Below are 57671 nucleotides of genomic sequence, written 5' to 3'. Positions count from 1 at the left end.
TCACTACTTTCAGACTATTCATTTGTATTATATCCTTTCCTGGACGTTTGTCAATATCCAATAATGGAAATTACAGTATTTAATTACAGATATATAGACATAACAAAATGCTTGTGCAGAAATTATTGTATGATAATAGTCAAAAAGCTTGGAATACTAAAATGTATTCCAAGCCCTCCATTATGATGCCTTCTTTTTTTTCTGAACAAATAATACATGTGTCACCCAGACAATTCCTATCAAAAGAATAATCGTTGCAGCTAAAGCAATCCATGTTGAATGGGTAAACCCAATCACAAAGAAACCGACCAGAGCCGTAAAAGCTGCAATAAAAGCATATGGCAGCTGCGTCAAAACGTGATCAATATGATGCGCTCCTGCGCCAGTTGACGATAAAACAGTTGTATCTGAAATCGGGGTACAATGATCCCCGAATACTGCTCCCGCAAGTACAGCTGCCAATGCAGGTAAAAATAATTCCATATCCGTATTTGCCATGACTTCTGCTGCAATAGGAAGCATAATTCCAAAGGTTCCCCATGATGATCCTGTTGCCAAAGCCATTAATCCGGCAATAATAAACAAGATTGCCGGCAGAAAATCTGCAGAGATAGATGAATTATTCACTAACCCCGCTAAATAGCTCCCTGTCTCCAAAGCACCGATAATAGAGCCGATCATCCAGGCAAGAATAAGAATATTTATGGCCGGAATCATTGTTTTAAAGCCTTCTATAAAAATTCGCTTTATATCTGAGCGGGGTTTTCTTTGCTTCATATGAAAAATAACCGAAGTAAGTACTGCTGCAATACCGCCAATAATTAAGGAAAGGTTTACGTCTGTATTCGCAAAAGCATCGATAATAGAAGCACTGCCTTCAGTTTCCGTAATGCCTGTTCCAATCATAGCAACTACAGTAGCAACAAATAATACAACAATAGGAATGATTAAATGAAATACCTTTCCATCTTTATGCGGATCGAATACATCACCCAGATCCCCTGAGACTTGATTTCTTTTTGGATCAAGTAATTCCCCTTCTTCTCTTGCCCGTTTTTCATGTGTATACATCGGACCAATGTCAAAATGAAAATATGCTACAATGAATACTAAAATAATCGAGGCAATAGCATAAAAATTCAAAGGTATCATTTGTATAAAAGCTTCAATCGGCTGAATCGTTGTAATACCATTTGCTACAAACAGACCGCCCAATATTCCAATAATATAAGCTCCCCAGCTTGATATCGGGGCGATTACAGTAACCGGCGCCGAGCTGGAGTCAATATAGTACGCCAATTTTGCACGGGAGATATTTTGTCTGTCTGTTACAGGTCTCGCAATTTGACCTACTGCCAAACTGTTAAAATAATCATCTATAAAAATAATCAGTCCGATAACAGCAGTCATCACCTCCGCACCAGTACGTGTTTTCACACGGCGCAGCATCCAGTCTCCAAATGCTCTGGCCCCGCCGGATGCCTGTAAGAATGCAGTAAGCACTCCTAAGAAAAGAAGAAAACTAATTAATAATAGATTCCCGGTTTCAGGTGCTCCATTTGCATAAAAGATAGTATAAAATACCGTCCATATTTCTTTTACCGTTCCCCATATATGAAAATCATTTAATAATAACGCTCCGACCACAATTCCGGTACCTATTGAGATGAGAACCTTTCTTGTTAATACCACTAACACAAGCATGACAATTGCAGGTATCAGCGACCAAAATGTACCTTCCATATTAAAACCTCCATCTATTTATTTCCCGGCTCAGGATAAATATCCCTGCACTAGATTGACGACGCATGACGAATAAAAAAAGCAATATAATCCTCCGTCGCTGCATACACAACCGATTCGAAATAAGGAAATCAGACAAGGTTATTTCTGCAAAAAATTAATAAAAATTTCCTTGTAAACGCAAAAAAACAATGATAGAAAATAACCTACCATTGTTTCACCAATTCACGTTATCCTCCATTTCGATCAGTAGTTCTCCATGTAAATCATTACATGACAGCATATTACTTTTTCAACAATATGCCAGCAATATAAAGTGTGACTCCTTTATATACTTCGGCAAACTACCCTTCCTCCGGCAATCACAGTTGTCATTCTCCTGCCGGATACTTATATAATTTGCGCCTCTACCTCACCGATCTGATAAGGTTTGTATTCAACTAAATTGTACTATACTACATCTTTAATCATTCTGCAAATCATCTTTCGGAATGGCAATATTTGGATTACCCCCATCTCCTCCATAAAATTCAGGTACCTTACCCATAATTGCTCCTCCGTCCAAATAAAGTTCAGTATGTACTGTTCTTACTTCTGACGTAAATGGCACAATAATTTGCACATCAGCTTCTACATTAATATATAAAGAGAGCCAGGCTCCATTAATGCCAAACTCCTCTTTTTTGTGTACAATATTTGTCCGTACAGCTCCGACAACCTCCATGTTAATCGGGATTTTGGGACCTAAATTAGCTAATACAGAATTCCCTGTTATTTGCCCTAAAGGAATCTCAATCAAGGTAGGATCTACCTTAGCTCTTCCTTCTGCACCACCCTCATAGTCATCTGGTTCATGCAGATTATGTTCAAATTCAAGCTGTTCTCCACGATTGACATAAGTAAAAAATTCTTCAACACGGTCTGTCGCTACTCTGTTAACTTCACCGATAACTGCCGGGTTCCAGTTATATGTTACAAAATTTCCTTCATTGTCATATGTGACTGTAACCATATCTTCAAATCCATAATCCTCTACATAACTAACAGCAGAATTAATCGCTCTGGTTGCAAATTCATCTGCTTTTCGTTTAGCAATATCAATAATAATCGGTTCAATTTTAACATTAATCAAATAGAAGCTGAAACCAACAGCTGCAAAAAATAAAATAAACGTCAGCATCAGGATAGAGCGCCGGGATGGAGGTCTTCTTCTTTTTTTTGTTGGACGATATCGATACCTTTTTTTAAATCTCAATGAAACAACCCCCTTCATCCTAATTTATGCAGTTGCTGAAGAGAATTAGAACATAGGAATCCGGATTAACATGTATGGTAATATTTCTTCTCATTCAGAATATTGAAAGGAAGACACACAAGCCCTATTTCCCGATATGGAAATACAAAAAAACACTTCTTTCGTTGCATACTAAAAATAGTATGCACAAAAAAGTGTTTCTTCGTATTTAAACATATTATGATATTTTAAGCAGTGCTTCCTTTCCGGTCATTCCTACTTCCCAGCCATGCTCCTTGGATGCATCAGTAATTTTTTGTAATGGTGCATTCAGCAATTGATCAATGGTTCTTACCCCCATGGCACGACCCGCAATGACATTTCTTTCTTTCAGCTTAGGTATCTCATTGAAAATATCAACATCCAGTGCTGCACACATAATATACCCTATATCATTACTAATCGTTAATAAGGTTGTTTTCGGCAGTTCAACACTTACTGCTGTAAAAATAATTCCATCCACCTCAAGAGGTTCTACCGTAATCATCAAAAAAGCCCCCCTCTGTTATTCTCTCGTGATAAGTGTATGCAACGAAGAGAGGGAATGTCACAAGTCAAAGAAACAGTGTCTATTGCTGTTTGACAGCATAGGCTAATAGATCACGTAAAAATTCCGGGACAAAATATTGTTTTTTCGCAGAACGGGCAATTTCCGGCAGCAGCTGGCCAAGGGTAAATACATCTGCAGTAGCAACATAGTAGGTTTTATCCGGATTAATTGGGAAACCATTCTCTGTATAGACCTGCTTTACGTACATTGCGCCATTCCGGTGAAAAGCAGTCTCCACCCTGATTCCGGAGAAAATCATTTTACCTAAAAGCTCCCCGCGAAAGCCGAACCCTTTTAATTTTAATTCTGTAAAAGCAGGAGACAACGCTGCCCTGACCGTTTCCACGATTTCGTCTCCCCGTAAATCAACAAGGACAGGGTTAATCGGATGCGGACAAATCCGGTGAAGATCTCCTTTTGTAATTGCTCCAGCCGGCAGCGAATCCAGTAATACCCCAGCATTGAGCATAGCAATATCTGCATGGGTCCATTTCTTAAGCACTTTTGTCAAGGATTGGATAATGGGTGTTTCTGCAAACCATTTTACTTCAAGAGGCTCTTCCACAACTGCTACCACTTGATCTAAATAATGATCTGCCTGCTTCAATAATTGCTGCAGATGCTCTTCCGTCTGCAGATCCTTCACACTGTCTATCAAACTTACTGCAGCCGCTTCTTTAGAGACAATCCGTTTCTTATTATGATCCCAGATAACCTCTACTTCTCCGACATAATAACAATGCTTGCCGGCTGCTGTTATCAGGGTTTGATTTACCATCTCTCCTTCTTCTAACAGGTGATGCGTATGTCCGCCGATAATAACATCAATATCAGGATATCTCCGGGAAATTTCCTGATCCACCGAAATCCCTAAATGAGAAAGCAGAACAATCATATCTGTTTCCTTTGCTAATTCTTGTATATAACTTTCAATAATGTCAAATTCATTTTCTATATTCCAATCAAGCAGATTATAAAAAGCATTGAATGGTGCTGTTAAGCCTAATACCCCTATGCGTATGCCGCTCTCCGTCGTAAATGTATGCGTGCGCTTTAACCAAAATGGTGTAAACTCATCCATACTAAATAAATTACTGCAGACAACTTGAAAATCCGCCTTATCATATAATTGATATAATTCCTGATGGGACAGCGTGATACCCTCATTATTTCCAAGCGTCACGATATCATAGCCTGCTTCATTTAATAATTCGACATTGGCCAGCCCGCTGGAGGCTTCTGTAATAGGATGGGACCGATCTACATGGTCTCCTACATCCATCGTAAAGTAAGATTCTTTATTCTGCTTTCTCAAGTCCTGCTTCTCTTTTAAAAATGCTGTTACTCTAGGCCATTGTTCAAAATTACTATGCAAATCATTTGTATAGTAAAAATAAATTTTCTCTTCAGACATACTTCACCGCCCCTAACCGATACCTTGTAAAATCATACGAATTCCCATAATAATTAATAAGATTCTTAAAAACAGCTCCAATAACGAGCTTGAAATCTTTTGGTTTGTAAATGCACCCAGCTTACCGCCAATCCATGCTCCAGGAATGAAGAAAAGGACATACGCCCACTCGATATTGCCAAGCGCAACATGGGTGATGCTTCCAAATAAGCTGACAAAGATAATCATAAACATAGAGGTGGCTGTTGCAATATGCGCCGGAAAGCCAAATATAAGCAGCATAACTGGAACCATAATTGCCCCGCCGCCTATTCCAAAAAATCCTGACAGCATCCCGACAAAGAACGCAATGGCAATAGCAGGCGTTATGTTAATTTTATATGTATATATTTCTGTTCCTATCTTCGCCTGGCGGGATCCTCTTTCAGATTCATCTACCTTTCGCGGCTGAATTCCTTTGAACTGTCTGTAAAAAAGAATTGCGGCAATAATAATGATTAAAGTACCAAAATAAATATAAAATGTATTTGCCTCGACATATTGATTAAACCAGGCTCCGCACATACTCCCTGGAATACTGCCGATCAAAAAAAGTCCGCCTGCTTTATAATCAATCCGTTTTGTTTTGGCAAAGGATAAAGCAGAAGATATACCTGTAAAAAACATAACGAGCAGCGACATTGCTACAACTGTTTGAGGCGTCACCCACTCAAAGCCTTCTATATTACCGCTGGCAAGGAATAATAATGGAATTAATACGACTCCGCCTCCTAGCCCTGCCAGGCTTCCAACAAACGCTGCCAGCATAGCGACAGTAAAACAAATAAGAATAACTAATATCACCAAGTACACCTTCTTTCTATATCTTTATAATATCATATTGTAGTCTAGATGAAAGTTAACAAACTTCATGCTGGATGTATTGATTTTTATCCTCATAAAATAAACCATTTTTTTGTATAAAGCTATTTTCATTTCATACCGTTTTTATGTAATTTTGTAAGTATACCTATTGAACCATTTATCTAATTTATGCTTATTCCCTATTGCCAAAGGCGTCTTAAAAAGTTAGAATATTATCAATAAGTTAATTAATTAAATTAATTATTTTAGTTTCAGTAATAAATTGACGTTGCTTGTCAAAAAGAAGGTGAAAGTGTGGATATATACGTAAAAGAAGTTGTAAGAGGATGGAAAGAATTCACATTAACAAATAACATCATTGAAATTAGCATACTTAACTTTGGCGGAATCATTACAAAAATCTGTACACCAGACCAACATGGAAATACAGAAAATATTGTTTGGACTTTCAATAATTATTATGATTATGAAAAAAACCCCTTGTATTTAGGAGCTCTAATTGGCAGGGTTTCCGGCCGGATACCTGATGGCCGGTTCAAAATAAATCAGCAAGCTTACCAATTGGAACAAAATGAAGGTACAAGTCATTTACATGGCGGATCAGACGGATTTCATCAAATTCTGTGGGATACGCAAATAAAAAAAACAGAATCAACTGCAGAATTACAATTGACAACAAAAGATATAGCATCTTCGGGAGGCTACCCGGGCTGTCTGAATGTATCTATTACCTATCGTCTTACAAAGGAAAATGAATTTTCGATTCATTATCGTGCTGTCCCTGATACAGCAACCATACTTTCATTAACAAACCATACTTATTTTAATTTATCCGGAAATATGAAAAATTCTATTTACCAGCATCATGTCACTATACCCAGCAGCACCATTTTAGAATTGGATAACAGTTTATTGCCAACAGGCCGGCTTCTCGATGTAACCGATACAGCATTTGATTTCCGTTCCGGAGCTTTATTGAGAAAGGGATTAAAATCATTACCTGACATAAAACAGTTAGCTCTGGCTGATGGTTACGATCATTACTTTGTTTTTGAAAATAAGAGAAGTTATGTTGATGTTTATGAACAAACAAGCGGAAGAACCTTATCTATAGAAACAAACCAGCCTGGTATGGTTATGTACACTGCAAATCAGGGCTCTCAAGGATATGCATTGACAGACGGACCTTTACCTGCTCATTACGGTGTTTGTTTTGAAACAGCAAATACACCATTAGCACTTTACCAGGACAAGCTCCCATCCATGATTATCCAGGCAGGAGCGCTTTATGATAAAACAACTACCTTCCAATTTGGTACAAGGCAGCCCTTCTCTAGTGCAAACAAAAACAGGACATCTAATCAATAAAAGATTGTCCTGTTTTTACACCTCGCCTATTTTAATTAAATATTTCTACTAAAACAAGAGCTGTTGCACCCAACAACGCAGCGTCCTTGCCTAATTTACTGACTACTACCTTCGTTTCTTTAGCTTCTGGTGTTAAAGCATGCTGAGCAATGGTTTTATGAATAGCCGGAAGAAGCATTTCCTCGGCATTCATCACACCGCCGCCAAGCACAATCAGCTTTGGGTTCACCACATGAATAAGATTGGTTATTCCTATCCCGATAAGCATCCCGGTCTCTTCAAAAACTTCTTTTAACGATGTATTCCCATTTTGCATCGCTTCATATACATCTTTTCCAGAGGCAAAGTGCTCTTCCCTTAATTTATTTGCCCTTCTCGCAATAGATGACCCGGAAATAAAGGTCTGCAGACACCCTTTATTTCCACATTCACAAACCTCCCCATGTATATCAATCATCATATGGCCAATCTCACCGGCTATATCCTGCGCTCCATGATAAAGATTTCCATCAACTACAAGACCAGATCCGACACCATTTCCAATGTTAATTGTCATCATACTGTCCTGATCTCCATATTCCCCGAACCATGATTCTCCCAAAGCCATTGCCCTTGCATCATTTTCAACATATACTTCCAGATTAAATTCATTCTCTAACGTTTCTTTAATCGGTATGTTCTCTAATCCCAGTGAAGGTGCGATTAAAGAAGTTCCTGTTTCCACCTGTACCACACCATGCATTGCAACTCCGATACCAAGCACCTTATCAGGCCGGGTTACCTTAGATAAAATATCACGGACTGCAGAGGATAGTATAATTAAAAATTGCTCTTTAGACATATTGTTCGGAAAGTCAGCGCTAATACGTTCGTAGATTTTTCCTGATAAGTCTGATAATATTACGTCTACCCTGCTTGAACCGGAATCTACTCCGATTATATAGAAGTGATGATAATTGATTTCCAGCATTGTCGGTTTGCGGCCGCCATTAGACTTTCCTAAATCCTTTTCTTTTACCAGCCCTTCTTCCAGTAATTCCTTTACAAAACTGCTTACAGTTGGAGGGGTTAATTTCGAATCTTTTGCGATTTGTGCTCTCGATATAGGGCCATCTTTGCGAATTTTATTTAAAACTAGTGATTTATTTACGGATTTCATTAATTTAAAGGTTCCTCGCTGCATATAAATTCCTCCACAGTGAAATAAAACTTCTTTTCTTCCGTCTTTTGTAATTTTCGGAGATTCTTAATCTATTTAACTATAATTACTTGATTTTATTCTGTTATATTTTATTATACTGTAATTACTCATGTCAGGAATAATCATTTTCATTTACTGATCAACAAAAATGTTAATAGCATGCTCAGTTTATTTGCATTATAGCATATTGTATCTGTTTTACATCACGAAACGTTTGTTAGTGCTTATACTTTTCCTAAAAGAGAGTAACTTATCAGAAAAGGGAGCACCTGGCTCCCTGGAATGCTATTTATCTATTATTTTTTCTTTTCCCTTCCATATATCTGAAGTTTCCAAATGATTATAGGCTGACAGCTTCAGCTTCAATGTAAAAGGCTCGAATGTACAACGGTATTTCTTTAATTGATTTTGTCCGCAAGAATTAGAACCAAGCCCATTTTGCTTACAATCCAGATGTAAATAAATACAGTCACGTTTTTGCAAATCAATGGTATGTTTAGCTGTTTCTAAATCTTCTACATCATAAAAGCTGGCTCCAAAATCAAATTTTTCTTCAAGAGCTGATGCCATGAAGGTAATTCCCTGTTGATCGGATAACCTCATCCAGGTCGTATCCGTGTGATTTCCATTTTCTTGCGGCTTCACATAATTTGTGAACATACCGTCTACTGTTGATTGATACACGCCAAATAGATTTGCCTGTTTAGAGTCGGCATAGCTCTCCCCTTCACCACGACCATACCATTTTACATGCTCCATTTCTTTATTCATCTGTAATTCTACGCCGATTCTTGGAATCATTTCCGGTGCGTTTTCTATCATGCCACCAGGTGTTCCTTGAACCTGAAAAAGAATATCCCCGCTTCCAAATATTTTATAGCTGTATTCACATTGATAATACCAGGCTGAATTGGTTGTACCATTTACCGTTAAAACACGGAAATGAATATGATTCTCTTCTTTTCGATAAGAAACCTCATCCACCATTTCATGCCAGAGATGCATAAAATATTTTTCTTTATAATCACGCATCAAATACATATCATTATCAATCGGTGCCCTCCAAAATTGCAATGCCGGACCAGATTGAATCATTGGTTTATTATCCTTTTTCCAGGACAGCATCTTTCCGTTCACCCGGTCAAAGATAATTTCAAAATCATTTCCGCGCACAACGAGTTCAAAGCCCTTTTCCTCCACGGAAACAGTTTCTTCCGGAGATTTAGGCTGCACTTCTTTTTTTAATGGCAGCAGAAACTGTGCAGTTGCTAATTCATGATCTTCAGCAGCCCAGGGTACATTTTTACCCGTTGTATAAGAAATATTTAGATAGTAATCAGAGCCGGGCTCTATATAAAAATCCAAATCATAATCTAATGTAATATTTCTCTTCTGTCTGGCAGGAATGTCTGTTAATTGCTTACTTCCAGAGGTAATAATTTCATCTTCTTTTTGAATTGTATAATGTAATACAAATCCCTTTAATGAAATAAAATCATACTTGTTTTCTATTTCCAGCAGTCCTTCATCCAAGTCATGTGCCTGAGTGTGAACCGGTTCAATAATCTTTTTATACTCTTTTAAAGCTGGGGACGGTGTCCGGTCAGGCATAACCAGCCCATCGATACAAAAGTTTCCATTTGTCGGATCATCTTGAAAATCTCCGCCATAGCGATAGTAAACGGTACCATTTTCATCCGTGCTTTCAATTCCATGATCACACCATTCCCAAATAAAGCCGCCTTGCAGATGATTATGTGCATAAATTAAATCCTGATACTCTTTTAATCCTCCTGGACCATTTCCCATCGCATGTCCATATTCACAATGAATATGCGGTTTTTTCGTTGTTTCAATAACATCTTCCATCGTTTTTCTTTTACTATTTGGAGCTTCCAGCCAGGTATACATGGTAGAATAAACATCTGTTACCTCTGCTTCACGGTCTCCTTCATAATGAACTAACCGAGTCGAGTCCTTTTCCTTGCAAACAGCTGCCAGCTTTCTAAAATTTTCACCAAAGCTGGATTCATTACCAAGGGACCACATAAGAATACAAGGATGATTTTTATCTCTTTCTACCATTCTGGTAACCCTATCCACCATTACCTTTTGCCATGCCGGGTCCTCAGCAATCCAATTATAACGATTTGTTAACTCGAATCCATGACACTCAATATCCGCTTCATCAATGACATACATTCCATATTTATCACATAAATCATAAAAATAAGGTGCATTCGGATAATGAGCAGTACGGACTGCATTGATATTATGCTGCTTCATTAACAGAATATCCTCCAGCATATCCTGCCCGGTAACAGTTCTCCCTGTTTTCGGGTGAAAATCATGACGGTTCACCCCTTTAAGTTTAATAGCCACTCCATTAACAGTAAATACATTCCCTTTTAATTCAATTTCACGAAAGCCTACTTGATTTGGAATAACCTCTATTAATTCTTCTCCTTGATAAATAGATAGAATAAGCTGGTACAGATACGGATTTTCTGCACTCCACAGAGTGACATCATCTATCGTTTCAGAGATGGAAAATGATTTCTCAGCCTCTTTTTCTCCCTGTAAAATTTGTTTTTTATTCACGTCATACAATTCATAAACAAGCTTTAAAGGCTCTCCGTCTGTTCTCAGTTCACCGGAAAGCTCCAATCTGCCGTCCTTGTACTGATCATTAAGATATGTATCTATCTTTACATCCTCTAATCCATTGCACGGCTGCGTATAAACTTCCACATCCCGAAATATACCGCTTAACCACCACATATCCTGGTCCTCTAAGTATGTTCCATCAGACCACTGATAGACACGAACTGTAATGTCATTCTCTCCATTATGCAGATAAGAAGAAATATCGAATTCACTCGTTATCCTTGCCCCTTTGCTATAGCCAACCTCTTTTCCATTAATCCAAACATGAAAGGCTGAATCCACACCATGAAATCGCAGAATAATATCTTGCTGAAACCATGCTTCCTCAATAGTAAATTTCCGCTTATAAATTCCTGTTGGGTTATTTGATGGCACATAGGGCGGTCTGATAGGGAAGTTATACCACAAATCAGAATAATGCATATTCCCATATCCGTTCATTTGCCAATTGCCGGGAACAACTATCTTCTCCCAGCTACTGACATCATGGTCAGGCTGTTCTATTCCCGCTTCTGTATATTCAGGGGCCTCTAAAAATTGAAAATACCATGAGCCATTTAAACTTTTAAAATGATGCGTATCTATATTATTTCCTGCTATTGCAGCTTCTTTTGTCGGAAATGATTTAAAATAAGCTCTGGCTTTCTTACGGTTGATATCGGTTATTGATATATCTTCCCAGATTTTATAATCGCGCATATTATTCTCTCCCTTACTTGTTATCGTAAGTTACTTTAATTATTTATTTACATATGCATTCGCTAAAATTAAAAAAACGCTGGATGTCCATGTAAAAGCTCTGTCTCTTAACCCTTCTCCGGTAACAGCATTAAAATTTTCTGCCATTCCATTTTTATTTGCCATATTGCAAAAGCGTTTAGAAAGTTCTCTGGCAAAATCCACTTCTCCAGCTCTGTATAAACCATCAATAATCAGCATCGTTGAAGGTGCCCAAATCGGTCCTCTCCAATAACCATCTGATTCATAATAAGTACTTGAAACACTTTCAGTAGCTAATCCATTATCTGTTAAAAATCTTGATTCATCCTTCAGTCCCTCAACAAGCTTGTTTAAAATATCTTTTGGCAGTTTTTTCCCAAGTACAATTGGCATAAATAACAATAAACTATCTCCTGTTTTCACCTGCTGACCAGCTACATATGCCGTAAAGTAATCTTCCTTCCAAAAATAATCAAGAAATGCAGTTAACAATTCCTCTTGCTTTTGCTTCCATCTCCTTGCCTCTTCTTCTTTTTGCAGCCTTTGAGCTATTTTTTCTAATGCTTCCATTTGTAATACTAAGAAGGCACATACATCCGGACTTTCTACAGGAATGCCTTTGCTGAATACTGTACTATTATCCCAGCCGCTGTCGTTCCCATGATAATATTCGGGGAACCCATTCTTATTATTATCTCTGTATTCAAAATACCAATTTGTCCATTTCGAAAGCGGTGTATAAATCTCTTCCAAATGATTATTTGATATGTTTTCTGATCTATCCAGCATCCATAATACTGTCCAGCCGTGAATAGGCGGCTTTGTACAATTCCAATAAGCAAATTCATCATTTATAAAATCCGGCAGCATTCCAGTGCTGTCTTGATTCTCAAAGAAAATCATTAATTGATCCCATGCTAATTCAGGCTGATGTTTTAATAATGCCATTGCATTAAAACAATGATCCCAGCTCCAAATATTCGTCATCCAATTTTTTGACATATACATTGCCGAACGAGTGAGCTTTCCTTCTTTCCTTACCATACTGGACCAGGTAATATATGCTGCTTGTTTTTTACCTTGTTCATACTTTTCAGGTGTTGACAATACCTTGCCTTCCCAAGAATAAAACGACTCTTTAACCTTTTGGTGGCAGACTTCAAAATCTTGTTCTAATTCCTTATTTTTATAAGTTATCGTAAACTCCTCTAAAATCCCTCTCATTTTATTTGTTTTTACTGATGGTAAAAAATCAATAATTACTTTTTTAGAACCATTCACATTCCATGGGGCATCAACATCTAAATTACCTTCCAAAATAGTTGTCATAAAGTTAATTTTCTTAGAAAAAACATTTATCTGCCAGCTTTTATCTGATTTTAGAAAAGCATTGTCATACGCTTTTCTGACTAAAGTAAACCGGATACCTACATTTTCAGCAGAAAGATAGACATTATCTACATCTTCCATAACCAGTTTTACAGAACCATGCTCAGAAACTAGCTCTAAGTAAGTTGGCTCCAAGATACTTTCAAATGGTACAATTTCATTATCTGCCAATACATCTAATTTAAAAACAGCCCCATCATTGTCGTCTCCACCGCGGATATTCCTTAAATATAATCCTTCCTCTAAACCTTTTCTCCTTTTTAAATACGAAACAGATAAATAGGATCCATGTCTGCTGAAAGGGATCTTTTTTATATCAAAGGTCACTACTATCTTCCTCCCATCATTTTGCCGATATCTAATCATTTTTTCACCATGTGTAATACAAACTCCTCGTTTCCAGCTGTTACGGAAATACAGGATTTAAATCACTGATAGGAAAACATTACATCTCTATTTCACAGATCCCGATATACCTTCAATAAAGTAACGTTGCATCAAAATAAATATTAAAATTACAGGTACTAAAGATATGCTGGCTCCTGCCGCCATTCCTGTCCAATCTGTTTGGTATCTTCCAACAAATGAAAGCATTCCTACTGCTAACGTTCTTAATTCTGGACTATTTAAAGTTAACACAAGCGGAACTAAGAAAGAGCTCCATGTCCAGATAAATTGCATGATTGCCGCTGTAGCTATAACCGGTTTAGCAGTTGGCAAAATAATTTTTGCAAAGGTTCTAAAAAATCCTGCTCCATCAATAGCTGCAGAATCTTCCACTTCTTGAGGCACTCTTGAGAAAAAGGCAGCAAATAATAATATAAATAAGATATGAGCACCACTTGATTCAGCTAATATTACACCAAATAAAGAATCAGATAATCCAAGCATTTTCATTAATTCATAAAGTGGGATAATCGTATATCCGGATGGGATAAACATTAAAGCTACAACAATTGTAATAATGACCTTTCTTCCTGGAAATTTCACTCTGCCAAGTGCATAACCTGTCAGACAGCTAAGCGTAATAACAATTAAAACTGTTGACAGTGTAATAATGACTGAGTTCAAAAAGTACCCTGAAAAATTAGCTACTTCCCAAGCACGAATATAGTTATCCCAATGTATACTCTCCGGTAACGGATTGATACCCGAAGTCAGGAATGTGCTATTTGTTTTAAAGGACGATGAAATCATCCAAATAAACGGGTAAATCCAAATTATTCCAAATACAATTAAAAGGGTATGTGTCATAAACATAGCAGTGCGATTTTTCATTTTATTTAATCCCCCCACCAAGTGGCTTTCTCTTCTGACCACTGACTTTATAAACGACCCATCCTAAAATTAAACTGATGATAAATACAGTCAGACCTAAAACAACTCCTGCCGCAGATGCAAATCCTACCTGCGATGGACCATCTGGTGCAAATGCAAAACGATAAATGTATAATTCAAGTGTCTCTGTTGCAAAATATGGACCGCCTTCTGTCAATGTTTTTACTAAATCAAAAACTCTCATACTACTGACAACGGTTAGGAGTAAAATGGTAGCACCAATTGGTTTGAGTAATGGCAGTGTTATGTATCGTAAAGTCTGCCAGGATCCGGCACCATCAATTCTTGCTGCTTCATATACTTCTCTTGGTATCATTTGTAATCCTGTCAGCCAATATATCATTGTTATTCCAATTTCTTTCCATGAGCCGATAATAATCAATAGAATCATGGCCAATATCGGGTTAGATAACCAGGAAATAGATTGATCAATCAATCCAATTGCTTTGAGAAATTCATTAAAAAATCCTTGGGTTCCAAAGATATTCTGCATAACAATCCCAATTATTGCCATTGTTGTAACTACTGGCAGGAAGTAAACTGTCCTATAGATGCCCCTTCCTTTTAAATTTGGGTTATTTAACACAAGTGCCAGTATTAAAGCAACAGAAATTGAAACAACTGTAAATCCTGCAGTATAAACAAATGTGTTTCCAAATGCATTCCAAAAGCTTGATTCTGTAAGTATTCTCGTATAATTCTTCAGACCAACAAAATTGGTTAATGGTCCAATTCCTGACCAATCGTAAAAGGAATACACATAACTCATGACGATTGGATAAAGTGAGAAACCAAAAAACACAATAATTTGGGGAAGTATAAAAATATAAGCCCAAATATATTTATTTCGATTATATTTACTAATTCCATTACCGCTTTTTATTTTCTTTGCCATGGAAGATTCTCCTATCTCGAAAGATTAAATGAGGGAAGCCTCTACATTGTAATATCTTTTTTTGTAGAAGCTCCCTCATTATTTCCATACCTTAAGTTCAAAATTATTATGATTAAATTACAATCAGTTCTGCACTTTCATCTCATTCAGTTAATTATCATTCCTGTAGAATGCTTGAAGAATGTTCCTGAAAGATACACTTCGTCTAATTTCCCACCATAACAGAGGTGTTCAGAGCAAGGGCTATTTTACTGATGATCTTCCTCTGTATAAGGCTCATAAGGTACCCAATCAGGGAATTGGAAATCTTCCCGTGTTACACTTTCATGTGCTTCCAATGCATCATCAAAGGCTTTATTATAAGCAGATTCATAGGATTCGAGCTCTCCTTCTAAATCAGATACCTGCCCTGTTAAATAACCCATTAGAATTTCTCCTGGGGATGAATCCGGGCCATTTTTTAACACTTCTAATTGTACGTCTAAAGCTTCCGGGTTCACCGTAAGTGAATTTGGAACTTGGATGCTGACAGTTGAAAAGATATCTTGAATATCTTCAATCTGTTCAAATGGAGCTTCTCCATCTACGAGATCAAATTCTTTAGCAATTGTTGCTTCTCCTACATTTACTAATTCTTCGTACATATTATCTCTTAAAAAGATTAGAAACTTCTCTACTTCATCCCAATGCTCCGTGTTATTAGATACAAACATACCGTCATTACTGGATACGCCAAACTCACCATACTGCTTGCCATCTGGATTTTTAGTAGGCAGTTGGACAACACCCCAGTCGCTAAATTCATTCTCGTCCTCCAGCAACTGACCAGTCCAGTTTCCATCAATGAGAAAAGCTGTTCTTCCTACCGCAAAATATTCTCTGGCAACTGTAGAATTGGTTTCTAATGTCAGTCTGGACAGTGCATTTTCATCAAGCATTTTTTTAAGAAATTCAATCGTTTCAACATTACCTTCATTATTAAAACTGTATTCGCCGTTTACATAGTCCATCCGGCTCTCTGGAGAAAGCTCTGTGGCCATGAGTTGGACAAATGCGTCTACTAACCAGCCAGAAGTTCCACCGAATATCAAACCTTCTGTATTCCCGTCTGACTTTTCATATACTTCTTTTCCTACCGCAAGCAGCTCGTCCCATGTTTCTGGAACTGTATCTATTCCTAATTCTTCTAATACTGCTTTGTTATAATACATCATATATGTTCCGCCTTTAAAAATAGGGAATAAGTAAATATTATCTCCAATTCTTGTATTTCCTTCGTCAAAAACTCCTTCTGTATATTCTTCTTGCGCTTCCTCTGGAAATACACTATTCAGTTCGTGAACCAAATCTAAGTCCACCAGTTCATTCATTGAGAATGCATCCGTAATGAACATATCAGGTAAACTATTATCAGATATTGCAGCTTGATACTCTGCATCACTTGATTCTACGTTTACATTATTCAATTCGATTTTAATACCTGGATTCTCTGCCTCAAATTCTTCAATTAGTTTTGGAAAAAAAGTAGAACCAGATGCAAGATTATTCCATAATTCCAATGTTACTTCATTACTATCTCCTTCAGCTTCCTCACTTTGACAAGCTGCTAATATCATCAATAAAAGAAAAGCGCTAAGCAGTACAACTATCTTCTTTTTCATTTAAACCATCCTCTCTTAATAGTTTCCTAATGAATGTCATACTTTTTTAAGTCTGTTTTTCTTTTGTATTCACATACTTCTTCAAATAAGATCTCCAAGTAATCGCCCAATGCTCTGGATCCTCAAAGTATTTATCCGTCGTAATCTTATGGATCGAACTGCAATGCGGCGCTGTTCGTATAATCTCAGGGTCTGTATACGCTTCATTGGAAATATGAGCCAGACTTTCAATATATTCGTCCAGATCCTCCTTTGAATAGGATTCTGTCGGCTCTAACGTAAATGGCTGCGGAACAACATATGGATGATGACTTGTCCAATATTGATGTGCAAAGTCTGCCATTCTCCTTGAGATATCCTCTGTCGTAATACCAGTATCCTGATACAATGGCTCCCAGCTGTAACGAACCTGTTCTAATCTGCCGCCTTCTGCATAAGGCACATCTACACCCTTTATTTCTTTTATTTTGCTGTATAAATAATTGTTATTAAGAACCGCCGTCTCAGCAACCGCTTTCAAACCATCTGGACCTAATGCCCGAATCCATGCGTATGCACGAATAATATTTTGAGCTACACCGTAGTAAGATCGAACCTTGCCGATACTATGCTCTAAATCTGTATTCAAGATGTACCTTTCACCTTGCTTTTCAATAATCGGCTTTGGTAAATAAGGTTTCAACCTTTCGACAACACCGACTGCTCCTGAACCAGGTCCGCCGCAAGCATGCGGTGTAGAGAAGGTTTTATGAAGATTGAAGAAGCACATATCAAATCCGGCTTCCTTTGCCCGTGTAATTCCAAGCAGTCCATTTGCATTTGCCTGATCGTAGTAGCAAATACCTCCTGCATCATGTACAACCTTTGTAAATTCTTTAATTTTAGAATTATAGATTCCTGTATCTTCTGGATTTGCAACAACAAATCCGGCTGTTCTTTCAGAGACAGCATCTTTTAATTTTTCTAAATCGGGGAAGCCGTTTTCATCTGGATATAATGTGATTATCTTATATCCTTTTACCGCGGCAGTTGCTGCTTGCGAAGGATGTGAGAATATGGTTGTGATAATCTCATCTCTTTGTTCTCCTTCTCCATTAGCTTCATGATATGCTCTTACCATTGAAGCCATTGCAAACAGTGCTTGTGTACCAGATCCTGCCTGAAATGAAAAATAGTCCATTCCCGAAATCTCACGCAAATACAAATCTAATTCATACGTTGCTTTTAAAGTACCCTGTACTGTCTCTTCATCCTGCTTTGGGTGAAGAGATCTTAACTTCTCTGAGGACACAAGTTTTTCATTTACAACCGGTGAATACTTCATTGTGCATGTTCCCTGTCCAATTTCCACATTAAATGCTGCTCCCAATGTTTCCTGTGACAACCTGAGGTAATGCCGGAGTACTCTGTTTTGAGAAATCTCTGGAAGCTCCGGTGCCTGGGTTCTTTTTAAATGATCGGGAAGCTTTGATAGCCCGTCGCCTACTGCAGATGTAATTTCATCCTCTGTCTTTGGAGGTACAACGCCTCTTTCGCCTTTTTGATGGAGCTTGAATATGACTGGCTCATTCCACTTTGCCTGATGAAAATCTCTAACTTTCTCCTGACTTTTGATTCCTTGCATACACTCACTTCCTTTCTCTTTACAAAAATGCACGTAATTCTTTTGCTAATATATCAATATCTGCTTTACTATGAACCTCTGTAACACAGAACAAGGCGGATTGTCCTAATTCAGGAAATTCTTCCGATAAATCAATGCCGCCATAGATTCCTTTGCTTAATAAATACTGATTAATTTCTGCCACTGTTTTTCCTGTCTCATTAAAATCGACAACAAATTCCTTAAAGTTTACGTTATTAAAGTAACTCGGACTTATCTTTTCTATTTCATTGAGCTTTTTCATAGCGTACTGGCTGCGCTGCATAATAGTCTGTCCCAGCTCTGCCATTCCCTTCGGCCCCATTAATGCAAGATAAACCCCTGCTGTGATGGCGCACATAGATGTTTGTGTTCCAACAGATTCTTTACCATTTTCCCTTTTTGCAAAAGAAGTTCTATCATAGAAAACATCTCCAAATCCATATTCCCCTTCTTGACTCGTTGGGGTAATTCCAAATAATCTGGAAGGAAACTCCGAAATGTACTCAATCTCATCTCTTGTCGCAATAAACCCTGACTGTCCACCGCCATAATTCATCGGGTTTCCTAAAGGCTGCAGTTCGCCGCAGATTATATCTGCACCATATTGAGCAGGTGATTCCAGCACACCTAACGAAATTGGATCAACACCAACAATGGTAATGACATCTGCGCTTTTAGCAATCCTGCTTATTTCTTCGCCTTGCGTTTCTAAAAATCCCAGATAACTTGGATTTTCAAAATATATTGCTGCTGTCTGTTCGGAAATATTGTTCTTAAGATTAGTTAAATCCAATTCCCCTGTTGCTTCCTGATAGTCAATAAGCTTTATCTCTATATCTGGCGAACAGTAATTCCGAATAATTTTTAATCGCTCCGGTGCAATCGTTTTAGGAACAAGGGCTTCTTTTTTCGTTGTTAATCTGGATGCCATCCTGATTGCAGTTGCAGCTGCCTGGCCCCAATCAAATGTGGGTACATTCACAACGTCTACACAAAGTAATTCCGCAAGCAGACTTTGGTATTCAAACAATACCTGGAATCTTCCATGATCCTCATACTCATCTCCAGCGTATGCTGTTACAAACTCTGCTCTGGAAGCTACTTCATCACATACAGCCGGAATAAAATGCTGCCAGCATCCGCCTCCTAAAAAGCTGATTACCTCATTTGTTCCTTTGTTTTTCCCTAATAAATTTCCGATTTCTCTTTTCAATTCAAATTCATTCAGAGCTTCCGGGATGTTTAATTTGCTTGTATATCTTAATTCATCCGGTATTGTCTGATACAGTTCATCAATATTTTCTACACCAATTTCTTGTAGCATCTGCGCTTTTATTTCCCGATTTGTATTTGGTAAATAAGGATGTGTTATTGCTTTTGTCATTGTTTATCGTCCTCCTTTATTGTCAGGCTAATCCTCCACCATCCACTACTAAAGTTGTTCCAGTAACCCATTCTGATAAATCACTTGCTAAAAATAAAACACCTCTTGCAATATCCTCCGGTCTACCAATTCTGCTCAACGGTCTGTCTTTACCTGAATCCTCTAAAAACTTTCCTTCCTCTTCATTCAGCTGCTTAGCCTCTCCTCTTAACAACGGTGTGTCTGTATCACCCGGGCAAATACTGTTTACTCTGATATTGTCACTTCCATGATCAATAGCCATTGCTTTTGTCAGATTAACTACCCCCGCCTTTGATGCACAATAAGATACCGCGTTATCTCCTCCCTTTAGGCCCCACCCGGAACCGGTGTTAATAATAGCTCCGCCACCGTTCTCCTTCATAACCGGTATGACTTGTTTCGACAGCAGGAAAATACTCTTTAAAGAAACATCCATAACCAGATCCCATTCTTCCTCTGAATGCTCCAGTAAATTCTTACGCTTGATTACACCTGCATTATTAAAAAGAATATCTATTTTATTGAAATCGCTTACAACTTTTTGAATAACTTCTTTTATATTTGCTTCAGAAGTAACATCACAACCAATAAATATTGCAATTCCACCGCTATGTATAATTTCTTCTTCTGCCGCCTTGCCATTCTGCTCATTAATATCTAGCAGAATTACCTTACATCCTAATTGAGCGAATAATTTAGATGTTGCTAAACCAATTCCTGAGGCTGCTCCAGTAATTACTGCAACCTTATTTTTCATTCCAATCAAGCTCTCCAAATTCATTCTCTGTCCTCCCTCTAAAAGTTTCTTAATTAATTAAATTAACAATATAGTAGCATAGTAATTTATTTAATGTCAATAGAGTTTTCGATAAATTTTAGAAAATTCCCATTTGATTAAAAACATATTATTCTTATTAAATTAGTCCTCTTAATGTTAGTCATTGAAATGAAAAAATCCAGTTAAATGAAACCAGCCTTTCCAGCCATCTTCATTTATCCGGATTTTTTTAGTATACATTATTCTTTTTTCAATCTGATATACAGACCTTATCCAGCCGTTAAATTGAAAAAGAAAAGGAACCGCCTAATTTAAGATAGTACCTTTTCTTTTTCAATTTTTTTCGTCCTTAAACCAGCTTATACCCGCAATTCCCACAGAAGTTCATACCTTGTGTTTTACTCCCACAATTTGGGCAGAAGTTTGGAATAGATCCCCCCGATTCATTACTCGAGGATTCCTGTTGATTCTGAGGCTGCTGATTTTGCTGCTGGCTCTGGTTTTGTTGACTGCTTTGATTTTGCTGCTGTTGATTTGCTGACTTTTGCTCATTGGTACCATTCATCATTTCTTTCGCCATCTGCATTCCCATCATCATTCCAGCCATATCCGTTGCAGAATTACCGCCATTTGATTTCCCGGAAGAAATCGCGTCTGTCATTGCTACGTCTTTATAACGCCCCATATCGCCAATCATGCCGTGTGATGCTGTTTTTGTTATCATATCCTGAATTTCTTTTGGGTAATTAAAGCTGATAATATTAAAACCATTAATTTCAAAACCGTCCTGGTTCACCTGCATATCCAAATCTTCTTTGATTCCTGCTCCAATTTCAAAGGAATTTGCCTGAAGATTAAACATATCCTTACCTTCTTTAGTAATCCACTTCATCAATAATTGATCCAGGACCGCAGTGATTCTCAGACGGATATCCTCGACAAGCAGGCTATCCTTTACTCCCGCTATGTTATCTATAAGCTTCACATAATCTTTTACAGTAAATTGAAAGGTTCCATTGGCACGGATAGGTATACCGCCAGGCAGCTGCGGGGAAGGAATATTTATCGCATTCTTTGTACCCCATTTTACAGTAAACTGTTTGGTGTTTACAAACAGTACTTCCACGCGCATCCCACTGTTAAAGCCAAATTTAAATCCTTTTAACGTCGATAAGAAAGGAATAATATCTGATTCAAGTTCATACTCACCCTCATCTTTAAAAACCCCTTCAATTTTTCCCTGGTTAAAAAAGATAGCATCCTGGGTGGGCCGGATAATTAATTTACTTCCTTTTTTAATCTCTCTGTTATTCCACTTCCAAAAAATCATGTCATCGCGGAATGATTCCCACTCGATAACATTTGCTAACTGTCCTCTAAAAAAACCCATTATTCAGATCATCCTTTCTATATAGCTTTCTATAAGTTAAAATTTCCCTCGTGCTCCAGAATGTGAATGACCGCCTCTTGTCATTCCTCCTCCACCGCCACCGCGGCCTCCTCCAGAGTTTTTTTGAATTTTTGTTTTCGTAACAGTTTGACGTAAATATCGATCCGATTTGTTTTTAACACGTGAATTATTGGCATCAAGATACGTACTTGCATTGGTTGTTACACGTCCGCCCATATTAAAAATCATTGAACCGACAACAGCTGCCCCAATTATAACAGCTACTAATAAATGAAACCATGTCTGAAGTAAAAAGCCATCTGGATTTACGATTGGACTGACTCCCATATATTTATCTACTTTTTCAAAATATAATAAACTAGCATCATAATAATCATTTACTGATAAATCTGGGATAAGTTGATCTACAATTTGAGCTGCACGCTTATTATCTACATATTTTTCACCTGCATAAAAACCTGCTACATATAAATCACGATCTCCTGGTCCACCCGAAAAATCGAGTCCCAAAATCACCGTATCTCCGTGATCCCCATCATATCCAGGACCCTGCTCATCATAGAAATCATCAATATAAGGTTCAATATCCCTTCCATCAGACTCATCCTTGGTCAAAATAAGAATATCAATCTCATTCTCTTCACTATACTCAGATGCTCTCTTCTCCAGGTCTGTCCGCTCATTATCCGTAAATATATTAGCATCATCATAGATATACTGCTTTTCTGCAAAAACTCCAGGAATAATAAATAAAGAAATTACTAATAGAACACTGGCTGTAATCAGGTATTTTTTCATAGGATATCACCGCCCAGCATAATCGCGATTGTTTTAAATAAAACAAAAGATCCGCCGGCAATACCGGAAAACCAGAGTGCAGCCTTCGAATAGCTCAGCGGCGGCTTACCGACAATTTTCCCTGTCTGTCCGTTCATTGCAAATGTATGCTCCTGCTGATCAAAATCATAATAAACCATCCAGACTGGCAAAAGCACATAGTAGCTGTTTGTTTTCTTTGTCCGGATATTTTTCTGCTCATAATTTACAGAGCTGTATCCCCGCACAGTTGAACCAATATAAGTATCCAAAAACCCTCTAATCTTTGCCTTCACCCGATCAAACAGCTCATCATCGGTATAATTATATTTTTCTGCTAAATAACCAGCTAAATAAGGTGTTTTAAAGCCTTCCAGCTTGTTGTAGTCATAAGGCTCTAACTTATCCATCAGCTCGTCATCCATTTTTTCTGAGGCATCCACAGGAACTTTTAAATAACTGATATCAATATCCCGGCGCACCCGATAATACTTTGTCTCTGTATAACGGTAATCTCCGCGGCGGTATGTACGCACCTTGGTTCCCGTTGCTTTTACCTCTACATCATTATCCAGATCATACATCCAGAATGGCACATACATCCCGGTAATATTTTTAACACGATCAGCTGTCATAAAGCCCTTTGGTGTGAGCCGCCCATTTTTACACCATTTTTTAAATGCCTGCATTGCTTCCTCTTTACTGATGGTAAAAGGTATGACTTTAGCAGGGGCTAACTCACCGGATAACCGATCAGCAAGAACCACCCCTGCACCGCAAAAACTGCATGACGTCGCAGTTGTATCAGCACCAGTCAGAACAACAGCTCCGCAGTTCTCACAATGATATTCCTTCGCCTCATCTTCTTCAAAGGATTGCGTAATATTTACATCATCAAATGTATCAATATGCTCCTCATGACCACAGCTATCACAAGCCAAGTGACCGGACGCACTATCAAATCCCATGTCCGCCCCGCAGTTGGGACATTTATAATGTACTAACATCCATCTTCACCTCATTTTTCTGATCGCAATTCAAGCAACGCCTCTGCTTCAGCAAGCTCAAACTGGATTTTCTCTTCTTCTTTTGTTGTATACTTCATTATATCCGCTTCATTTTCTTTAGCTGCTGTCTCTCTCTGTAGTGCATCGAGGCGGTCAAAGGTTTCGCTAAACGTCTGGCTCATCCGGTCATAGCTTTGCTTGAAAGGAACCACCTGAGCTTCTAAATCATATTTTTGCTTTTGTAATTTTTCAAGCTCTTCGAGTGCTGCTTCTCTTTGCATTCGAAAACGGCTTTTTTCATTTGGTTGTTCTGTTCTTTCTTCATACCCTGCATATTTATCTGCAAGTCCCTGCTGCACTAAAATTTCCTCATTCGTTCTCGTTATATTTACTTGAATTGTATCTATTTTAGCACGCATTTCCCGCATAACTCTATCCATTTCTTTTTTACTTTTCTGTAAGTTTTGCCTGCTTTTCTTTGCTTCTCGTTCAGATGAATGAAAGCCTTTAAAAAAACTCATTCTAAATCATCCCTTTCTTCCGAGCTTATGTAATTGTACGTTTGAACATAACAAAAGGTTTCATTGGTATTTTCATTCTGCGAATCAGTTACCAGCAAATAACTCTTATAATCTGGTTAATTATCTTAAAGGATACCGTATTTTCTCCAGGATTTCTAATTATCTTCAAAAAAAGGGAAATTTATTTTACAAGTTTGTAATAAAAATAGCTTTTCGACATGAAAATGAAATGAAAAAAACAGCAAAATTCTTTAAAAATGTTGATCCATTTATTATCGAAACGTGTCTAATCCTGTAATATATTTTAATAATTTGTTACCGTCCCTTAAAAATATGGACACCTTCTTGTGATGTCTCTATGTTAACTTGTACATAGTGAAAAAATAAACGCTCAGCTGATAGTTTACTGAGTGGTCAAGATGTTCATGTCCATTACTCTAGTTATCAATAGATTCGTATTTCTCTCTGACTAGCAGCAGAAGTTTTACGGACAAGCACATCATGATGGAATGAAATCTTCTACATAGGTTTCTATTTTTCAACAAAATTATCGTAAAAATTTTAAGGAGGAATTCTTTTGGCACCAACGAATCTCAACGCAAAAAAATATGTTATTTCTACTGCATTTGCAGCAACTTTGGCTCTTACTCCAGTCGTAGGATCCAGTGTATTAGCAAATGCGGGAGAAGGATCTTCTGAGGGAGATATCACCTACGAAGAAAGTAACCTCCCAAATATTAATGCAGAACAATCTTCTGAGGCAGAAACTCCATCTGCAACAGTTAACTCTTCTCTTATTCAACAAGGTGATTCAGGTTCAGGTGTAGAAAGTTTACAAAGTGAATTGCAAAATCTTGGTTACTCTTCTAGTAATATAGATGGTATTTTTGGTGAACTTACTGCACAGGACGTAAGAAATTTCCAATCAGATCAAGGATTGCAGGTAGATGGTATTGTAGGACCGGCTACTTCTAGCGCACTAGGAAATCCTGTTGAGGCAACTCCGGATTCTGGAGAATCTTCTGAAGCAACAGAAGATGAAGGTATTACTATTGAAGAAGTGAGCAATACGGATGATTCCAATGGTTCTAACGATTCTGGCAATACAGAAACTGCATCAGCTACCGGAGCAAATATTGTAGCTGCAGCAGAAAGTGCACTAGGAATCCCTTATCAATTCGGAGCATATACACCTGGAGATCCAAATCCTTCTGCTCTAGACAGCAGTGGATTAATCAATTATACATTTGAGCAAGTGGGTATCAGTGTTTCCCGTACACACGCAGGAATGTGGGCAAATGACGGAGTGCATGTAGATTCTCCAAGCCCTGGCGATGTTGTTTTCTTTGAAGGTACTTACGACACACCTGGTGCATCTCACAGCGGAATCTACATCGGTAATAATCAAATGATTCATGCAAGCAGCGGCAGCGGTAAAATGGTTGTTGCTGATATGGGCATTGACTACTGGCAAGATCATTATCTTGGAGCTAAATCCTTCCAATAATCATAATTTCAAAACAAGTGCGGCGGACAGCTGTGCTTGTTTTTTTATGTCTATTTTCCTAACCATTTTTTGTTATAATAAAAATAATTATGTTAAAGGAGCTGATTGGAATGAAACAGGTTATGCAGGTGATTGGAAAGTAAGGATATTGTCCCTTTTCAATCATTTTTTAGAAATGAAGTCAAACAAAAATGGAGTGAAAAGGAGATGCAACATTTGATGTATACAGATAATAACCTAACGATTCGCACGATAAAAAAGGAAGATTTGCCACGTCTATGGGAACTGATTTTTAAAGACGAAAAACCAGAATGGAAAAAATGGGATGCCCCTTATTTCCCGCATCAGACAAAATCGTACGAATGCTTTTTATCAGAACAAGAACATTGGTTAGCTTCCCAAAATTACTGGGTTGTTGAAGTGGATGACCAGGTTTTGGGAACAGTTTCTTACTACTGGGAGCACGAGCCTTCATACTGGCTGGAAATGGGTATTGTATTACATGAGGCAGGATCCTGGGGGAAGGGTGTCGGCACACGAGCTTTGAGATTATGGATTAATCATCTTTTTAATCAGTTACCCCTCGTTCGTGTCGGTCTGACAACCTGGTCCGGCAACCAGCGGATGATTCGGGTTGCGGAAAAACTCGGTATGCAGATGGAAGCCCGGATTCGGAAGGTCCGGTATTATAATGGAGAATATTATGATTCTATCCGTATGGGGATGCTGCGCGAGGAATGGGAACAGCAGCCTTACAGTGAATCTTGATTTAAAAGACAGGTCTTTTATGAGACTTGTCTTTTATTTTCCTCATAATAAACGGCTTTCCAAATCTTTCTTGTCATGAAATTTTATTTTATTTCTTTTTCTTTGAATAAGTCCTTCTTTTTCCAGCCATTTAAATTTTCGGGAAACTGTTTCCGGTGTTGTTCCCAAGAATGAAGCTAATTCCTTCATTTTCATTGGAATTTCTACTTGTACAGATTCAGTGGTTTTATATAAATCAAGAAGATATGTCATTAAGCGTTCTTCCACTTTTTCCATCATTAAAAAGCGTGTTTGCTGCTCTGCTTCCATCATTTTTTGGGCGTTGATTTCTAACAGCTTTAAACTTAATTGGGGGTACTGCAGTAATATTTTTTGAAAATCCTCCTGTTTTAACAAACAGACTTCTGTTTGTTGCAATGCTTCCACAAATAGATTTTCATTTCGGGCACCTAACAGTAAACCTTCTCCTTCATAGCCGTTCGGTCCGACAACCCTTAATAATTGCTCACGTCCAGCTGCCGAAAGTTGATATACTTTCATATTTCCACGCGCAACCACAACTAATTGCGGATCTCCATCAGGGGTGATAATCTGTTCTCCTTTTTCAAAAATACGATGATTTACAAGTTGATTAATCATCCTTTGGTCTTCTAAATCCAAATGATGAAAAAGCGGCACTGCTGTGACACATAAATGCTCTTGGTGCATCGTAAACCCTTCCTTTCAAAACCCGGCTTCATTTAAGAAATTGAATAAAGCTGAGAATCTATCTTATTTTCTCAATTATACGCCCTGTACTTTTGTATTTTCTACTATATAACCCAGATTTTCAATAACTCTTGTTAATTTGTCGGCGCTTGTCTCCTTATTATCAATTTCTGCTTTTACTTTACTGGCATTAAATAGCACGTTAACCTTTTCAACACCCTGCTGCTTCCGGACAGCACTTTCAATTTTCTGGATACACGATGGACAAGTTAGACTTTCTAGTTGAATGGTTACTTTTTCCATGAATAATCCCCTCTTTCTTTTATTTACATTTTTATTGTACTTCCAATTTTTCATTAAGTACTTGACAGCTATCAAGTTTTTCGTATTTTGTACGATAACGTAATAGACGCATCCCATTGATCACAACCGCTAAGATGCTTAATTCATGGACCAGCATGCCGCCGGCCATATAAATATATCCGAAAACTAATCCGATAAGCAGAAAAATCACTGTACCCACTGCAATAATGATATTTTCTTTCATATTTGCAACTGTTTTCTTTGTTACACCAAAAGCGTGAATTAATTTTTTAAAATTAGAATGTATTAAAACAATATCAGAGGTTTCCACAGCTACGTCCGTACCATTTCCCATTGCAATTCCTACATCTGCTAAAGCAATAGAAGGACTATCGTTCACACCATCACCGACAAAAGCTACCGTTTTTCCTTTATCTTGAAGCTGTTTCATAAAGCTGGACTTATCTTCTGGCAGGAAATCACCGTGAATCTCCATTATTCCCAATTCATTACCCACCATCTCTGCTGTTGTCTGATTATCACCTGTCAACATTACAAAATGCTTTATGCCCATTTGTTTTAAGATTTGCAGCGTTCTTTTTGCATCCGGTCTGACTTGATCTTTCATCCCAATCAACAACGCCAGCTGATTATTGATTGCTACAAACACTGTAGAATTTCCTGACTGTTGAAGGCGGAGTAAGTCCTGTTCTGCTTGACTGTTTATCAAAACAGCATGATTCTCCATTAATGTCTGGCTGCCAATTATTATTTTCTGTACATCGGTATGCGCAATAATTCCCTGCCCTTTCACAACTTCCGTTTTATTAATTTTTGCATAGCTGGTTTCCCTCACATAATCTAATATTGCCTGTCCTAACGGGTGCTCCGACTCTCTTTCCACACTGGCAGTCAGCCGAAGCGCTTCTTGTATATCATCCGTATATGCTTTCACTTCAGAAACTGCCGGTTTGCCGTTGGTTAATGTCCCGGTTTTATCAAATATCATTGTATCTGCTTTACTAAATGCGGTCATCAATTCACCGCTCTTTATTAAAATCCCATTCTTTGCTCCATTTCCAATTCCGGCAACATTCGAAACAGGTACACCAATAACCAATGCTCCCGGGCATCCTAAAATCAAAACAGTAATTGCCAAGTGGATATTCTGAAATACCAAACCAACGATAAGCGCTAACAGCAATACAATTGGCGTATAGTATTTAGCAAAACGGTCAATAAATCGTTCCGCTTCGGATTTATTATCCTGTGCTTCTTCAACGAGTTCAATAATTTTTCCAAAAGTCGTGTCTTCTCCTATTTTCTCAGCTTCTATCTTCAACGTGCCATTTTCTACTATCGTACCGGCAAACACTTTCTCTCCGACGGCTTTACCAGCTACTCCGGGTTCTCCCGTCACACTTGCTTCATTAATATAGCCGCCCCCTTCTTGAATAACGCCATCCACAGGGATTTGTGCACCTGTTTTAACAAGAAGCAGATCTCCTTTATTTACTTCATCAATAGGAATTTCTTCTATAGCAGCTTTATCGATTCGCAAAGCGCTGGCAGGTGCCATTTTTATAAGTTCCCGAATGGCGGAACGTGTTTTCTCCAGTGTCTTTTGTTCCAATAAACCTCCAAATAAAAATAGAAAGATAACAATAGCAGATTCACTGAACTCACCGATAATAAACGCTCCGGTTACAGCGATGGATACCAAAAGTTCAATACTGATTATTTTTACTTTTAGTGCTTGATACGCCTGGATAACTATCGACGGGCTGCCAATAATGGAAGCCGTTATCATTGCAAGTGAATATCCTAAATCCCAAACAAATGAAAATTTAAAAATAAACCCTAGAATAATCAAAACACCGCTGATAAGTACAAAGGTATACTTATGTTTTATAAATAATTTCTGCAGCTTCATTTTCTTTCCCTCCTCTCTGTTCACACTGTTATTTTATAATAAGAGAAAAAGAAAATAATTGATGACTATCAAGATATGAAAAAACACTCTCGAAAATAGTGATTTATTTCAAATAAAAAAAGCACCTCGAAAGGTACTTTTTATTCAATATATTCCAGAATAATTCTTAAGCAAAAGCTTGTTCTTCGTTTTTTAATAACAGTTCCTTTTAGCTGATTAATATATACAGAAAAAAGAATTTGTATTAAAACAATACTCCATTTTGCGGGAATTTTTGGTGAGATAAATAATCGCAAATGTTTCCTGTAAGGCGAGTAATCGCAAAAGTACTTCGATGGAGCGAGTAATCGCAAAAGCTCTTCGGTGGGACGAGTAATCGCAGTCCCAGCTCCAGCCCCAGCCCAACCTACCGAAAGATATCATAAATAGTTCATCAATCATGATATAGCTGCTTTTTGCGCGCCCTCTTTTATAAAACACCTTTTGTTACTCTTGCTAATACTTTGTTAAGCAAACCTAAACAACAAAATAGTACGGCAACTACAATTACAAAAAATACGGCAGAACGGAGAAAAGTAAATGGGATAAAGCTGACAAGCCAGTTTCCAACATAATAAATAAGTACAAATACAATCGCAACTGTTATCAAATACGAAATAAGCACGCCGAATACTTGAACATAATTAAGTTTTGAATACGTTTCTTTAAGTTCTTTTCTATTTTTCCAAAAATTGAAAACTAATAAAACAGTACACAAAACAGAAAGTACACCAGCCAAGAATCTCCACCTCTATTTCTATGTTGTAAATCTCCTGCTGCTTATCAAACTATGCTAATAGCATTTATTAACGTCTTCTTTTTGCCAATATTAGAAACAACAGCAGAATAACTCCAGCATAAATCATAATCCATAAAAATGGAAGATAGGATATACCGGACAAACTTTCTCCCTTCCATTGAATTAGTTGCCGTTGCGTAATCGTTGCTGGGGGTAAAAGCCAGACAATGTATTTAAACGATGCAGGTAAAATATTCTCAATTCCTAGTGCAGCAATAGACAAAATAATAGTCAGCACTAAACCTCCATAAGCGTTGATAGCGCTTTCCATCATCACCTTACTAAAAAAACCGGCAACACCAATTCCCAGAACAGCTAAGAGAAGATGATTTACAAAGGATATGAAACCAACTGCAGGAGATACGGAATCAGAAAACATATTAAAAATAATGGGATAGAGAAATGCAAATACAGTTAACAGAGCGGCAATCAGTGCAACAGTCAACAATTTTGCCAGATAATACCGATAGCTGCTTCCCAAATGCAAAATCATCAGCTGTCTTTGTACAGGTGAATCCAGGGATAGAACACTCAAACACAGCCAGGTGGAAATCACAAATAAAAATAATGCCGTAATCGCATAACTATCAATAATTGGATTTGGCTTGTATGTATAAAACACCAGGATTAACACAAAAAAAGTGGAAATTGGCGGAAAATATTTATGGGAACGTACATAGTCATGCAAACTATATTGAATTAAATCTTTCAAAAAATCTCTCCTTAGTTATTAACATCTGTGCTGTTAACAGATTCGATACTTCCTCCAGATTTAAGAACTCTCATTAAAATTTGATTACTATTTTTAGAGCTTACATATAGTAATAATCTATCTTCTCTTTTTTCACTATATAATACTTCCTTCCATTCCTCTACATCGCTATCTATGAAGCCTTTTGTCTCAATCAGCTTCATACCTTGTTTTTCCGTCAGCATTTCTTCTGCCAGGCGGCCATCTCTTATGTAATAGGTTTGATCCACAATCCCCTCAAATATAGAAGCTTCATGATAGGTTAACAATACCGTTGTTTTCTGCTCCTTCAATTCGCTGATGATAGAAAGTAATTCCTGCTGCGCTGATATATCTAATCCAGATAACGGCTCATCCAGAATTAATAGTTCCGGCTGCTGAAGAATTGCTTGAATAATCCCGACTTTTTGGATATTCCCCTTAGATAACTCATTAATTCTTCGATTACTCCATTTATCTAATTGAAAACGACGCAATAATAATGAAATACGCTGTTCCAGAATAGCTTCTGGGATACCATTTATCTTTCCGATATAGTGCAAATACTCATCCGGTGTAAAACGGAGATATTTGGGAAACCTTTCCGGTACATAACCAGTCCGCATGTTCTTAAAAGCATATAAAATCTTCCCTGAATCCGGCCGTTCTATTCCTGCTGCAATCCGTAAAAAGGTGCTTTTACCGCTACCATTCTCCCCCAGTATGGCAATAACCTGTTTTTCTTTTATGTTAAGGGAAACATCATATAAAACTTTCTTCTTTCCATATTTCTTGTTAATATTTTTTAGTTCTGCAAGCTGCTTCATGCAATACTCCTTGTTGTGTCATTTCATCATATCTCTGTATAACACTTGGAAAATATATTTTCATATACTAACGGAAGCTGGTTATACTTTTTGCTTCATCAAATAGCTGTTATAATCCTGAAAAGCCACAGTCAGATTTTCAACATTAAAATCCGGCCAGAATGTTTTATCCGCCCATAAATAGGCATTATGTATCTGCCAAAGCAGGAAATTACTAATTCTGCGTTCTCCGGCAGTACGAATCAAAATATCAATATCAGGCTGCTCCTGTGTATCTAAATAATGATTAAAATTTTCTACATTAAGCGACTGAATGATTGTATTATCTTCTTGTGATGCATCGTTAATTCTTTTTATTGCCCGAATAATTTCAGACCTTGCTCCATAATTTAGAGCTATATTACAAACCATACCATCATTATCTTTGGTCAACAAAATAGTTTTGTTTATTTCCTCTCTTCTTTGCCCATCGTCCATTTCCATCACAAATCATTGCTACATGCTTTGGTATATAATCCAAATTCGTCCAATAATCTGTATTCATTGATCCGCATCTCCTTAAGTAAAACATTTATACATCTTTTTAAGCAAAATTATTTTATTTCCATTATAAACGATAACTGTTAATAATTTCTATCCATTGGGCTGTATTCTCTGTTGACACTTGTTCTGATAACCTCACTCCGGCAATTAATGGGGCCCATTGCAAAATCTCCTTTTTGGACAATCCGCTCTTCTCGCAGTAAATCTGAAGATAGCTGTCAGCCAATTCAGTAAAATGCTGACTATATAAAAGATATGTCCTGCATACATCAGCCCGGATGTCTCCGGCACTGGAGTCAACCCAGTCAATGATATACACCTTCCCGTCTGCAGAAATCAAATTAAACAGATGAAAATCTCCGTGACAAAGTCTGTTTTCAAAAGTCATCGTGTCCAGTTTTCGCAATAGATCGTTTTTATATTTTTCTGTTAAACTGACAGCTGCCTTAATCTGTCGGCAAAGCTTATCATACATTAACTCCGAAGCATCTAAATTGGGAATCACCCGATGTATCTTTTGCTGGATATCCACGGAAACAGCCAGATAATATTCTGCTTGTTCTTTATTACTTAAATACAAGTCTCCTAGAGTTCTTCCTTTAATATATTCCATCATAATAGCTTGTTTCCCCTGAAACTCACTAACATCGAAGACCTTTGGAACAGGAAGACCTGCTGAATTGGCAATCCTTTGTTTTCCCGCTTCCATCTCAGCTTCTGTATCAGGCAAATAATCATTGAAAACCTTTACAATTTTATTGTTATGAAGATATATTTCAGCAGTATTCCCTTTTGCTATTAGAGCATTTGTACTCATTTCGCTCTTCTCCCTTTCCGATTCTTTTATCGTTCAGTTTCTATGTTTTGTGCAAGTCATTTCAACAAGATATCACGCTGTTATTTTATTAAAATTTAAGTCCATAAAATCAAAAAAACCGTAAAGCACGCTGCTAAACGGTTAAGTGACTTATTTATCTTGTTCTCGCCGCCATTTATTAAATTCCAGATATTCTTTAAATTGTTCTTTTGAAACTCCGGATTCCATTGCTTCTTTTACAATTTTCATCCATTCACTATCTAACTCCGTTTCAACTATCGTATTATTATCATTTATTAAATCGTTTACAGAAACATCCAACACTTGACTGATTTTCTCGATAAACTGGATGGAAGGGTTTGATTGAAGGTTTCGCTCAATTGAGCTTAAATAGGATTTCGCTACTCCTGCTTTTTCAGCAAGCTCAGAAAGTGACATCCTCTTTTCTTTTCGTAATTGTTTTATTTTTTCACCAATCAAGTTTTTCACCTCTTTCTCTGCGAATTATATCATAACTTTGGTGAAGAGTTCTATTATTATTTAGAGGATGTACAGAAAGTTAATTCTTAGTGAGGATTTAAGTATAATTATGGTATTTTACACCTTCATAATTAGAAATAAAAGTATAATAATCAGACTGGAGAGAAATCAAGGATATATTTAAATTGTAATTTTATAAGAAAATGCACCTTGCAAATTGATATCCAGGATTGTTTAGGTATCTTTATTTTACCATATTATGCTAAAGGTGCATTTATTAAATTCTCTATAATTGAAATCCAAATCAAACTTTTGATCTTTCTCTTATATGATTCAGAAACTGGCGGACTTCATCCAGTGACAGGCCTAAATTTTTTGCTTCTTTTATTAATGTAATCCATTCTTGATCAAGCACAACATTTTCAATTTTCTTTTTCACGACGCCGCCCCCATCATTAATACAGATAATATAGTTACTACCAGTCATATATGTTGCATACAGACTTTTCTACTTATCAAACAGGGTTAAATGATTAACAATAATTTAAATGAACTATTCCAAAATTTAATTCCTATCTATTACTGCCAGGCAACAAAGATATGAATGGTAACTGCCACCCATATTAATGACTATTTTCAATTATTAATTAAACGATAAAGCTTATGCCAAATGAAACTGTCATTTCACCTCCCTTCTTTAAATTGAATAATAATACCAGAAGATTTATTTTCAGAACAATGTGTTTGTAATTTTACATTTCATTTTTTCCTCTTATCATCCCATATAACAAGAGTGGAACAATTTCCTTAGCAAGTGCTTCGGGCTCCTTTAATCCTGTAAATAATTGCGTTTTTGTTATAACCGTTCTTGGCAAATTCCTCTTTAGCAATAGTATGATTTTCCTCCACTCTCTTTTGTTTTAAAAGGCGGAACAAAAGCACCCTCAAGATTACCTACAAACAAAAATATACAAGCCTATTTTACTATATGTTTAGCATGAAGCGTTTGACTTGTTTTGTCATTAGCACACTAGTTTTGTCAGATGAGAAAATTCAAATTATGACATGTTTTCCGCTTATTCAGCCGCATTTTGACTGGACAGCTTAATCGCAAACCATTCCTATTTTGCAGACAAGTGCAAAGCTCTTATTGAACTCTGTAAATAATGAGGAGCAAAACTAAAAACAAGTCGAATTTCATACTGAATTTTTGACAATAAATCCGATTTTTTTCTAAAATTCTCTATCTGTATTTATAATTTATTCTCGTTCAAAAATTATAAGCGTCATACTTTTCCCGTTTAAGGAAATCACTTTTAATAATTTTTGTTATCTGATGATTTATATAACAAAATTTTCGGAATTAGATTCTTATTCATTCCTTATTAGTTGCTGTCTCCCTTTAAGATAACAAGATTGATCTCAGGAGGATTAAACAATCGGAATTTCATAAAAGATACTGCACCACTGCTGCCTAGCCCTGCACTGACATACTGCTTTGTACCAGCGTATTCCCATAATCCTTTTACACGATCTTGCGGCGGAAAAAAGCTGTTTGGTTCATACCATGGCTCTGGAATGAAAGGAGCACCAATAAACGGCAGGCGGATCTGGCCTCCATGATAATGTCCAGCCAAAATCAAATCATAGTCAGGCCATACTAACTCAGGGTTAGCCTGAATATGATCAATCCGAATATCAGGAATTGGATAATGGTTCAATGCAATAAGGACATCCGCTTCATCAAGGGTATCAAGTGCCGACACATCCTCCCACAACGCTGCCTGCTGCAGAAGATAGCTTTCCTCATTCATGTAATCCGGTTTTAAAATTCCTTGTACATTCTCCATGTACTTCGAATCCTTTAAGATAGACAATTCAAAATGAACAAAATGAACATTTCTTCCATCAACTGAAATCGAATGGATGGACTCTAATAAATGAACACCTCGTTCTTCCATCCCTTGAATAAAATCACTCTTTTCTACTGTTCTGCCAATGTGGTAATTTGCCGGATCTGTATTCCCTGGTATATATAACGCATTTTCTTTATTATCAATTCCTTCAATTAAAGTGTAAAAGCTGTCATAGTTGGTGCTTTCGGTGTCATCGAGCATATCGCCTGTAAAAATAATCGCATCATAGTCAATCGAATTAATTGATTCTATCAGCCTTTTTTGATTTTCACCAAATTGCTTTTCATGCAGATCACTAATCTGGAGAATACGGAATCCTTCCAGCTGTTCTGGCAAATGATCCATTTTGATTTCCTGTCTGGCGATGATAAACCGATTATTGTCCCATATAGTATATAAAAGGAAGACAAGAAATATTAAAAATAGGATTGGAAGAATTTTAGATTTTATTTTCCTCACAGTTTATCCCTCTCCAATATATAGCATTTCTTTTAGTGATATATTGCACCTATGATAATACCTTTACCCTGTCCTTATCAGTTTTATTTTGAACATTATAATCTGTTACTTCATCATTAATAAACTTAGAAAAAATATTAATTAGTGGTTTCAATCTTTTCATCGGAAAGAGGGAATAATTTAATAATTCCTGTTCTAAATCCTCCATTATTGCTTGACGGATTGCTTCTCCCATTAAATAATGTTCAACAACACCTTGAGACTCATGGCAATTTAACATTTCCTTTTTCAACATATATTCCTCATCTGAAATATCAATGATGTTCACTTCCGAATTTGTAGGTCTGGAATTAGCAAAATTTATATTCCTTGTTCCTAATGGTTGTATCTGGTTATATTCAGCCCATTCGAATACATTATCAAACTTTAATTTCTTACAAACTGATTTTACAACAAAACTAGTAATATCGTGATCACTGTGACCGCCCTCAATACAATGAACATAAATTCTTTTTGGTTTTGTCTTTTTTATTAACTTATTAAGATCTCTTGCAATATTTTTTAAATAACGATGGGTTCCTGCATCCGGATAGCCTAAACAAAGTATGTTTCTTTCTAAGATATCAAGTAATTTTAATCCTTTTAACCCTTCATTGAATCTTACCTCTGCTATTATTTTTGAATCGTTGACTTTCGTTTTCCAACTCGCACCTTCGCCGGCTGTTCCATTTGTTACATAGGTAACCATTATCTTATCTCCATCTTTTCTATGGCGATGTAATGTCGCACCTAAACCTAATATTTCATCGTCAGGATGAGCAGCAATAACAAGGATATCCGTGGATCTATGCAGATCTTCAGATATATTTCGCCCAAGCATTTTTGTTGGATATCTGTATATTCCTCTTACATATTCAATGAATTTAATATATCTATCTAAGCCAATATTCATTTGACTTAATTTACTAATTAAATTTTTAAGAATCAACAAATTAAACACGCTCCTATCTGCATTCATCGTAATTATTTAAATGACTGACTTTTCTTTAACATATAAATTATTTCCAACTTCCGGATTAAGGGGTGTTATATTATTCTCAGCATCCTCAAACATTTTAAAGAATTCATAAAAATAATCTAATTCTTCTTCAATCCGTCTCTGACTTCCATGGAATATATTAATGTTAAATTCAAAAGCTAATGCAATATATTCCAAATAAAATAATTTTCTATAAAAATTCTTTTCACGAATATTAATATTATTTCTCTTTTGTAAAAACAGAATTGCTTCTTCAATACATTTATCTAATTTACTTGAAAATTCCTGAAAGCTAATAGAATTAATCTTAAATAGATTATAAAAATACATAAAAAATAAGTCNGAATTAGCAAAATTTATATTCCTTGTTCCTAATGGTTGTATCTGGTTATATTCAGCCCATTCGAATACATTATCAAACTTTAATTTCTTACAAACTGATTTTACAACAAAACTAGTAATATCGTGATCACTGTGACCGCCCTCAATACAATGAACATAAATTCTTTTTGGTTTTGTCTTTTTTATTAACTTATTAAGATCTCTTGCAATATTTTTTAAATAACGATGGGTTCCTGCATCCGGATAGCCTAAACAAAGTATGTTTCTTTCTAAGATATCAAGTAATTTTAATCCTTTTAACCCTTCATTGAATCTTACCTCTGCTATTATTTTTGAATCGTTGACTTTCGTTTTCCAACTCGCACCTTCGCCGGCTGTTCCATTTGTTACATAGGTAACCATTATCTTATCTCCATCTTTTCTATGGCGATGTAATGTCGCACCTAAACCTAATATTTCATCGTCAGGATGAGCAGCAATAACAAGGATATCCGTGGATCTATGCAGATCTTCAGATATATTTCGCCCAAGCATTTTTGTTGGATATCTGTATATTCCTCTTACATATTCAATGAATTTAATATATCTATCTAAGCCAATATTCATTTGACTTAATTTACTAATTAAATTTTTAAGAATCAACAAATTAAACACGCTCCTATCTGCATTCATCGTAATTATTTAAATGACTGACTTTTCTTTAACATATAAATTATTTCCAACTTCCGGATTAAGGGGTGTTATATTATTCTCAGCATCCTCAAACATTTTAAAGAATTCATAAAAATAATCTAATTCTTCTTCAATCCGTCTCTGACTTCCATGGAATATATTAATGTTAAATTCAAAAGCTAATGCAATATATTCCAAATAAAATAATTTTCTATAAAAATTCTTTTCACGAATATTAATATTATTTCTCTTTTGTAAAAACAGAATTGCTTCTTCAATACATTTATCTAATTTACTTGAAAATTCCTGAAAGCTAATAGAATTAATCTTAAATAGATTATAAAAATACATAAAAAATAAGTCGTTGTGAGCGTCAAGTAGAAATGAACACTTTTTGCTAATTAAATTTGGACACTTTCTTCCATGAAAATGGAAGAACGGTGTTTCATTCGATAACTATCATCATCATGAAAATGAATAACTTCAGCTCGATGTAAGATTCTATCTAGGATGGCCGTTGTAATCCCTGGGTCACCTAGTAATTCTCCCCATTCATTTGGTCCTTTATTAGAAGTTAATATAATTGAAGCCTTATCATAAAGGTCGTTAATAAGATGGAAAAATAAATTCGCTTCACGTGTATCCATTGCCATAAACATTAAATCATCAATAATCACTAAATGAGAGGAACGAACTCGTTTCATTCTCGTTTGTGATTTTCTAGTAACTTCTTCTGTTTTTAATGTTTGAATCAGTTGCCCCATGGAAATAAAAGAGACTTTATATCCTTTTTGTATGGCTTCTATTCCGAGCCCAGTGGCCAAATGCGTTTTCCCCTTATGTAAAGCTTTCTATAAAGGTAAGTCTCATCTGGTTACAGCGCTTGGTCGAAAGGCATGTAGATCTGGATATGAAATCCGTTTCTATCGAGTGGCCGATTTGGTAGAACTACTTGAAAAGTCTTGGAGAGAAGGACGCTTTCAAGCCTTACGCAATAGGTTTAATAAAGTAGAGATGATTATTTTAGACGAGATGGGATATGTTCCATTTAGTAAGGAAGGCGCTGAATTATTATTCCAATTGATATCTGATTGGTATGAGAGGTCTAGCCTCGTGATTACATCCAATTTAGAATTTAGTCAATGGAATAGAATATTTACAGATGCGCGTTTAACAGCTGCATTAGTAGATCGAGTTATTCACCACGCGCACATTTTGAGCTTTACTGGGGATAGTTATCGCGTCACACATGCGCTTTCCAATCATCAATCATAATAAAATACGGGCTGGCAAAGTTCTAACCTTTTCATTGCAATCTTGTAACCTTTTAAGTTGCAAAACACATCGTGTCTTGATGGTTGGACATATAGATTTGTTTTTGATATATATGGATATGGATTCAATTTAGGACCTAATAAAATAAAATGATCTGATAAACCATAATGATTTATCAGACTAGTTAGTTTCTCGTATTCGTGTTTATACTCTTTACCTCCTACACAATACCATCTTACTTCATATCCGGCATTACGTAACTTTGCTAAAACCTTTACTGCAATATCCTGCCCTTTTTCGTGAGCAATTCTTCCGACTGTTAGAATACGTGTACCTTTATATTCTTCATCAAATTCAATTTTTTCTGTAGATAAATTCTTAATTATTTTTTCCGAAACAATATTTAGAAATACTTCTGTCTTCTGTGTTAAATTAGGAATTCTATTTATTAATTGTTCCCTTGCCTCGTGTGAAACAACGTATATTTTATCAAATTTTCTATATAATTTTTTATATAAACCTTGGTCAATAAAATGCTTTGAAACATCAAAATGTACCCAGGATATTTTCTTTTTTGCCCTCACCTTATTAATTATGTAATAATCAATTACTTCTGTAGGACCTTGATAGGCAATAGCAATATCATACTGTTTTGGATTTTTCGGTACACGTTGAAAATAATATCTATAAAGAAGAATTCTATTTTTTAATTCTCTGGAAAGAAAATATATTAACCCAAAGTTAAATGCTTCTAAAAACCTTTTCCTTTTTAAATACTCACGAAAGGTTTTTGGGGGAGACTGTCTAATTAAACTCCAAACTTTGGTAAACCAATCTACTTCCTCTGTTTTTACCCAATCAGGTATTGCTTTTAAAAATTCTCCCTGTTTATTTAAGAACATAATCGTTATGTCATACTTTTCTTTTGGTAAAACAGATAGTAACGAAAGCAGTGATTTTTCAACCCCACCTACATCCATTGTAGTAACCATAAACAATACTTTTTTCTTCATTAAATTGACTCCTTTACTACTAGAATTTTTTGCGTTTCAATTATTAAATTTTCCTCAAACCTTTTCCTTTTTTCTTCATTACTTATTAAATATTCAACCGAATTGTATATTTCTTCTTCATCAATATTAGTTATTAGACCATTCTTTTGATGAACTATTTGCTCATGAGCACCTGTAAAATTAGTCGTAATTATCGGTTTCCCAAAGACCTTAGCTTCTCCAAGCGTTATACAGAAGCCTTCATGCCGGGATGGCTGCACGTAAATATCACATTGTTTTAAAAAGGGATAAGGATTTGGATGTGCTCCTAATAAGATAAATTCTCTTTCAACATGATATTTCTTAATAAGAAATTCATATGCAGATCTGCTGTTACCTTCTCCAACGCAGTACCATCTGACTTTATATCCCTTTTCTTTCAGCTTTGCTAATACTGGAATAACAAGATCCTGTCCTTTTTCTTTACTTAATCGTCCGATAGTTAATATTCTTATGCCATCAAACTCATCATTGAAGCCGGCCCCTTCATCTGCCATTTGTAAAATTAACTCAGAAGAGATTTTATTAGGACAGGAATCTATATTACTTTGTAATTCAGGCAGTATATGAACTAAAAGGTCTTTTCCCTCATTTGACACCGTATAGATTCTGTCAAATTCAGGATACAATCTTTTGGCAAATGGCAGATCAAACCCAACCTTCGTCACATCAAAATGAATCCATTGCAGCTTTTTTTCAGCACTTATTTTATGAATAACAAAATAGCTTATGAGATCCATCGGACCTGCATAAGCTATAGCTACATCATATTCATTTTTTATATCCGCAATATTCCTTAATATATATTTTAAAAAAATACTTTTATTTTTCAGGATTCGGGACAATCCATATATCAGCGAGAAAGTTATTGCTCTAATAAGCCGGCCTTTTTTAATAAGATTCCATATAGTCCGTCTGGGGGGATTCGTAACCATTCCTTTTATTTCAGAGTATTCATGCACGTATTCCACGTTGACATGATTTGGAATTGCATTCAAAAAGCCTCCATATTTCTCCAGCATTAGAATCGTAATATCATATTTATGTTCAGGTATTTCTGCTATCCTATTAAGCAATGCCTTTTCCGTGCCGCCAATATTCATATTGATCAGCATAAATAACATTTTCGACTTCATACTGCTACCCTCTTTCTACAGGCGCATATTATGTTATCCAATAAATTGATAGAACTTCTTTATTTCCTCCGTATTCCCCTTTTTTTCCCGCTTCAGATAATCTATGATACTTTGTCTAAGCTCAGGCTCATTGATTAATCTTAATATCCCTTCTGCAACAGCTTCCGGATCCATATCTACAACAAGCCCATTTTTTTCATGAATCATTTGATTATAGACTGCATCAAACTTTGTTGTTACAACAGGCGTATTTAGCATTCTTGCTTCAGCAATTGCAAGACCGAATCCCTCAAATCTGGAGGTCTGCACATACATATCAGCATGCTCAATAAACGGATACGGATTTGCCTCAACCCCTAATAAAATAAAGTGCTTTTCTAATTGATATCTTTTTATATCCTCTTCTATTTCTTCTTTTAAAGGTCCTTTCCCTAAAACATACCACTTAAAATGAATTCTTTTTTCTTTCAGTATTTTGCATACCTGAAGAGCAATATCATAACCTTTTTGAGCAGATAACCGACCGATGGTTAAAATTTTTATTCCATGAAAAGAATCCTGATAATTATTTCCTGTCTCCGCCATTTGGAAGATAAGCCGTGGGTTATTGATATCGTACATTACCTCTATTTTATCTTCATAATAAGGAAAACGTTCTAATAATTCTTTTTCAGCTGTTCTTGATACAGCTATAATTTTATGATAGTGATTATAATATTTCTTTTGGAATGCTATATCTTCCTCATCTATTATGTATGTAGCGTTAACCCAGGCAAGCTTTTTCTCTGCTTTCACTTTTTCTGCTACATAATAAGTAGGAACCCCTTGCGCATAGCTGATTGCCACATCGTACTTTTTATTATTGTTTTCTATTACTTTTGACGCGCTTTTCCAATAAAGAATAGCCCGTTTCGTATTATGATAGTCCTTTTTGTAAATTGCGATAGAGTATCTGATTCTTGAAAAAAACATTTGAACCGCTTTTTTTGAAAGGACATATTGCATAGAATGTTTTATAGTTCGATTTGTAAAAGTTGTATAGCTCAATGGTGGAAGTACATTTACTTGTTTTGGCAACATTTTTTCTAAAATATTGTCAAAGGAAAATAGTTGTAAATCTACATTGAATTTTGAATAATCCAGCATGGATAATAGAGATACTAAGCTCTTCTCTGCCCCGGCAATATCTAATGAGTCAATCACAAATAAAATATTCTTTTTCATTTTTATTTTCACCCCCTGCTTTGTTTCCCTATGTTACTTCATTTTATCTATTTTCGCTTAACGGCTCTCTCACTTCCCCGGAATGTAAAACAATATCTAAATACAGTTTAGATTGAGCAATTTTCCCGTTAAGAATCAATTCACTTTCTTTATAGTCTATTGGATTTAATAAATCTTTCATTTTATAACATGGATGTACTAGCCTTGATTCTAATTTTAAATCCTCCAGAAAATCCCTCATTCTCGTATTGATAGATTCTCTTCTGTTTACAATGGCAAAGTCTTTTTGATACAGTACTGAAAATACTGCGGCATGAAATGAGTTGGAAATAATAAAGGCTGCATCTCGGACAAGGGAAATAAACACATCCGGACCGGCATACCGGAAATACTTATCCGCATAATTTACCTTTCCTGGGTTGATGCTGTATATTTTCAAGTTCTTCTCTTTTGAAATCTTTACAGCAATCTCCTTTATCAGCTGATTATTATCAAAATCATAGACCAGAATATACTTATCATGAAATTGTTTTTTTCCTATTTCATTCCAATCTCTTCTGGTTAGTAAGAGAGCAGGGTCCACAACCTGTTTTCCATTATAGATTCCCATTCTATTCAGGATGCTAATACCGCTTTTTTCCCTGACGCTTATTCCATCCAGCCTTTTTATTCTTTTTTGAACAAATGGAATCAGATCCGCTGCAATTTCTTCTGTAGCAAAGCTGGCAGCAAAAGACGCTTTTGTTTTTCCTTTTGGTACAAAATCTAAATAAAAGGCTGGGTCTTTCCCATTTTGATAAAGACCATTCCAAATCTGATCACTTCCGCATAAATAAACATCTCTTTCAGGCAGTTTATTCTTTAATTCCTCATTAGAGCGGTATTGACTTTTTGTTACTGTTAAATAAGAAGCTGTAAATTGATCAAAAGCTCTTTTCCTTTTCAATCCTGGTATTCTTAATGGAACTTTAATTCCTAAATAAAATAGCTTTGTCAGCAAATTCTTCTCCCATTTCGGATTATTGATTCGAAATAATTTATAATGATTGCTTAAATACGCTGGTTTATAATCAATGATTTCTACATCATGACTACATTGGGTTAAATATCTTAATAATGCAAATGCCTGTAATGAGGCTCCATGATTGTAGGCACCATGACATGTGATTGTGTAAATTTTCATATTACACCTCGTTTTTTCTATCCGTACGTGTATCTTACGCCTCTTTGAATAGTCGTTAACACGACGATATAATTAAATCATACAGCTTACTTAATTCGTGGGTAGAGTTATTAAAATTGGACATGGAACAATGATGAGCTAATTTCTTCCTTAATTTTAAATTATGATACAGTTCCTCTATACCATCCGCTAAACCATCAACAGATAATTCACAAATCATCCCATCATATCCCTCCATAATTTGACTTTTAGCAGTAGAATAATTTGTTATCAGCACCGGCTTTGCAAGAATTTGTGCTTCACTGACCGTTACTGCCTTACCTTCATAGCGGGAGGGCTGAACATAAAGGTCTGCTTCCTTCATATATGGATATGGATTGATTTTTTTTCCTAACAAATAAAAGTTATCCTGAAGTTTATAATCAGATATAAGACTTCGAATCATTTCCTCGTCTCCGCCATAGCCGACAACATACCAGGCAAGGTTGTGATAGCCTCTTTCTTTTAAAAGTTTCAGCGCCCGGACTGCATTATCAATACCCTTTGCATGAGATAATCTGGCTACGGTAATAATTTTAAAACGATTATCGTAAATCATTGGATTTTCAAGCTTTTCTGCTGCTAATGCCTGGATAAGATCGGGTGAAGTAATATTTTCGATAACAGTAACTTTCTTCTTTAAAATAGGATATTTGTTTATAAATGCCTTTTTACATTCCTCGGAAACTGCAATAATATAATCGAATTTCATCCACATGCTTATATCGACTGTTTCATCGGTTTCCACTACAGAAAAGTCTGTATGTATCCACGCAATTTTCACCTTAGCCTTAACCCTTTCTGCCACAAAATAATGCGGCCATAAATAGCTTATTGCCACATCATACGCTGCTTCCAGCTTTGGTAAAAATGGCAATGCATACCTCCACATGTACTGCATTTGTTTATAGCCCGTTTCTGAGCCTTGATTTCTGAGAGCCTTATATTTCGCCAATAAACGGGCCAGCCCAATAGTCAGATGTCCTGATTTAAAAATATCCTTGATAGACATCCGGAACGTTTTATAGATGTCTGATTCTTTCAGCAGATTAGGCTGCTCCGGCAATTGATCCATAAAATCTCCAGTATGACTGTACAGCATGACATCAACATGATAATTTGCATAGTTAAAATTATTTAACATGCTTATCAGGCTGCGCTCGACTCCTCCCACCTCCAGATCAAAGGAAGCTATCAATATATTTCCCATGCTCATCGCCCTCATTAGATTGATAAATTTTATTTAATTTTTTTACTGCCTGCTTTACAGAGTAACCGTTGTATTCAAATCCTTTTTTGATTTTAGATAGATCCTGTTCTTTTTGCCCCGCTTTTTCAATAATCTTATCTGCCCATACACTTGGATGATCTGATAAGGACAGTCTTGTAAATAAACCGACATGAAGATCTGCTTCCGGCTGGATGGCCTCTGAAACAATACATGGAACGCCGCTTGCCTGTGCCTCTAATAATACTAAGCCAAGACCCTCGTAAATCGATGGAAAGACAAAAACATCCATACTATGTAATATAGTTGGAATATCTTCTCTTACACCGGTAAACTGGATATTCTCTTTCAGGCCTTCTGCTGATACAATGGCTTCTATCTCACCGCGTAAATCTCCTTCTCCTACGAATAATAGTTTTATCTGCTTATCTCGTTGAATGATTTTTTTCATTACCTCTACTAAGAATGTATGATTTTTCGCTTCTATAAATCTGCCGATATGTCCAATGATGATACTTTTCTCCAGACTCTGCTGGTTCAGAAATCCATTCACTTTCTCTTCTGATCTGTTCAAATACGGATAATAATCGATAGCATTAGGAAAATACGTATACTTCGAAGCTGCACTTCTTTTTTCTCCAAATAAATATTTCCCGGCTGCCTCACTGCATGCCAACAGATCTGTTGAATATTGAACAATAAAAAAACGCATTGATTTCAGGTAGAGCTTTCTAAGCAGCCCTTCACTGTCATCTAGCGTTGTATGTGCATGGGAAATTCTCACTTTTATGCCTGCCAATCGTGCTGCAATCATGGAGAGTCCACAATGAAATAAGGTATGTGCATGAACAGCGTCATAGGGTCCAAACTTCTTTATCACATGATAGAGTTCGAGAACGGAATTCGTTTTTTTTAGCCGGATAATCCTCCCCCCCAATTCTCTAATTTCCTGATCATAATGTGCTTCTTCCTGATTGTAGGAGATAAAATCAAATTGGATTTTTTCACTATCTATATTCCGGTACAAATTCATTAACATAGTTTCTGTCCCAGCCCGGTTCATAGCACCAACAATTTGTAATACTTTCATTTTCTCAGGATTTTTCATCTTTATCCCCTGCTTTATCATTTTTATCCAAATTCTCCTGCTGCCATTTTGCAAATTCAATTACTGCCTTAAACGCTTGTAAGTCATTCGTTTTTACACCTGACTGCTTAAGATCCTTTACAAATTGCAGCCATTTTGTTTCTGGTATTTGCCCTATTCGTGATTCTTCTGAGATGAACGTATTGACCTCCACATTCAATACACCTGCCAGTCTTTCTATAATTTGCAGGGACGGGTTTTGGTTTAAATTTCGTTCCATGTTACTTAAATAAGATTTTGATATATTTGCACGCTTTGCACATTCTGATAAAGTCAGCCCTCTGGACTTTCGTATTTTTTTGATTTTCTCTCCAATCATGACTTATACCTCATATTCTTGTAATTTCATCTCAACTCTTTTACGAATGGTGCTGTCAAATATATTTCTTATACATCTTATTACCCGATGCTGTTCCACCTCTGTTAAACTGGAGCCTGAAGGAAGGCATATCCCCGTTTCAAACAATTTATCTGAAACAGATCCTCCTTCATCATGCATAAAGTATTTTGCCCTTTTGAAAAGCGGCTGCAAATGGAGCGGTTTCCAAACTGGACGGGCTTCTATATTTTGCTTATTCAGTGCATCTAAAATTTGCTTTGCTGTCATTCCCGCTTTTCTGTCATCAATAGTCAATGTTGTTAACCAGCGGTTGCTCTGTGTACCTTCCAGCTCTTTCATAAACTTTACTCCAGGCAAATCTGATAAAGCTTGAAAATACATATTAAAAACATTTCTTCTTAACCTCACTCTGTTATCCAAAACCTTTAATTGTGATCTGCCGACACCTGCCAACAGATTGCTCATACGATAATTAAAGCCGGCTACACTGTGCTGATAGTGTGGAGCAGGATCTTTTGCCTGCGTTGCAAGATATCTCGCTTTTTCCAATGCTTCCGTATCATTTGAAATAAGCATTCCGCCGCCGGAGGTTGTAATAATCTTATTTCCATTAAAGGAATAAATACCATAATCACCGAATGTACCGCTGGCCTTTCCTTTATAAAGTGACCCTAATGATTCAGCTGCATCCTCAATAATAGGGACACCATATTCCTTACATAAATAAACAATTTCATTCATTCTTGCGCTCTGTCCATATAAATCAACTACAATCACCGCTTTTGGGAGTTTTCCTTCAAAAGCAGAAACTCTTAATGCTCTTTCTAAAGCTTTCGGGGACATATTCCATGATTCTGGATCGGAATCAATAAAAACCGGACTTGCTCCCTGGTATAGAATTGGATTTGCACTTGCAACAAAGGTTAGTGTAGAGCAGAATACGGTATCTCCTTCTGTTACACCTAATAATAATAAAGCCAAATGAATTGCTGCTGTCCCTGAACTTACTGCAACAGCTCCTTTTGTCCCTGTTTTTTCCGCTATTGCCTTTTCAAATGCGTTCACATTCGGCCCTAATGGTGCAATCCAATTTGATTCGAAGGCCATTTTTATATATTGAAGTTCGTTTCCACTCATATGCGGCGGAGATAGATAGATTCTTGATTGGGTCAATAAAAACAGCTCCCTTTTTTGAGCAACCTTTTTTAATTCTTCACAAGTCTTTTTTCAGAAGTTACAACATTTGCGGTGCTATCTTTGTTCATTAACTGTTTCAGGATAAAATCGTTAATTAACGTATATTTTTTTCCTTCTACTTCAATAAAGGCACCGTTGTATGGCGGGAACCAAAAGGCTCTGATTTTTAAGTCTATATCATCTTTGATTAAATCAATTTCTTTCATTTCCTCCATCTCAACTCTGGTAATATATCTTCCTTGATGAACATCTTGTTTGACAGAGTCCAGCCTTCCCTGCGACGATATGACATCTAAAAGAACACTTTTATATAGCTCGACTTGAATTTCCTGTGTCTTCTTTTCTAAGCTTGCCGCTGTCTCCATCCGGTAATCAAAATTAAATTTAAAGGTCCGGATGATATTCCCTGTATCAATTTCACTGTCTACGTAGTGGGCAGTGGCTCCCCACTTCGGCAGTTTATTTAAGATTGCCATATTATATCCGGCTGTCCCCCGCCATTCTGGTAATAAAGCTGGATGAAAATTAATGCAGCCGAATGACGGTCCGCTGATTAACGGTTCCTTTATCTTCTTCCAAAACAAATAAGAAACAATTAAATCAATTTGATGATCAGGCTCATACAGGATATTCTCCGCCTCTTCCATTGAAATAACAGGAATCCTTAATTCAGAAGCTTTTTGGGCAGTTGGTGAGTTGGGGAAATGTGAATCGGTAACAACGGCTGCAATTTCCACCCCTTGACTTAATGTCCACTCTATGAGCTCTGCTGCATATTTTTTTCTTCCCATAAAAATAATTTTCATTTATACATCCTCCGAATCTCCTGTGAAATATTGAACGGTTGCTTGTTCTTCCTGATGAATACCTTCTTTTATAAGGATTTTATTAATTGTCAGCAGAATAATTTTCCAATCTCCCAGAAAGCTGATATTCTCTGTATACTTCACATCGAGCTGAAATTTGTCCTCCCAGCTGATTACATTTCTTCCATTGATCTGTGCCAATCCGGATAGTCCCGGTCTTACTTCATGGCGACGTTTCTGATGCTGGTTATATAAAGGTAAATACTGCACCAATAGAGGTCTTGGTCCGACAATGGACATATCGCCTTTTACTATATTAAAAAGCTCAGGCAGTTCATCAAGAGATGTCGACCTGAGTAATCTGCCAAACCTGGTCAGTCTGACATGATCAGGAAGCAGATTCCCTTTTTCGTCTTTCTCCTCCGTCATCGTCCGGAATTTATACATCAAAAAAACCTCTTCATGAAGCCCGGGTCTTTTTTGTTTAAAAAATACCGGACTGCCCAGTTTCGCTTTAACAAGAATAGCTATCATCAGAAACAGCGGACTGAGAATAATAATAGCTATTGAAGCTAATATGAGATCCATCGGTCTTTTTACATATTTTCTGTACGTACCATCCCGGCGGATTTTCATTATACGCACCATAATCTATCCATAAAAAACACCGATGTCTGTCTCCACCGGTGTTTTATGATTACTTATGAAGTTGTATCCATCAGGATTATCTCTCTGCCATCGCCATGTATCGGCGCACATTTTCTCTATTCCTCTCAACGCCACCCAATTTAAATGGTTCCGTGCTTTCGTCGAATCTGCATAACAGGTACTAATATCACCCGATCTGCGACGCACAAATTTATAAGGAATTCTGATTCCAGAGACTTTTTCAAAAGCTCTTATGACCTCAAGTACACTGTGTCCTTTCCCTGTTCCTAAGTTATAAGCTTCTACTCCTATTCCTTTTTGAACTTGTTCTAATGCCCGTAAATGCCCAACTGCCAGATCAACTACGTGAATATAATCTCGTATACCCGTACCATCTGCGGTAGGATAGTTATTCCCAAATACTTCGAGCTGCTCTCTTTTCCCCACTGCAATCTGTGAAATATATGGCATCAGGTTATTTGGAATCCCGCCTGGATCCTCTCCAATCAAGCCGCTGTCATGCGCTCCAATCGGGTTAAAGTACCGTAATAAGGCAATACTCCATAGCGGATCAGAATAAGCCAGGTCTTTTAATATTTCCTCTATCATTTGTTTTGTACGGCCATATGGATTTGTCGCTTCCAATTTCGTATCCTCTGTAACAGGAACTTTTTTCGGATTGCCATACACTGTAGCCGAGGAGCTGAACACAAGATTTTTCACAGAAAATTGCTGCATCACTTCAAATAATAGGAGACTGCTCACGACATTATTTTGATAATATTGTAATGGAACAGATATGGATTCCCCTACTGCTTTTAGTCCTGCAAGATGAATAACAGCATCTATTTGGTTCTCGGAGAACACCTTTTCCACATTCTCTTTATCCAAAAGGTTTATTTGATATGTTTTAAATGCTCTTCCTGTTATTTCTTTTATTTTTTGTAATGCTGCCGGACTGCTATTTGAAAAGTTATCCAGAACAATAATGTCATATCCTTCGTTTAAGAGCTCTACACATGTATGGCTTCCAATATAACCGGCACCCCCGGTCACAAGAACTTCCATTTGAACCCCTCCCTTGTCATAAGGTTAAAAAATCGCTTACATAATTTATTTTTAACGTAATGACAGCTTCATAATAATAGAAAGCAAAATAACTGATGATCAGGATTAAGTTAATAATTTTCTGATCTTTCTCTCTAAATAACTTAGGTAACCAGGAAATAAGAATAAGCTGATAAAGCTGAAAATAGATGGATACCCTGGCAAAAATCCACTCCTGTGTTGAAAAAACCATAAAAACTAAACCGACCAGAGACATATTTACAATAAAATCACTGTCAGGGAAGATTTTTCTTAGCTTCTTTCTCCCTAAAAAAGCAACAAAAAGAGGGCTTGCATCCACAATAACCCTGATAATATTAGCCCCGCCCTCTGCAAATTCGTCATATGCGCTATACTGCGAATCCTCCAACGCCTTAAATAATAAAGCCGTAAATTGTTCATATCCAAGTACTACAATTACTGAAAATGAAATAAAAACAATTGCCGTCTTAGACCACGCTTTAAACCTGACCAGAAAGTACATTGGAAGCAGTATTAACGCACTTTGATGAAAGAATGAAGCAAAAATAACAACAAGTCCATACTTAAAAAAATTACCGTTTATCAAAAATTTTATTGCTGTAAATGCAATTGCTGCAGCCAGTAATTGTCTCATGCCATTCATCGAAACTAAGAATAGCCCTCCTGTTATATATACATATAAGCTTAATTCCACTAACCTGGAATATTTGTATAATACAAGGACAATAAGAAGATTCGTTATCAGTGCAGTAATAAAAATCAGAACCTGTGAATCAGCTGATATATAGTTTTTTATAATCATTTGCAAAATGCCGAACCCGATATCTTTTTCAGCGGTAATATATTCCCAGGTGAAATCGTTCGTTTCAAATATATTCCGATAATTAAACGTGTCCCCTATTCCGGCACGAAGCCCGGAAATCAGTATAAGTGACAGGAAAGCTCCAAATACGAGCAGCTTGTTAGGTTTTATATGAATAGGTAAACCTGGATTTGTTACCAATGCAGGTTTTGCAAAATACCTTGCAAATAATGTACAGAGAAAAACAATAGCAAGATTGATCCAAAGTAAAGTCATTTGCTATATCCTTTCCGCTAAAATTACACGTTCACTCTCCTGTTTTTTGATAAAACATATAAATATAATAAAAATCCCAAAGGAAAAGCCAAGGCTGTAAGTATTTTTTCCGGCGTTTCTTTGATAAATGCTCCGTTTTTGCTGATTAAATTACTGGATACATAATGGATTGCCTGTCTGAATTTAAATGCTGTATCAGCAAAGGGCAGCTTCATCAGCTCTTTACGGTAGAAGGAAAAGCCGAGCGGGTTATTATGATATTGTTTCAGCATATTCATTGAAGAGCCATCTGCAAGATACTCCACATGACAGATGACTTCATTCATTAATAGCAATTCATAATCTTTATCGAGCATGTAATATTTATATGCCAGCCCTACATATTTCTCATTTTCAAAAATAGGGTACGGATATTTTTTAGTTAATGCTGTGCGGTAAACCAGCTTTTTATCTCCTGTTACTCCATGTTTATAATATAAATCAAACAAACTAGCCTGTTTTAGATGCTTTGGGAGAGTTGTTCCAAGGATTTGATTACCCTTATCAGCATCCAGCCCAACCATCCCGCTGACCTTTTCACTACCATACACTTTCCAAAAATCAAGAATTTTTTCTACTGCATCGTCTGGCATATAATCATCGGAATCAATACAAACATTCAATTCTGTATCTATTTTTTCATATGCTGTATTATGTGCTCCATGCATTCCCTGATTTTTCTGCCAGCAGTAATTTATTTCCACTTTCCCTTCCTCCTGCCATGTCTCGATCAGTTCCTTCGTGTTATCTGTTGAGCCGTCATCGATCACTAACCAGATAAAATCTTTACACGTTTGTCTTTTTAAACTCTCATAGCAATGATGCAGACAATAAGCTCTGTTAAAGGCAGGAGTAAAAACAGTAAGCTTCTTCATATTACATCCCTCCCACCGATAAATACTTTGTTTGGAGGTCTGCAGCTGTATGCTTGATATCATACCCTTTCGTTACCAGGTGTTCCTTTACAATTTCTCTGGAAGGAAGTTCTTCTTTTAATTTCATGACCTTTCGTACCCACAAATCCTTATCGGATATGGACAATCGATGAATCAGTCCTAAGTCCATATCAACTTCTTCTGTAATAGAATCAGAAATGATACATGGCAGTCCGGAGGCTTGTGCTTCAACAAGTGTAACTGGTAACCCTTCAAAAAAGGATGGAAAAATAAAGAGATCAAACATCTGCAGCAGGTCGGGAATATCATCTCTTATCCCAAGAAATTTTATTTTTTTATCCAGTTTCAACTCTTTAACTTTTCTCTCCATTTCCTTTCTGGAAGGGCCATCTCCGACAAATATAAGATACAAATTTGTCATTTCCTTATTTAAATCATGAAATAGATTGATGATAAATTTATGATTCTTTTGCTCGTGAAACCTTCCTACATGTCCAAGAACGAATGCCTCATCCACAATATCGAAAGTATCCCTTAACAAGCTTCCTTTTCCATTTGAATATTGAAATTTATCTATCTCGACACCATTATTCAAAATAAATGTCTGCTTTGCTTCAGACATAAACATCCATTCTGCCGCAGCCTGTGAACATGCATATAGATGTGTCGCATTTGGTCTGATAAATCTTCCTGCATACCACTTATACATTTTTATAAATAGATGCCCTTCACTTTGTGTATTGTGGCTATGTGCAATCCGCACCGGAATACCGGATTTTTTTGCTGCCCGCATGACAAATCCGCTCATCTTATCCATATGGGAATGGACAATCTTGAATGTTTTATGTTCAGCAAAGAATGCATCCAATGCCTGCAAATAACCAAAATGTCCCGCTTCCGTAAGATAGGGAATGCGATAAATTCTCCCTCCCAACGCTTCGATTTCTTCATCAAACAGTCCTTCTTTACAGGTAAGGAAATCAAATTGAACTTTTTCTCTGTTTATGTTTCTGTACAGATTCATAATGAGTGTCTCTGCGCCGCCACGGTTCATATTAACTACTGCATGTAATACTCTTAATGGACTGCCCAATGAACTTCCCCCCATTCCCCCATATGCTTTTCGTAAATTTTTCTTTTTTCCATAAGTATTTTATTTATAGTATAGGCTGATTCAATCTTTTCCCTGGCACACTTTCCAAAAGTAAGTCCAGGTTCAGCTATATTGGATACTTGGATTAATTTGTTGGCAAACTTAACAGCATTTGGATTGGAGATAATCCAGCCATGCTTCCCATTCTCGATAAGTTCCCGGTGCCCCCGGTTATCCACTGCTATAACAGGTAAACCACAAGCCATTGCTTCCATAATATTAACGGGCAATCCTTCTCTTAAGCTGGATGCCACCCCTATATCACACATCGGCAGGATTTGATCAATATCTTTTCGAAACCCAAGAAAATTAACCATACCGTTGACTCCCAGTTGATAGGCCAACTGCTGACAGCTTTTTAATAACGGCCCTTCTCCGGCGAGTATTAGCTTTGCATTGGGAACTTTATCCTTTAATAAAGCTAAAGCATGTAATAGTAACTGCTGGTTTTTATTTTTATTAAATTCGGCTGCATAAAACAATAAAAAGTCATCGGCATTATATCCAAATGACTTTCTTAACTCCCTCTTTTTCTTTTCATGTACAGGCTTATATTTCTCTGTATCTACACCGACTCCGTGTACATGTTCAATAGACCCCGCTTTAAATTTATGTGTTCTTGCTAAATGATAATCCTCCTGATTAATCAGTATCAGTGTGTCCGTATAGATTGACAGTATTCTTTCAATCGGATAATAGAACAGCCAATTTTGTATTGGCGCTCCTTTACAAAAATGAAAACCGTGCGCTGTATAAATAACCTTTGTTCCTTTTTTTCTAGTTTCCCTTGCCGCCAGCCTGGCCAGCACACCACCAAATGGTGTATGACAATGAATCATCGAGTAGTTATTTTGGTGAGTGATCTCTTTCAATTGTTTATATGCTTTTATATTTGCTGAATGAAAAGGGGATCGCTGAATTGCAATATTGTATTGTTTATCAGTATATGGCAAATCGATATTCCCGGCTGCAGCAACATGAACTTCCCAGCCCTGCTGTTGGAACCAATTCATATATGGCAAATGAAAAGCTTTAAAATGATAATCTACTGTGGCACAAAATAGTATCTTCTTAGACACTTAAAGCTCACCCCTTTCCTTTTTTAATCCATTCTTCTATGTTTTATATACTTACCGCCTGCAGTTCTTTCATAACTACATTATTTGCTGCGTTCAATAATCGCTCTCTTAGTGCATCAGAGTCCATATCTTCAAATATTGCAATAATCTCGTTAATTTCATCTATATAGATATTTGCGGTCTTTCCCACATAAATTTTGGGATATATCTGATTGTTATGCACTTCATTCTCTTGAAGTAATTCTTCATAAAGCTTTTCACCAGGACGAACTCCTGTATATTTAATCTCTATATCATCCATGGAATATCCGGACAGCTTAATAAGATTTTTAGCTAGATCTATTATTTTTACGGGATTTCCCATATCCAGAACGAAGATCTCTCCACCATTCGCCAGGGCTCCTGCTTGAATAACAAGCCGCGATGCTTCTGGAATTGTCATAAAATAACGGACCATTTCCGGGTGTGTTACCGTCACGGGCCCTCCCTTTTTGATTTGCTTCTTAAATAAGGGAATAACGCTTCCGCGGCTGCCCAAAACATTCCCAAACCGGACTGCTGCAAACGTTGTGTCACTCTGCCTGTCCATAGCCTGCACAATCATTTCAGCTAATCGTTTTGATGCGCCCATGACACTAGTTGGATTTACTGCTTTATCCGTCGATATCATGATAAAAATACCAACATTAGTCTCGCTGGCCGCCTCAGCAACATTTCTTGTCCCAATAATGTTATTTTTCACGGCCTCTTCCGGGTTCCGCTCCATTAACGGTACATGTTTATGTGCCGCAGCATGATAGACTACATCAGGCTGATACTTGCGCATAATGTACAGCATCTTTTTTGCATCTTGAACATCCGCTATTTCCGTTATAAACTCCATTTCATTATCTTGGTATACATCTCTGAGCTCCATTTCTATAGAGTAAATACTATTTTCACCATGTCCCAGTAGAATTAACTGTTTTGGTTTAAAATTTGAAACCTGTCTCGAAATTTCTGAGCCAATCGATCCTCCAGCACCAGTAACCAAGACAACCTTATTTGAAATGTAATCTGAAATACTTTCCATATCCATCTCTACCGGATCTCTGCCAAGTAAATCCTTCACTTGAACATCCCTGAATTCATTAATAGAAATTTTCCCGGTGAGTAAGTCTTCCAGCAAAGGCAAAACCTGTGTTTTTACCTTTGTCTTTGCACACTCCTGAAATATGGTATTTAATTCTTTCCTGCTTAAAGACGGGATAGAAATAATAATATGTTCAATTTTATATTTCTCCACTATGTTTTCTATTTGATTTACACCGCCGGCAACAGGCAGTCCCAAAATGTCAAGATGCTGTTTTTTAGGGCTGTCATCAATAAAAGCAACAGCCTGTAAACTCCCTTCATTTTTCTTTAATAGTTGTCTGGCAACCATCGTTCCAGCTGAACCGGCTCCAACAATCAATGTACGAATTTTGTTCTCTGATTTATTCAGAATAGTATCGCGGTATATCCTCCAGGCTAAACGGGAACTGCCAATGAAGAACAAATGAAAAAGTCCGGCTGCAACAAATAGTTTCCAGGACAGTTCCTGTATGAAAACATAATGAATGACGATTGCTGTCAGAGCGGAATAGATAACTATTTTTAAAATAATTAATAACTCTTTAATGTTTGCATATTCCCAATGCTTTTTATAAAGTTTATATTTTATTGAGAACAAATGGTGTGAAAATAATATGGTAATACTGCCTATGAACATCGAAGTATTTAGCTGAGGAGCTGACGAACTTAATAGAAACATACCAAAGTAAATTGCTGCTAACACAATACAGGAATCGACAATAATAAATAAGGTTATTCGCTGTCGATGTGTCATTTTATGTTCCTCCTTTCTTTTGTATATACCTGATGACTATTTATTCCGAAAAACGGTCACTTCATCTCCTGATTCACTCAGCTAGGATTTATGTAAATATACTGGGCATCTAACCCGCCCTCACACTATACTATTGACAACGAATGCGTCTAAGGTTGATTCAACCCACAGCATAGCCGAGTGTCTACATTGATAACGGTAAGTATAACATCACCGGTATAATCCTAACCGAAAATTCTTTATAACGAACAAATCATTAAAAAAATATAGTTAGTTTAAAATTGCACCAATTAAATTTGCGTTTGCTAAATCGAGTAATCTTTTTGTTTTTACAGCTTTTTCAGTTTCCGTTTTCCCCCGCTTTAATACGAGGACAACACCTTCGCATTGATTGGCAATTACCCTTGTTTCAGTTGTTTGTAAGACAGAAGGTGAATCAATCAGCACCATATCATATTGGCTGTCCAGTTTACTTAATAATTTTTTCATAGCGTTGCTTTCAAGAACTTCTGCTGGGTTGAACACTTTGGGCCCTGCTGTGATTATTTCTAAATGAGGAACATCCGTACGATAAATGGTTTCTTCTAATTTTGACAGTCCTTTAAGAATATTAGATAAACCATTTG

General features: G+C 36.6%; 53 protein-coding genes, 2 pseudogenes and 1 riboswitch (1 of these 56 running past the window's edge). Of the genes and pseudogenes, 4 read left to right on the top strand and 51 right to left on the bottom strand.

Annotation, left to right across the window (positions count from 1 at the left end):
- Positions 1-180 precede the first annotated feature (180 nt).
- From BN1068_RS07095 to BN1068_RS07075, 5 genes are all read right to left on the bottom strand, one after another.
- Positions 181-1743, bottom strand: coding sequence for a Na+/H+ antiporter NhaC family protein (locus BN1068_RS07095; protein WP_077602121.1), 1563 nt, complete (start codon positions 1741-1743; stop codon positions 181-183).
- Between the two features lie 242 nt (positions 1744-1985).
- Positions 1986-2161: riboswitch (Lysine riboswitch) on the bottom strand.
- A gap of 45 nt (positions 2162-2206) precedes the next feature.
- On the bottom strand, positions 2207-2998 hold the full coding sequence (gene yunB, locus BN1068_RS07090) for a sporulation protein YunB (RefSeq protein WP_254846721.1): 792 nt from the start codon (positions 2996-2998) through the stop codon (positions 2207-2209).
- A gap of 217 nt (positions 2999-3215) precedes the next feature.
- Entirely contained in the window at positions 3216-3524 is a 309-nt protein-coding gene (locus tag BN1068_RS07085) for a YunC family protein (protein ID WP_077602119.1), read from the bottom strand.
- A gap of 82 nt (positions 3525-3606) precedes the next feature.
- The gene (locus BN1068_RS07080; RefSeq protein WP_077602118.1) at positions 3607-5001 is read right to left on the bottom strand and encodes a bifunctional metallophosphatase/5'-nucleotidase; all 1395 of its coding nucleotides are present in this window, start codon (positions 4999-5001) and stop codon (positions 3607-3609) included.
- Positions 5002-5013: 12 nt separating this feature from the next.
- Positions 5014-5844: a sulfite exporter TauE/SafE family protein gene (locus BN1068_RS07075; protein ID WP_254846720.1), complete on the bottom strand. Its 831-nt coding sequence runs from the start codon at positions 5842-5844 to the stop codon at positions 5014-5016.
- A gap of 315 nt (positions 5845-6159) precedes the next feature.
- Here BN1068_RS07075 and BN1068_RS07070 point away from each other — a divergent pair, with 315 nt between their 5' ends.
- Positions 6160-7233, top strand: a complete 1074-nt coding sequence (locus tag BN1068_RS07070) for an aldose epimerase family protein (RefSeq protein WP_077602117.1) — start codon at positions 6160-6162, stop codon at positions 7231-7233.
- 31 nt (positions 7234-7264) lie between these two features.
- Here the strand turns inward: BN1068_RS07070 and BN1068_RS07065 are convergent, their stop codons facing one another.
- From BN1068_RS07065 to BN1068_RS07005, 13 genes are all read right to left on the bottom strand, one after another.
- On the bottom strand, positions 7265-8416 hold the full coding sequence (locus BN1068_RS07065) for an ROK family transcriptional regulator (protein ID WP_077602116.1): 1152 nt from the start codon (positions 8414-8416) through the stop codon (positions 7265-7267).
- A gap of 303 nt (positions 8417-8719) precedes the next feature.
- Complete coding sequence (gene ebgA, locus BN1068_RS07060) at positions 8720-11800, bottom strand: beta-galactosidase subunit alpha (RefSeq protein WP_077602115.1); 3081 nt, start codon at positions 11798-11800, stop codon at positions 8720-8722.
- 39 nt (positions 11801-11839) lie between these two features.
- Positions 11840-13537 carry an amylo-alpha-1,6-glucosidase gene (locus BN1068_RS07055; RefSeq protein WP_077602114.1) on the bottom strand — a complete coding sequence of 566 codons (1698 nt, stop codon included), beginning with the start codon at positions 13535-13537 and terminating at the stop codon, positions 11840-11842.
- Between the two features lie 126 nt (positions 13538-13663).
- On the bottom strand, positions 13664-14488 hold the full coding sequence (locus tag BN1068_RS07050; protein WP_077602113.1) for a carbohydrate ABC transporter permease: 825 nt from the start codon (positions 14486-14488) through the stop codon (positions 13664-13666).
- Position 14489: 1 nt separating this feature from the next.
- A complete protein-coding gene (locus tag BN1068_RS07045; protein ID WP_077602112.1) occupies positions 14490-15443 on the bottom strand; it encodes a carbohydrate ABC transporter permease in 954 nt (317 codons plus the stop codon).
- A gap of 248 nt (positions 15444-15691) precedes the next feature.
- Positions 15692-17104, bottom strand: coding sequence for an ABC transporter substrate-binding protein (locus BN1068_RS07040; protein ID WP_077602111.1), 1413 nt, complete (start codon positions 17102-17104; stop codon positions 15692-15694).
- Between the two features lie 46 nt (positions 17105-17150).
- Positions 17151-18728 carry an aminomethyl-transferring glycine dehydrogenase subunit GcvPB gene (gcvPB, locus tag BN1068_RS07035; RefSeq protein ID WP_077602110.1) on the bottom strand — a complete coding sequence of 526 codons (1578 nt, stop codon included), beginning with the start codon at positions 18726-18728 and terminating at the stop codon, positions 17151-17153.
- Between the two features lie 19 nt (positions 18729-18747).
- Positions 18748-20133 (bottom strand): aminomethyl-transferring glycine dehydrogenase subunit GcvPA, encoded by a 1386-nt coding sequence (gcvPA, locus tag BN1068_RS07030; RefSeq protein WP_077602109.1) that lies wholly within the window; start codon positions 20131-20133, stop codon positions 18748-18750.
- Positions 20134-20155: 22 nt separating this feature from the next.
- The gene (locus BN1068_RS07025) at positions 20156-20935 is read right to left on the bottom strand and encodes an SDR family NAD(P)-dependent oxidoreductase (RefSeq protein ID WP_077602108.1); all 780 of its coding nucleotides are present in this window, start codon (positions 20933-20935) and stop codon (positions 20156-20158) included.
- 346 nt (positions 20936-21281) lie between these two features.
- Positions 21282-22322 (bottom strand): SPFH domain-containing protein, encoded by a 1041-nt coding sequence (locus BN1068_RS07020; protein ID WP_077602107.1) that lies wholly within the window; start codon positions 22320-22322, stop codon positions 21282-21284.
- Between the two features lie 36 nt (positions 22323-22358).
- The gene (locus BN1068_RS07015) at positions 22359-23141 is read right to left on the bottom strand and encodes a TPM domain-containing protein (protein WP_077602106.1); all 783 of its coding nucleotides are present in this window, start codon (positions 23139-23141) and stop codon (positions 22359-22361) included.
- Entirely contained in the window at positions 23138-24166 is a 1029-nt protein-coding gene (locus BN1068_RS07010; RefSeq protein ID WP_077602105.1) for a TFIIB-type zinc ribbon-containing protein, read from the bottom strand. The genes BN1068_RS07015 and BN1068_RS07010 overlap by 4 nt, the downstream gene beginning before the upstream one ends.
- 11 nt (positions 24167-24177) lie before the next feature.
- Positions 24178-24687 (bottom strand): hypothetical protein, encoded by a 510-nt coding sequence (locus tag BN1068_RS07005; protein WP_077602104.1) that lies wholly within the window; start codon positions 24685-24687, stop codon positions 24178-24180.
- A gap of 577 nt (positions 24688-25264) precedes the next feature.
- Between BN1068_RS07005 and BN1068_RS07000 the strand changes: the two genes are divergently transcribed.
- Together BN1068_RS07000 and BN1068_RS06995 are read left to right on the top strand one after the other, a co-directional pair.
- On the top strand, positions 25265-26194 hold the full coding sequence (locus BN1068_RS07000) for a C40 family peptidase (protein ID WP_077602103.1): 930 nt from the start codon (positions 25265-25267) through the stop codon (positions 26192-26194).
- A gap of 219 nt (positions 26195-26413) precedes the next feature.
- A complete protein-coding gene (locus tag BN1068_RS06995) occupies positions 26414-26962 on the top strand; it encodes a GNAT family N-acetyltransferase (RefSeq protein ID WP_077602102.1) in 549 nt (182 codons plus the stop codon).
- A 42-nt stretch (positions 26963-27004) separates the two neighbouring features.
- Here the strand turns inward: BN1068_RS06995 and BN1068_RS06990 are convergent, their stop codons facing one another.
- The 16 genes and pseudogenes from BN1068_RS06990 to BN1068_RS06920 form a co-directional block, all read right to left on the bottom strand.
- A complete protein-coding gene (locus BN1068_RS06990) occupies positions 27005-27670 on the bottom strand; it encodes a Crp/Fnr family transcriptional regulator (RefSeq protein WP_077602101.1) in 666 nt (221 codons plus the stop codon).
- A 75-nt stretch (positions 27671-27745) separates the two neighbouring features.
- Positions 27746-27973, bottom strand: coding sequence for a heavy-metal-associated domain-containing protein (locus tag BN1068_RS06985; RefSeq protein ID WP_077602100.1), 228 nt, complete (start codon positions 27971-27973; stop codon positions 27746-27748).
- Between the two features lie 31 nt (positions 27974-28004).
- The gene (locus tag BN1068_RS06980) at positions 28005-29906 is read right to left on the bottom strand and encodes a heavy metal translocating P-type ATPase (protein ID WP_077602099.1); all 1902 of its coding nucleotides are present in this window, start codon (positions 29904-29906) and stop codon (positions 28005-28007) included.
- 469 nt (positions 29907-30375) lie between these two features.
- The gene (locus tag BN1068_RS06975) at positions 30376-30684 is read right to left on the bottom strand and encodes a hypothetical protein (RefSeq protein WP_077602098.1); all 309 of its coding nucleotides are present in this window, start codon (positions 30682-30684) and stop codon (positions 30376-30378) included.
- Between the two features lie 67 nt (positions 30685-30751).
- Complete coding sequence (locus BN1068_RS06970; protein ID WP_077602097.1) at positions 30752-31456, bottom strand: hypothetical protein; 705 nt, start codon at positions 31454-31456, stop codon at positions 30752-30754.
- An 11-nt stretch (positions 31457-31467) separates the two neighbouring features.
- On the bottom strand, positions 31468-32301 hold the full coding sequence (locus tag BN1068_RS06965; RefSeq protein ID WP_077602096.1) for an ABC transporter ATP-binding protein: 834 nt from the start codon (positions 32299-32301) through the stop codon (positions 31468-31470).
- 81 nt (positions 32302-32382) lie between these two features.
- A complete protein-coding gene (locus BN1068_RS06960) occupies positions 32383-32712 on the bottom strand; it encodes an undecaprenyl diphosphate synthase family protein (RefSeq protein WP_254846719.1) in 330 nt (109 codons plus the stop codon).
- Between the two features lie 7 nt (positions 32713-32719).
- Entirely contained in the window at positions 32720-32845 is a 126-nt protein-coding gene (locus BN1068_RS24170) for a hypothetical protein (RefSeq protein WP_303046892.1), read from the bottom strand.
- 63 nt (positions 32846-32908) lie between these two features.
- Positions 32909-33661: a phosphotransferase family protein gene (locus BN1068_RS06955; RefSeq protein ID WP_077602094.1), complete on the bottom strand. Its 753-nt coding sequence runs from the start codon at positions 33659-33661 to the stop codon at positions 32909-32911.
- Between the two features lie 150 nt (positions 33662-33811).
- Entirely contained in the window at positions 33812-34141 is a 330-nt protein-coding gene (locus tag BN1068_RS06950) for a helix-turn-helix domain-containing protein (protein WP_077602093.1), read from the bottom strand.
- 304 nt (positions 34142-34445) lie between these two features.
- The gene (locus tag BN1068_RS06945) at positions 34446-34580 is read right to left on the bottom strand and encodes an anti-repressor SinI family protein (protein WP_077602092.1); all 135 of its coding nucleotides are present in this window, start codon (positions 34578-34580) and stop codon (positions 34446-34448) included.
- Positions 34581-35526: 946 nt separating this feature from the next.
- Complete coding sequence (locus tag BN1068_RS06940) at positions 35527-36516, bottom strand: metallophosphoesterase (protein ID WP_077602091.1); 990 nt, start codon at positions 36514-36516, stop codon at positions 35527-35529.
- A 49-nt stretch (positions 36517-36565) separates the two neighbouring features.
- Positions 36566-37507: a PIG-L deacetylase family protein gene (locus tag BN1068_RS06935; protein WP_175637100.1), complete on the bottom strand. Its 942-nt coding sequence runs from the start codon at positions 37505-37507 to the stop codon at positions 36566-36568.
- A 36-nt stretch (positions 37508-37543) separates the two neighbouring features.
- Positions 37544-38431: a PIG-L deacetylase family protein gene (locus tag BN1068_RS06930; protein ID WP_439822973.1), complete on the bottom strand. Its 888-nt coding sequence runs from the start codon at positions 38429-38431 to the stop codon at positions 37544-37546.
- A gap of 147 nt (positions 38432-38578) precedes the next feature.
- The gene (locus BN1068_RS06925; protein ID WP_077602088.1) at positions 38579-38920 is read right to left on the bottom strand and encodes a hypothetical protein; all 342 of its coding nucleotides are present in this window, start codon (positions 38918-38920) and stop codon (positions 38579-38581) included.
- Between the two features lie 50 nt (positions 38921-38970).
- Positions 38971-39405 (bottom strand): annotated as a pseudogene (locus BN1068_RS06920) (ATP-binding protein); the annotation flags it as partial.
- A gap of 22 nt (positions 39406-39427) precedes the next feature.
- Here BN1068_RS06920 and BN1068_RS06915 point away from each other — a divergent pair.
- Positions 39428-39844, top strand: a pseudogene (locus tag BN1068_RS06915) (ATP-binding protein); the annotation flags it as partial.
- On the opposite strand, the gene BN1068_RS06910 reads toward BN1068_RS06915, so the two are convergent.
- From BN1068_RS06910 to BN1068_RS06830, 17 genes are all read right to left on the bottom strand, one after another.
- On the bottom strand, positions 39835-40857 hold the full coding sequence (locus tag BN1068_RS06910) for a glycosyltransferase (protein ID WP_077602085.1): 1023 nt from the start codon (positions 40855-40857) through the stop codon (positions 39835-39837). The pseudogene BN1068_RS06915 and the gene BN1068_RS06910 overlap by 10 nt on opposite strands.
- Complete coding sequence (locus BN1068_RS06905; RefSeq protein WP_077602084.1) at positions 40857-42032, bottom strand: glycosyltransferase; 1176 nt, start codon at positions 42030-42032, stop codon at positions 40857-40859. The genes BN1068_RS06910 and BN1068_RS06905 overlap by 1 nt, the downstream gene beginning before the upstream one ends.
- Before the next feature lie 33 nt (positions 42033-42065).
- The gene (locus BN1068_RS06900; RefSeq protein WP_077602083.1) at positions 42066-43256 is read right to left on the bottom strand and encodes a glycosyltransferase; all 1191 of its coding nucleotides are present in this window, start codon (positions 43254-43256) and stop codon (positions 42066-42068) included.
- Between the two features lie 43 nt (positions 43257-43299).
- Positions 43300-44439, bottom strand: a complete 1140-nt coding sequence (locus BN1068_RS06895) for a polysaccharide pyruvyl transferase family protein (protein WP_077602082.1) — start codon at positions 44437-44439, stop codon at positions 43300-43302.
- Between the two features lie 55 nt (positions 44440-44494).
- Positions 44495-45688 carry a glycosyltransferase gene (locus BN1068_RS06890; protein ID WP_077602081.1) on the bottom strand — a complete coding sequence of 398 codons (1194 nt, stop codon included), beginning with the start codon at positions 45686-45688 and terminating at the stop codon, positions 44495-44497.
- Positions 45660-46814, bottom strand: a complete 1155-nt coding sequence (locus BN1068_RS06885) for a glycosyltransferase family 1 protein (RefSeq protein WP_077602080.1) — start codon at positions 46812-46814, stop codon at positions 45660-45662. The genes BN1068_RS06890 and BN1068_RS06885 overlap by 29 nt, the downstream gene beginning before the upstream one ends.
- Complete coding sequence (locus BN1068_RS06880) at positions 46801-47172, bottom strand: helix-turn-helix domain-containing protein (RefSeq protein WP_077602079.1); 372 nt, start codon at positions 47170-47172, stop codon at positions 46801-46803. Before BN1068_RS06880 ends, BN1068_RS06885 begins: the two co-directional genes overlap by 14 nt.
- Before the next feature lie 3 nt (positions 47173-47175).
- A complete protein-coding gene (locus BN1068_RS06875) occupies positions 47176-48330 on the bottom strand; it encodes a DegT/DnrJ/EryC1/StrS family aminotransferase (protein WP_077602214.1) in 1155 nt (384 codons plus the stop codon).
- 68 nt (positions 48331-48398) lie between these two features.
- Positions 48399-49196 (bottom strand): methionyl-tRNA formyltransferase, encoded by a 798-nt coding sequence (locus BN1068_RS06870; RefSeq protein WP_077602078.1) that lies wholly within the window; start codon positions 49194-49196, stop codon positions 48399-48401.
- Entirely contained in the window at positions 49197-49832 is a 636-nt protein-coding gene (locus tag BN1068_RS06865; RefSeq protein ID WP_077602213.1) for a sugar transferase, read from the bottom strand. It abuts the gene before it with no gap.
- Positions 49833-49847: 15 nt separating this feature from the next.
- The gene (galE, locus tag BN1068_RS06860; protein ID WP_077602077.1) at positions 49848-50912 is read right to left on the bottom strand and encodes a UDP-glucose 4-epimerase GalE; all 1065 of its coding nucleotides are present in this window, start codon (positions 50910-50912) and stop codon (positions 49848-49850) included.
- A gap of 16 nt (positions 50913-50928) precedes the next feature.
- Entirely contained in the window at positions 50929-52011 is a 1083-nt protein-coding gene (locus tag BN1068_RS06855; protein WP_077602076.1) for an EpsG family protein, read from the bottom strand.
- Between the two features lie 23 nt (positions 52012-52034).
- A complete protein-coding gene (locus tag BN1068_RS06850; RefSeq protein WP_077602075.1) occupies positions 52035-52925 on the bottom strand; it encodes a glycosyltransferase family 2 protein in 891 nt (296 codons plus the stop codon).
- Position 52926: 1 nt separating this feature from the next.
- Complete coding sequence (locus BN1068_RS06845) at positions 52927-54039, bottom strand: glycosyltransferase family 1 protein (RefSeq protein ID WP_077602074.1); 1113 nt, start codon at positions 54037-54039, stop codon at positions 52927-52929.
- Positions 54024-55178 (bottom strand): glycosyltransferase family 4 protein, encoded by a 1155-nt coding sequence (locus BN1068_RS06840; protein WP_077602073.1) that lies wholly within the window; start codon positions 55176-55178, stop codon positions 54024-54026. The genes BN1068_RS06845 and BN1068_RS06840 overlap by 16 nt, the downstream gene beginning before the upstream one ends.
- A gap of 43 nt (positions 55179-55221) precedes the next feature.
- Positions 55222-57045 (bottom strand): polysaccharide biosynthesis protein, encoded by a 1824-nt coding sequence (locus BN1068_RS06835; protein WP_077602072.1) that lies wholly within the window; start codon positions 57043-57045, stop codon positions 55222-55224.
- Between the two features lie 270 nt (positions 57046-57315).
- Positions 57316-57671, bottom strand: partial view of a CpsD/CapB family tyrosine-protein kinase gene (locus tag BN1068_RS06830; RefSeq protein WP_077602071.1) — the 3' portion only. Its footprint extends 292 nt past the window's final position; only the last 356 of its 648 coding nucleotides appear in the window; its start codon lies beyond the right edge, outside the window — the gene reads right to left on this strand; its stop codon occupies positions 57316-57318.

The sequence above is a fragment of the Oceanobacillus sojae genome (assembly GCF_900162665.1).
GTDB lineage: Bacteria > Bacillota > Bacilli > Bacillales > Amphibacillaceae > Oceanobacillus > Oceanobacillus sojae_A.
The sequence above is the reverse complement of the archived record's forward strand: the minus strand, read 5'-3'. Positions and strand labels throughout refer to the sequence as shown.

Coding starts and splice junctions, on each gene's coding strand:
- BN1068_RS06960 (WP_254846719.1), bottom strand. CDS start 32,712: ATGGTTTGTAATATAGCTCTAAATTATGGAGCAAGGTCTGAAATTATT.
- BN1068_RS06865 (WP_077602213.1), bottom strand. CDS start 49,832: ATGAAAATCCGCCGGGATGGTACGTACAGAAAATATGTAAAAAGACCG.
- BN1068_RS06875 (WP_077602214.1), bottom strand. CDS start 48,330: ATGAGTGGAAACGAACTTCAATATATAAAAATGGCCTTCGAATCAAAT.
- BN1068_RS07020 (WP_077602107.1), bottom strand. CDS start 22,322: ATGGGTTTTTTTAGAGGACAGTTAGCAAATGTTATCGAGTGGGAATCA.
- BN1068_RS07050 (WP_077602113.1), bottom strand. CDS start 14,488: ATGAAAAATCGCACTGCTATGTTTATGACACATACCCTTTTAATTGTA.
- BN1068_RS06955 (WP_077602094.1), bottom strand. CDS start 33,661: ATGAGTACAAATGCTCTAATAGCAAAAGGGAATACTGCTGAAATATAT.
- BN1068_RS07085 (WP_077602119.1), bottom strand. CDS start 3,524: ATGATTACGGTAGAACCTCTTGAGGTGGATGGAATTATTTTTACAGCA.
- BN1068_RS07010 (WP_077602105.1), bottom strand. CDS start 24,166: ATGTTAGTACATTATAAATGTCCCAACTGCGGGGCGGACATGGGATTT.
- gcvPB (WP_077602110.1), bottom strand. CDS start 18,728: ATGCAAGGAATCAAAAGTCAGGAGAAAGTTAGAGATTTTCATCAGGCA.
- BN1068_RS07040 (WP_077602111.1), bottom strand. CDS start 17,104: ATGAAAAAGAAGATAGTTGTACTGCTTAGCGCTTTTCTTTTATTGATG.
- BN1068_RS07065 (WP_077602116.1), bottom strand. CDS start 8,416: ATGCAGCGAGGAACCTTTAAATTAATGAAATCCGTAAATAAATCACTA.
- BN1068_RS06990 (WP_077602101.1), bottom strand. CDS start 27,670: ATGCACCAAGAGCATTTATGTGTCACAGCAGTGCCGCTTTTTCATCAT.
- BN1068_RS06905 (WP_077602084.1), bottom strand. CDS start 42,032: ATGAAGTCGAAAATGTTATTTATGCTGATCAATATGAATATTGGCGGC.
- BN1068_RS06855 (WP_077602076.1), bottom strand. CDS start 52,011: ATGACTTTACTTTGGATCAATCTTGCTATTGTTTTTCTCTGTACATTA.
- BN1068_RS06965 (WP_077602096.1), bottom strand. CDS start 32,301: ATGAAGCAGCTTGCAGAACTAAAAAATATTAACAAGAAATATGGAAAG.
- BN1068_RS06910 (WP_077602085.1), bottom strand. CDS start 40,857: ATGAAGAAAAAAGTATTGTTTATGGTTACTACAATGGATGTAGGTGGG.
- BN1068_RS07025 (WP_077602108.1), bottom strand. CDS start 20,935: ATGAATTTGGAGAGCTTGATTGGAATGAAAAATAAGGTTGCAGTAATT.
- BN1068_RS06900 (WP_077602083.1), bottom strand. CDS start 43,256: ATGAAAAAGAATATTTTATTTGTGATTGACTCATTAGATATTGCCGGG.
- gcvPA (WP_077602109.1), bottom strand. CDS start 20,133: ATGACAAAAGCAATAACACATCCTTATTTACCAAATACAAATCGGGAA.
- ebgA (WP_077602115.1), bottom strand. CDS start 11,800: ATGCGCGATTATAAAATCTGGGAAGATATATCAATAACCGATATCAAC.
- BN1068_RS07095 (WP_077602121.1), bottom strand. CDS start 1,743: ATGGAAGGTACATTTTGGTCGCTGATACCTGCAATTGTCATGCTTGTG.
- BN1068_RS06870 (WP_077602078.1), bottom strand. CDS start 49,196: ATGAAAATTATTTTTATGGGAAGAAAAAAATATGCAGCAGAGCTCATA.
- BN1068_RS07045 (WP_077602112.1), bottom strand. CDS start 15,443: ATGGCAAAGAAAATAAAAAGCGGTAATGGAATTAGTAAATATAATCGA.
- BN1068_RS06895 (WP_077602082.1), bottom strand. CDS start 44,439: ATGAAAATTTACACAATCACATGTCATGGTGCCTACAATCATGGAGCC.
- BN1068_RS06925 (WP_077602088.1), bottom strand. CDS start 38,920: ATGTATTTTTATAATCTATTTAAGATTAATTCTATTAGCTTTCAGGAA.
- BN1068_RS24170 (WP_303046892.1), bottom strand. CDS start 32,845: ATGAATACAGATTATTGGACGAATTTGGATTATATACCAAAGCATGTA.
- BN1068_RS06985 (WP_077602100.1), bottom strand. CDS start 27,973: ATGGAAAAAGTAACCATTCAACTAGAAAGTCTAACTTGTCCATCGTGT.
- BN1068_RS06850 (WP_077602075.1), bottom strand. CDS start 52,925: ATGAAGAAGCTTACTGTTTTTACTCCTGCCTTTAACAGAGCTTATTGT.
- BN1068_RS07080 (WP_077602118.1), bottom strand. CDS start 5,001: ATGTCTGAAGAGAAAATTTATTTTTACTATACAAATGATTTGCATAGT.
- BN1068_RS07005 (WP_077602104.1), bottom strand. CDS start 24,687: ATGAGTTTTTTTAAAGGCTTTCATTCATCTGAACGAGAAGCAAAGAAA.
- BN1068_RS06835 (WP_077602072.1), bottom strand. CDS start 57,045: ATGACACATCGACAGCGAATAACCTTATTTATTATTGTCGATTCCTGT.
- BN1068_RS07015 (WP_077602106.1), bottom strand. CDS start 23,141: ATGAAAAAATACCTGATTACAGCCAGTGTTCTATTAGTAATTTCTTTA.
- BN1068_RS06890 (WP_077602081.1), bottom strand. CDS start 45,688: ATGGGAAATATATTGATAGCTTCCTTTGATCTGGAGGTGGGAGGAGTC.
- BN1068_RS06880 (WP_077602079.1), bottom strand. CDS start 47,172: ATGATTGGAGAGAAAATCAAAAAAATACGAAAGTCCAGAGGGCTGACT.
- BN1068_RS06995 (WP_077602102.1), top strand. CDS start 26,414: ATGTATACAGATAATAACCTAACGATTCGCACGATAAAAAAGGAAGAT.
- BN1068_RS06980 (WP_077602099.1), bottom strand. CDS start 29,906: ATGAAGCTGCAGAAATTATTTATAAAACATAAGTATACCTTTGTACTT.
- BN1068_RS06885 (WP_077602080.1), bottom strand. CDS start 46,814: ATGAAAAATCCTGAGAAAATGAAAGTATTACAAATTGTTGGTGCTATG.
- galE (WP_077602077.1), bottom strand. CDS start 50,912: ATGGAAGTTCTTGTGACCGGGGGTGCCGGTTATATTGGAAGCCATACA.